General features: G+C 61.8%; 59 protein-coding genes (1 of these 59 only partly in view). 33 read left to right on the forward strand and 26 right to left on the reverse strand.

Going from position 1 to position 55506, the window contains the following annotated elements; genetic code table 11:
* Positions 1-82 precede the first annotated feature (82 nt).
* The gene (locus FJ988_RS18960; RefSeq protein ID WP_140819878.1) at positions 83-1273 is read left to right on the forward strand and encodes a DUF932 domain-containing protein; all 1191 of its coding nucleotides are present in this window, start codon (positions 83-85) and stop codon (positions 1271-1273) included.
* A 399-nt stretch (positions 1274-1672) separates the two neighbouring features.
* Here the strand turns inward: FJ988_RS18960 and FJ988_RS18970 are convergent, their stop codons facing one another.
* Together FJ988_RS18970 and FJ988_RS18975 are read right to left on the reverse strand one after the other, a co-directional pair.
* Complete coding sequence (locus FJ988_RS18970; RefSeq protein WP_140819879.1) at positions 1673-1882, reverse strand: hypothetical protein; 210 nt, start codon at positions 1880-1882, stop codon at positions 1673-1675.
* 96 nt (positions 1883-1978) lie between these two features.
* Complete coding sequence (locus FJ988_RS18975; RefSeq protein ID WP_181183586.1) at positions 1979-3169, reverse strand: DUF1173 domain-containing protein; 1191 nt, start codon at positions 3167-3169, stop codon at positions 1979-1981.
* 199 nt (positions 3170-3368) lie between these two features.
* On the opposite strand from FJ988_RS18975, the gene FJ988_RS18980 reads away from it, so the two are divergent.
* The 6 genes from FJ988_RS18980 to FJ988_RS19010 all read left to right on the forward strand — a co-directional run bounded on the left by FJ988_RS18980 (position 3369) and on the right by FJ988_RS19010 (position 11297).
* A complete protein-coding gene (locus tag FJ988_RS18980; RefSeq protein ID WP_140819880.1) occupies positions 3369-7829 on the forward strand; it encodes a strawberry notch family protein in 4461 nt (1486 codons plus the stop codon).
* Between the two features lie 5 nt (positions 7830-7834).
* A complete protein-coding gene (locus FJ988_RS18985; protein WP_140820040.1) occupies positions 7835-8860 on the forward strand; it encodes a toprim domain-containing protein in 1026 nt (341 codons plus the stop codon).
* A gap of 325 nt (positions 8861-9185) precedes the next feature.
* The gene (locus FJ988_RS18995) at positions 9186-10127 is read left to right on the forward strand and encodes a DUF2493 domain-containing protein (protein ID WP_140819881.1); all 942 of its coding nucleotides are present in this window, start codon (positions 9186-9188) and stop codon (positions 10125-10127) included.
* Between the two features lie 43 nt (positions 10128-10170).
* A complete protein-coding gene (locus FJ988_RS19000; protein WP_140819882.1) occupies positions 10171-10431 on the forward strand; it encodes a type II toxin-antitoxin system prevent-host-death family antitoxin in 261 nt (86 codons plus the stop codon).
* Between the two features lie 71 nt (positions 10432-10502).
* The gene (locus FJ988_RS19005) at positions 10503-10787 is read left to right on the forward strand and encodes a DUF1778 domain-containing protein (RefSeq protein WP_140819883.1); all 285 of its coding nucleotides are present in this window, start codon (positions 10503-10505) and stop codon (positions 10785-10787) included.
* Entirely contained in the window at positions 10788-11297 is a 510-nt protein-coding gene (locus FJ988_RS19010) for a GNAT family N-acetyltransferase (protein ID WP_140819884.1), read from the forward strand.
* 295 nt (positions 11298-11592) lie between these two features.
* Here the strand turns inward: FJ988_RS19010 and FJ988_RS30860 are convergent, their stop codons facing one another.
* Positions 11593-11916, reverse strand: coding sequence for a hypothetical protein (locus tag FJ988_RS30860; protein ID WP_181183587.1), 324 nt, complete (start codon positions 11914-11916; stop codon positions 11593-11595).
* Between the two features lie 36 nt (positions 11917-11952).
* Here FJ988_RS30860 and FJ988_RS19020 point away from each other — a divergent pair, with 36 nt between their 5' ends.
* Positions 11953-12276, forward strand: coding sequence for a DUF736 family protein (locus FJ988_RS19020; protein ID WP_140819885.1), 324 nt, complete (start codon positions 11953-11955; stop codon positions 12274-12276).
* A 313-nt stretch (positions 12277-12589) separates the two neighbouring features.
* A complete protein-coding gene (locus tag FJ988_RS30865) occupies positions 12590-12769 on the forward strand; it encodes a hypothetical protein (protein WP_181183588.1) in 180 nt (59 codons plus the stop codon).
* 98 nt (positions 12770-12867) lie between these two features.
* On the opposite strand, the gene FJ988_RS19025 is transcribed toward FJ988_RS30865, so the two are convergent.
* Positions 12868-13137 (reverse strand): WGR domain-containing protein, encoded by a 270-nt coding sequence (locus FJ988_RS19025; RefSeq protein ID WP_140820041.1) that lies wholly within the window; start codon positions 13135-13137, stop codon positions 12868-12870.
* A 414-nt stretch (positions 13138-13551) separates the two neighbouring features.
* Here FJ988_RS19025 and FJ988_RS31205 point away from each other — a divergent pair, with 414 nt between their 5' ends.
* Positions 13552-13950 carry a hypothetical protein gene (locus FJ988_RS31205; protein WP_246688590.1) on the forward strand — a complete coding sequence of 133 codons (399 nt, stop codon included), beginning with the start codon at positions 13552-13554 and terminating at the stop codon, positions 13948-13950.
* A 24-nt stretch (positions 13951-13974) separates the two neighbouring features.
* Here FJ988_RS31205 and traG read toward each other — a convergent pair whose 3' ends face one another.
* Genes traG through FJ988_RS19045 form a run of 3 tightly spaced genes read right to left on the reverse strand, consistent with a single transcriptional unit; the run spans position 13975 to position 16395 of the window.
* Positions 13975-15888 carry a Ti-type conjugative transfer system protein TraG gene (gene traG / locus FJ988_RS19035; protein WP_140819886.1) on the reverse strand — a complete coding sequence of 638 codons (1914 nt, stop codon included), beginning with the start codon at positions 15886-15888 and terminating at the stop codon, positions 13975-13977.
* Complete coding sequence (locus tag FJ988_RS19040) at positions 15885-16118, reverse strand: conjugal transfer protein TraD (protein ID WP_140819887.1); 234 nt, start codon at positions 16116-16118, stop codon at positions 15885-15887. Before FJ988_RS19040 ends, traG begins: the two co-directional genes overlap by 4 nt.
* A complete protein-coding gene (locus FJ988_RS19045; protein WP_140819888.1) occupies positions 16108-16395 on the reverse strand; it encodes a TraC family protein in 288 nt (95 codons plus the stop codon). Before FJ988_RS19045 ends, FJ988_RS19040 begins: the two co-directional genes overlap by 11 nt.
* Before the next feature lie 221 nt (positions 16396-16616).
* Between FJ988_RS19045 and traA the strand changes: the two genes are divergently transcribed.
* Positions 16617-21236, forward strand: coding sequence for a Ti-type conjugative transfer relaxase TraA (gene traA, locus FJ988_RS19050; protein ID WP_140819889.1), 4620 nt, complete (start codon positions 16617-16619; stop codon positions 21234-21236).
* A 52-nt stretch (positions 21237-21288) separates the two neighbouring features.
* Positions 21289-21726 (forward strand): hypothetical protein, encoded by a 438-nt coding sequence (locus tag FJ988_RS19055; protein ID WP_140819890.1) that lies wholly within the window; start codon positions 21289-21291, stop codon positions 21724-21726.
* Between the two features lie 15 nt (positions 21727-21741).
* On the opposite strand, the gene FJ988_RS19060 is transcribed toward FJ988_RS19055, so the two are convergent.
* Positions 21742-22080, reverse strand: coding sequence for a hypothetical protein (locus tag FJ988_RS19060; RefSeq protein WP_246688591.1), 339 nt, complete (start codon positions 22078-22080; stop codon positions 21742-21744).
* A gap of 204 nt (positions 22081-22284) precedes the next feature.
* Here FJ988_RS19060 and FJ988_RS19065 point away from each other — a divergent pair, with 204 nt between their 5' ends.
* From FJ988_RS19065 to FJ988_RS19095, 6 genes are all read left to right on the forward strand, one after another.
* Positions 22285-23898 carry an RcgA family putative transporter gene (locus tag FJ988_RS19065; protein ID WP_140819891.1) on the forward strand — a complete coding sequence of 538 codons (1614 nt, stop codon included), beginning with the start codon at positions 22285-22287 and terminating at the stop codon, positions 23896-23898.
* Positions 23888-24904: an RcgR family putative quorum lactone hydrolase gene (locus tag FJ988_RS19070; protein ID WP_140819892.1), complete on the forward strand. Its 1017-nt coding sequence runs from the start codon at positions 23888-23890 to the stop codon at positions 24902-24904. Before FJ988_RS19065 ends, FJ988_RS19070 begins: the two co-directional genes overlap by 11 nt.
* 232 nt (positions 24905-25136) lie before the next feature.
* Positions 25137-26390 carry an ATP-binding protein gene (locus FJ988_RS19075; protein ID WP_140819893.1) on the forward strand — a complete coding sequence of 418 codons (1254 nt, stop codon included), beginning with the start codon at positions 25137-25139 and terminating at the stop codon, positions 26388-26390.
* A gap of 349 nt (positions 26391-26739) precedes the next feature.
* A complete protein-coding gene (locus tag FJ988_RS19080; protein ID WP_140819894.1) occupies positions 26740-26949 on the forward strand; it encodes a cold-shock protein in 210 nt (69 codons plus the stop codon).
* Between the two features lie 308 nt (positions 26950-27257).
* Complete coding sequence (locus FJ988_RS19085; protein WP_140819895.1) at positions 27258-27707, forward strand: MucR family transcriptional regulator; 450 nt, start codon at positions 27258-27260, stop codon at positions 27705-27707.
* A gap of 257 nt (positions 27708-27964) precedes the next feature.
* Positions 27965-28255 (forward strand): hypothetical protein, encoded by a 291-nt coding sequence (locus FJ988_RS19095; protein ID WP_140819897.1) that lies wholly within the window; start codon positions 27965-27967, stop codon positions 28253-28255.
* Between the two features lie 14 nt (positions 28256-28269).
* Here FJ988_RS19095 and FJ988_RS19100 read toward each other — a convergent pair whose 3' ends face one another.
* Positions 28270-28587, reverse strand: a complete 318-nt coding sequence (locus tag FJ988_RS19100) for a hypothetical protein (protein ID WP_140819898.1) — start codon at positions 28585-28587, stop codon at positions 28270-28272.
* A 43-nt stretch (positions 28588-28630) separates the two neighbouring features.
* Between FJ988_RS19100 and FJ988_RS19105 the strand changes: the two genes are divergently transcribed.
* The 3 genes from FJ988_RS19105 to FJ988_RS19115 are packed head-to-tail and all read left to right on the forward strand — an operon-like array spanning position 28631 to position 29391.
* Complete coding sequence (locus tag FJ988_RS19105; RefSeq protein WP_140819899.1) at positions 28631-28843, forward strand: hypothetical protein; 213 nt, start codon at positions 28631-28633, stop codon at positions 28841-28843.
* 12 nt (positions 28844-28855) lie between these two features.
* The gene (locus FJ988_RS19110; RefSeq protein ID WP_140819900.1) at positions 28856-29149 is read left to right on the forward strand and encodes a hypothetical protein; all 294 of its coding nucleotides are present in this window, start codon (positions 28856-28858) and stop codon (positions 29147-29149) included.
* The gene (locus FJ988_RS19115) at positions 29146-29391 is read left to right on the forward strand and encodes a hypothetical protein (RefSeq protein WP_140819901.1); all 246 of its coding nucleotides are present in this window, start codon (positions 29146-29148) and stop codon (positions 29389-29391) included. The genes FJ988_RS19110 and FJ988_RS19115 overlap by 4 nt, the downstream gene beginning before the upstream one ends.
* Before the next feature lie 157 nt (positions 29392-29548).
* Here FJ988_RS19115 and FJ988_RS19120 read toward each other — a convergent pair whose 3' ends face one another.
* Complete coding sequence (locus FJ988_RS19120; protein WP_140819902.1) at positions 29549-30427, reverse strand: RNA ligase family protein; 879 nt, start codon at positions 30425-30427, stop codon at positions 29549-29551.
* Between the two features lie 131 nt (positions 30428-30558).
* On the opposite strand from FJ988_RS19120, the gene FJ988_RS19125 reads away from it, so the two are divergent.
* The 3 genes from FJ988_RS19125 (at position 30559) to FJ988_RS19135 (ending at position 32249) form a co-directional block, all read left to right on the forward strand.
* Positions 30559-30744 (forward strand): DUF3606 domain-containing protein, encoded by a 186-nt coding sequence (locus FJ988_RS19125; RefSeq protein ID WP_140819903.1) that lies wholly within the window; start codon positions 30559-30561, stop codon positions 30742-30744.
* A gap of 256 nt (positions 30745-31000) precedes the next feature.
* On the forward strand, positions 31001-31282 hold the full coding sequence (locus tag FJ988_RS19130; RefSeq protein ID WP_140819904.1) for a hypothetical protein: 282 nt from the start codon (positions 31001-31003) through the stop codon (positions 31280-31282).
* Between the two features lie 130 nt (positions 31283-31412).
* Entirely contained in the window at positions 31413-32249 is an 837-nt protein-coding gene (locus tag FJ988_RS19135) for a thermonuclease family protein (RefSeq protein WP_181183749.1), read from the forward strand.
* A gap of 17 nt (positions 32250-32266) precedes the next feature.
* Here FJ988_RS19135 and virB11 read toward each other — a convergent pair whose 3' ends face one another.
* The 13 genes from virB11 to FJ988_RS19200 are packed head-to-tail and all read right to left on the reverse strand — an operon-like array spanning position 32267 to position 42380.
* Positions 32267-33253 carry a P-type DNA transfer ATPase VirB11 gene (virB11, locus tag FJ988_RS19140; RefSeq protein ID WP_140819905.1) on the reverse strand — a complete coding sequence of 329 codons (987 nt, stop codon included), beginning with the start codon at positions 33251-33253 and terminating at the stop codon, positions 32267-32269.
* Between the two features lie 9 nt (positions 33254-33262).
* Positions 33263-34435 carry a type IV secretion system protein VirB10 gene (virB10, locus tag FJ988_RS19145; RefSeq protein ID WP_140819906.1) on the reverse strand — a complete coding sequence of 391 codons (1173 nt, stop codon included), beginning with the start codon at positions 34433-34435 and terminating at the stop codon, positions 33263-33265.
* A gap of 9 nt (positions 34436-34444) precedes the next feature.
* A complete protein-coding gene (gene virB9 / locus FJ988_RS19150) occupies positions 34445-35299 on the reverse strand; it encodes a P-type conjugative transfer protein VirB9 (RefSeq protein ID WP_140819907.1) in 855 nt (284 codons plus the stop codon).
* Complete coding sequence (locus tag FJ988_RS19155; protein WP_140819908.1) at positions 35299-35970, reverse strand: virB8 family protein; 672 nt, start codon at positions 35968-35970, stop codon at positions 35299-35301. The genes virB9 and FJ988_RS19155 overlap by 1 nt, the downstream gene beginning before the upstream one ends.
* A 3-nt stretch (positions 35971-35973) precedes the next feature.
* Positions 35974-36249, reverse strand: coding sequence for a hypothetical protein (locus FJ988_RS19160; RefSeq protein ID WP_140819909.1), 276 nt, complete (start codon positions 36247-36249; stop codon positions 35974-35976).
* A gap of 35 nt (positions 36250-36284) precedes the next feature.
* Positions 36285-37220: a type IV secretion system protein gene (locus FJ988_RS19165; protein ID WP_181183591.1), complete on the reverse strand. Its 936-nt coding sequence runs from the start codon at positions 37218-37220 to the stop codon at positions 36285-36287.
* 2 nt (positions 37221-37222) lie between these two features.
* Complete coding sequence (locus tag FJ988_RS19170; protein ID WP_140819911.1) at positions 37223-37456, reverse strand: EexN family lipoprotein; 234 nt, start codon at positions 37454-37456, stop codon at positions 37223-37225.
* Positions 37453-38151, reverse strand: coding sequence for a P-type DNA transfer protein VirB5 (virB5, locus tag FJ988_RS19175; RefSeq protein WP_140819912.1), 699 nt, complete (start codon positions 38149-38151; stop codon positions 37453-37455). Before virB5 ends, FJ988_RS19170 begins: the two co-directional genes overlap by 4 nt.
* Positions 38151-40532 (reverse strand): VirB4 family type IV secretion/conjugal transfer ATPase, encoded by a 2382-nt coding sequence (locus FJ988_RS19180; RefSeq protein WP_140819913.1) that lies wholly within the window; start codon positions 40530-40532, stop codon positions 38151-38153. The genes virB5 and FJ988_RS19180 overlap by 1 nt, the downstream gene beginning before the upstream one ends.
* Positions 40525-40866, reverse strand: a complete 342-nt coding sequence (locus FJ988_RS19185; RefSeq protein WP_140819914.1) for a type IV secretion system protein VirB3 — start codon at positions 40864-40866, stop codon at positions 40525-40527. The genes FJ988_RS19180 and FJ988_RS19185 overlap by 8 nt, the downstream gene beginning before the upstream one ends.
* A gap of 4 nt (positions 40867-40870) precedes the next feature.
* Positions 40871-41170, reverse strand: a complete 300-nt coding sequence (locus tag FJ988_RS19190; RefSeq protein ID WP_140819915.1) for a TrbC/VirB2 family protein — start codon at positions 41168-41170, stop codon at positions 40871-40873.
* On the reverse strand, positions 41167-41838 hold the full coding sequence (locus FJ988_RS19195; protein WP_140819916.1) for a lytic transglycosylase domain-containing protein: 672 nt from the start codon (positions 41836-41838) through the stop codon (positions 41167-41169). Before FJ988_RS19195 ends, FJ988_RS19190 begins: the two co-directional genes overlap by 4 nt.
* Positions 41839-41840: 2 nt before the next feature.
* On the reverse strand, positions 41841-42380 hold the full coding sequence (locus FJ988_RS19200; protein WP_140819917.1) for a hypothetical protein: 540 nt from the start codon (positions 42378-42380) through the stop codon (positions 41841-41843).
* A gap of 94 nt (positions 42381-42474) precedes the next feature.
* Between FJ988_RS19200 and FJ988_RS19205 the strand changes: the two genes are divergently transcribed.
* From FJ988_RS19205 to repC, 4 genes are all read left to right on the forward strand, one after another.
* Positions 42475-42819, forward strand: a complete 345-nt coding sequence (locus tag FJ988_RS19205) for a MarR family transcriptional regulator (protein ID WP_140819918.1) — start codon at positions 42475-42477, stop codon at positions 42817-42819.
* A 942-nt stretch (positions 42820-43761) separates the two neighbouring features.
* A complete protein-coding gene (repA, locus tag FJ988_RS19210; protein WP_140820045.1) occupies positions 43762-44970 on the forward strand; it encodes a plasmid partitioning protein RepA in 1209 nt (402 codons plus the stop codon).
* A 72-nt stretch (positions 44971-45042) separates the two neighbouring features.
* Complete coding sequence (gene repB / locus FJ988_RS19215; protein ID WP_140819919.1) at positions 45043-46026, forward strand: plasmid partitioning protein RepB; 984 nt, start codon at positions 45043-45045, stop codon at positions 46024-46026.
* 154 nt (positions 46027-46180) lie between these two features.
* Positions 46181-47503, forward strand: a complete 1323-nt coding sequence (gene repC, locus FJ988_RS19220; protein WP_140819920.1) for a plasmid replication protein RepC — start codon at positions 46181-46183, stop codon at positions 47501-47503.
* A gap of 104 nt (positions 47504-47607) precedes the next feature.
* On the opposite strand, the gene FJ988_RS19225 is transcribed toward repC, so the two are convergent.
* Positions 47608-48774 carry an ATP-binding protein gene (locus FJ988_RS19225; RefSeq protein WP_140819921.1) on the reverse strand — a complete coding sequence of 389 codons (1167 nt, stop codon included), beginning with the start codon at positions 48772-48774 and terminating at the stop codon, positions 47608-47610.
* Positions 48775-48831: 57 nt separating this feature from the next.
* Complete coding sequence (locus FJ988_RS19230) at positions 48832-50058, reverse strand: site-specific integrase (protein WP_140819922.1); 1227 nt, start codon at positions 50056-50058, stop codon at positions 48832-48834.
* Positions 50059-50183: 125 nt separating this feature from the next.
* Here FJ988_RS19230 and FJ988_RS19235 point away from each other — a divergent pair, with 125 nt between their 5' ends.
* The 5 genes from FJ988_RS19235 to FJ988_RS19255 all read left to right on the forward strand — a co-directional run bounded on the left by FJ988_RS19235 (position 50184) and on the right by FJ988_RS19255 (position 54812).
* The gene (locus FJ988_RS19235; protein ID WP_140819923.1) at positions 50184-51137 is read left to right on the forward strand and encodes a DUF1403 family protein; all 954 of its coding nucleotides are present in this window, start codon (positions 50184-50186) and stop codon (positions 51135-51137) included.
* A gap of 2 nt (positions 51138-51139) precedes the next feature.
* Entirely contained in the window at positions 51140-51835 is a 696-nt protein-coding gene (locus FJ988_RS19240) for an SMC-Scp complex subunit ScpB (protein WP_140819924.1), read from the forward strand.
* A gap of 244 nt (positions 51836-52079) precedes the next feature.
* Positions 52080-53159, forward strand: a complete 1080-nt coding sequence (locus tag FJ988_RS19245; RefSeq protein ID WP_140819925.1) for a competence protein ComEC — start codon at positions 52080-52082, stop codon at positions 53157-53159.
* A 15-nt stretch (positions 53160-53174) separates the two neighbouring features.
* A complete protein-coding gene (locus tag FJ988_RS19250) occupies positions 53175-53999 on the forward strand; it encodes a hypothetical protein (RefSeq protein WP_140819926.1) in 825 nt (274 codons plus the stop codon).
* Positions 54000-54812, forward strand: a complete 813-nt coding sequence (locus FJ988_RS19255; protein WP_140819927.1) for a ComEC/Rec2 family competence protein — start codon at positions 54000-54002, stop codon at positions 54810-54812. It abuts the gene before it with no gap.
* A 245-nt stretch (positions 54813-55057) separates the two neighbouring features.
* Here FJ988_RS19255 and FJ988_RS19260 read toward each other — a convergent pair whose 3' ends face one another.
* A protein-coding gene (locus FJ988_RS19260) for a DUF2130 domain-containing protein (protein WP_140819928.1) crosses the window boundary here: on the reverse strand, positions 55058-55506 show its end. It continues 844 nt past the right edge of the window; 449 of the gene's 1293 nt are visible here — the last part of the coding sequence; its start codon lies off the right edge, out of view; its stop codon occupies positions 55058-55060.

The raw sequence follows: 55506 nt of genomic DNA on the forward strand, positions 1-55506 counted from the left end.
CCCCCCCCCCCCCCCCCCCCCCCCCCCCCCCCCCCCCCCCCCCCCCCCCCCCCGGGGCTCTTTCGTTTCAGGAGCCTCCAACATGAACACCATGATTTCTAGTGCGCGCCCCGTATCGTCCGGCTTCAAAGTCGATATCTCGCGTGGTCAACGCATTGGCCGCGTCTCGTCCGAATGGTTTTCGCGCCCGGATGATGAGCGCTATCTGTCGCTTTCCGACCTCCATCGCGCCGTCAGCGGCAGAACAGAGCGTGCTCGGGTTCGAACCGTCGAAAGTGCAGAAATTCGCGTCGAGGCGACCCGCGACAATGCCCAGCGCCTTTCCCTGATTGTTCCCGGTGGCCGCGAGCCCCTGGCGCCCACACACTGGAGCTACGGTCAGCTCTGCAGCCTGGTCGGCGCTCCGGCGAACTACATGCGCCAGTTGCCCGCGCCGTTGGCGGCTATCAACCTTCAGCACGGCCTCCTTAACCACGATGCCGAAATGGTCAAGACACTAGAGATGGACGATGGCCGCGTTGAGCTGCGGGCGGTCACAGGCCCTGACTATGGCCGCATCTGGGACAAAGATCTTGTCGAGGCGGTGATGAGGATTGCCGGCAACGGGACCGGTGACACGATCTGGAAGGTGCCGGGTGTGCTCGACTGGTCGACCATGACCCACAACCCCTTCGTGAACATCACCAAGGATACCACGACACTCTACGCCAGCGACCGCGACGTCTTTCTCTTCCTCGTCGACGACACCCACCCCATCGAGGCCGGCCGCCTGCCGAATGGAGAACCAGATCTCCACTTCCGCGGATTCTATGCCTGGAACAGCGAAGTCGGGTCCAAGACGCTTGGCATCGCATCGTTCTATCTACGAGCGGTTTGTGCCAACAGGAACCTCTGGGGCACCGACAATTTCGAGGAGATCACCATCCGGCACTCGAAATTCGCGGCGCAACGTTTCGCCCATGAAGCAGCTCCGGCGCTGACAAATTTCGCCAATTCCTCACCCGCGCCCTTCATCGCCGGCATCCGCGCGGCCCGTGAGAGAGTCGTTGCGCGAAACGAGGAAGATCGCTCGGATTTCCTGCGCAAGCGCGGCTTCTCCAAGGCCGAAACCGGAAAGATCATCGAGACAGTGCTTTGCGAAGAGGGCAGGCCGCCTGAGTCAATTTTCGACTTTGTCCAGGGCATCACCGCGCTTGCGCGTGGCAAGACGCATCAGGACACGCGGCTCGAACTCGAAGGCAAGGCGCGGAAGCTGCTGGAAAGCGCAGTCTGATCTTCGTCCATCAAGCACCATCTCCCATCGATCCTTTTCATCGCCCGGCCACCGCGCCGGGCGTCTGTCATTTTGGAGAACCCCGTGACATCCGATTTTCGTTTCATGATCAGGTCGCGGCGGAAGCCATCGAGAAGGTCGGCCACCTGTCCAACTCCTCGATCGACGACATTCCGAGCGAACTGGCGCAAATTGCGCAAAGCGCAGGGGCCACAAAGGTCGCGGCCGCGGCAGGCCCTCTGGAGTTGACTGAGGGACACGGAATGATCGACTATTCCCGGACGCGCTTCGATCGGCTCGGCTCCAACAAGGAATACGACGCCTATATCGCCCGTCTCGAGGCGAGGCGGCATTTCTATGTGAACGGATGGGTGGTTCCGGAGCTGGTATACGACGCGATCAGGCGTTTATGTCGCGGGTATTCTCCGCCGTAACTGCATCAGACGGCCGGAGCGCCATTGCCGCACCATTCTCGTCGCCTGTCTGCTCGGCGGCGACTTGATCGCCAGCCGCCTTCAGGTTGATCTCTCCCGAGATCGAGTGCTCTCGGCGGGCCAGGCGCCGCCGATTCTTAATCTCGACGACAAAGGGCTTTTTCTCAGGTTTCATGTCAATCCGATGAGACAGATGGGGCTTCTGCGAGAGGCTGGAGGTGCTGTTATTCGTCTCGCTCTGTCAATGCCCGGCACGGCCTCGGGTCCCGGATCAAGGAAATCGCGGAATTTCGCCTTCCGCGACCCGCCAGACCCAGGGTGTGATCTCTGGCCTCGCATTGATCATGTCGGTTAGAGCTTGTTCGTATTCCTCTCCGGCGCTCGCCGGGACGATGAACATCGCAATCGGGGCGGGCTTTTGTTCCGGCAATGTCACCGACACGATCGGTGCATCGCGCGGCAGGTTGAAACGCAACCCTTTGACGGTCTTGCGCTTCAGGTGGCTCAGCCTTTCCAGAAGCCGCAGCTCGTGAATGTCCTCGAAGGGCAGCCAGTGTTCATTGACCACCATCAGCGCGACCTCTTCGACGGACGCGATGCCGGCGGTTGAGACGCCGAAGGTCGCGATGACGATGAGGTGGAAGGCTTCGCTCGAGCGCCAGAGTTCGAGTTCGGTCTCATAGCGCGCTGCCAGCCGTCGCCATGCGCCATCCCCGATCATCAGCGGAAACGGCATGTGCCGCACGACGATCTTCTGGCCCACTCTAGCCGCGGTAAACTCCTTCACCTCGGCCACGATCATCATCAGCTTACGCATGCCCGAGCTGGACGGCTGGATGCCCTTGAGCGCGGCGGCGCGCCGCGCGGCGATCCCATCCTTATCATCAGGATGAAACACTTCCGGCACGAAGAGCATATCGGTAAGCGGCCCACGCCGGGCCGTCATTTGGGAGGCGGCATTGATGAGGCTGGTTCGCACCCGGCCCCAGCCGCGCCGGCCTGCCCAGGTCGAGCGCCATTCGGTCAATTCGCCTGCCTCCCACAGATAATGCAGCATTGCCCTGAGCGACAGTTTTCTGGGCTCGCTGCGAATGCCCTGCTCCGACGTCTCAGCCGACGCGCTGGTTGCCGATCTCGCCCCACGTTTCGTCAGCGAGAAATCCAGCCTCAGGTCGGCTTTGCCGTTGGCGTCGATCTGGATCGCGCTGCCGATCAGTGGACCCAGCCCGGAAAGCTCATAGGGCGGCTCATAGGAGGGGCAACCAGGATCGTGATCGCGCCCCGACAGCGGCATGCGCTTGATGAGATACTGGTCTTCCAGATGCGCAATATACATGGGGACCGGCGGCTCTTTGCACATGCACATCGGGCGAAGCCGCTGCTCGTAAGCCTGCGAAAGAAGCGCCCGAAACTCCGGCGAGGATTCCTCCAGCACCCGTTCGCCGATCGTGAATGTTCGCACGTCCGTTGCCTCCTTGCTTCGGTCGAAGCCACACGGGACAGCATCCATTTTACTATCAAAAATTAGACAGTAAACCTGCAGGCCGGTCGCTGGCGCCTCGTCTTTTCGGAGAGAGAGGGAGGCCGCAAAGGGGTGGCCTGCCGGGTTTGGAGAGCGCCGGGCGGGCCGCTCCTTTCCCGCTCTCGGCAGGGTTTTCCCCATGAACATGATCACATCCGGGGCCGCGGACGCGGCCGCCTCCTCGCTTACGGCAGCCGATCGCGCCGGCCGAGCAACAAAAATTCTCCATGCCAGCCATGGCCTTTTGCCGTTTCTCGTATGCGGCCGGGCCATCGGCGCGGCCGATCTCCGCACCGTCCTGATCAACGCTTTCGGCGGCTCGGACGCCGAAGGTTTCTGGGCCTGGAAGGATGCCTATGAGGCGACAGAGGTCGCGCAGGTGTTGTTCCTGCGCAAGTTCGGCGCGGCGATTTCCGCTCGGGCGAACGCGCCGCAGACTGCACTTGCGATGCTGACCAAGGTTGCGGGGCTGATCCCGACCCACACGCGGCGCTCCGAGGAAAGCCAGCAGCTCCAGCAATTCTCCACGCCGATGCCGCTCGGCTTTGTCGCGGCCCGCGCCGCCGGGGTCGTCGCCGACGACACCGTGCTTGAACCGTCGGCAGGAACGGGCCTCATGGCGATCTTCGCCGAACTCACGCACGCGCGCCTCTCTCTCAATGAATATGCGCCGGTCCGCTCCGCGCTTCTCGAGCAGCTCTTCCCGGGGTCAATGGTGTCGCAGCATGATGCCGCGCACATCGAAGACTATCTCGACCGCTCGGTCAGCCCGACCGTCGTCCTGATGAATCCGCCGTTTTCGGCAGGCCTTCATGTCGAAGGCCGCATGACCGATGCCGCATGGCGTCATCTCGCGTCCGCCTTCGTCCGGCTTGCCCCCGGCGGTCGGCTGGTGGCGATCACCGGCTCCGGCGTTTCCCCTGACAATCTCAAATGGCGCGACGCCTTCGTCCGCCTGCAGGAGCGCGGCACGGTCCTGTTCAGCGCCGCGATCGATGGCTCTGTCTATGCCCGACATGGCACGACGATGGAAACGCGGCTGACGGTGATCGACAAGGTCGCCGCGCCCAATCCTGCCAAGCTGGTGGCCTCTCACGGCGTCGCTGCCGATCTGAGGACACTACTTACATGGATCTCGGACCTTCCGCCCCGCTCGCCCGCGACCGCGCCGAACTCCATCGGTGCGCTGTCGAACGGCATCCTGCGCGCCTGCGTGACCAAGATGGCCGCCCGCAAGGCCGCCGGCACCATGCGTCCCGCGGCAGCAACCGCTTCCGCAACGCGCCCTTCGCCCGTTGCTCGCGCGCCGCGTCCCGTGCCTCCGCTGCCCGTTCATTTCAACGACGAAGTCATCGAACTCTCGTACGAACTGCGCGACGCGGCGCCGAAAGCGCGTGTCGATGTCGCCGACGGCATCTACGAACCGTACCGGCTGCAGGCGATCCACATTCCCGGCGCCAAGCCACACCCGGACAAGCTGGTCGAATCTGTCGCCATGGCATCGGTCGCGCCGCCCAAGCCGACCTATCGTCCGCATCTTCCGAAGCGTGTCGTGAGCAGCGGCGATCTTTCCGATGCCCAGCTTGAAAGCGTGATCTATGCCGGCGAAGCGCACGGCGGCTATCTCGCTGGCCACTGGTCCGTCGATGCGACCTTCGACAATCTGAAAGCCGTCACGCCCGAGACCGAGGGCGCTGTCCGTTTTCGTCGTGGCTGGTTTCTCGGTGATGGCACGGGCGCCGGCAAAGGCCGCCAGGCTGCCGGGATAATTCTGGACAACTGGCTCAAGGGCCGCCGCCGCCATGTATGGATTTCGAAGTCCGAGACCCTGATCGAGGATGCGCAGCGCGACTGGGCCGCGCTCGGTCAGGAGAAGCTGCTGGTCACGCCCCTGTCACGCTTCCGGCAGGGCAAGCCGATCAACCTCGAAGAAGGGATCCTCTTCGTCACCTTCGCCACGCTGCGCACCGACGAGCGCGAAGGCAAACGCTCGCGCGTCCAGCAGATCGTCGATTGGCTCAGCCAAGAGGAGGGGTACGCAACGACTTTCGATGGCGTCGTCATCTTCGATGAAGGCCACGCCATGGCCAATGCCGCCGGCGGCAAGTCCGAGCGCGGCGAGAAGGCCGCCTCGCAACAGGGCCGCGCCGGCCTGCGCCTGCAACGTGCGCTCCCCGATGCCCGCGTCGTCTATGTCTCCGCGACCGGCGCGTCCGAAGTCGAGCAGCTTACCTATGCTGAACGCCTCGGCCTGTGGGGCGGCACGGACTTCCCATTCTCGACGCGGTCCGAGTTTGTCGCGGCGATCGAGGACGGCGGTGTCGCGACGATGGAAGTGCTGGCGCGCGACCTCAAGGCCATGGGTCTCTACGCCTCGCGGTCCCTGTCATTCGAGGGTGTCGAGTACGACGTCCTCGAACACGAACTGACCGAGGAGCAGGTCCGCATCTACGATTCCTATGCCGAGGCCTACCAGGTCATCCACAACAACCTCAACGCGGCACTCGAAGCCACCGGCATTACCAGTGCGGCCGGCAAAGGCACGCTCAACAAAAACGCCAAGGCTGCCGCCCGCTCCGCCTTCGAAAGTTCGAAGCAGCGCTTCTTCAATCACCTGCTGACCTCAATGAAGACGCCGGCGCTGATCGATGCGATGGACAAGGACGTAAAGCAGGGCCATGCGGCAATCGTCCAGATCATCTCCACCGGACAATCTCTCACCGAACGCCGGCTCGCGGAGATCCCCACCGAAGAGTGGAGCGATATCCAGGTCGACATCACACCGCGCGAGATCGTTGCGGAATTCTTGCACCATTCCTTTCCGACCCAACTCTTTGAGGAATATTCCGACGCCGAAGGCAACCTCATGTCGCGGCCGGTTTATGACACCGATGGCAACGCGGTCCTGTGTCGTGAAGCGGTCGCGCGCCGTGACGCATTGCTCGAGCGGCTCGGCAGCCTGCCCGCGATCCCGACAGCGCTCGATCAGATCGTCCAGAGGTTCGGCACGGATCGCGTTGCCGAGATCACCGGGCGAACGCGCCGCGTCGTGCGCCGCGACAATGGCGGCACGATCGACCGTTTCGCCGTCGAAAGCCGGCCGGCCAGCGCCAATCTCGACGAGACCCGCGCTTTCATGGATGACGAGAAGCCGATCCTGGTCTTCTCCGAGGCTGGCGGCACGGGACGGTCCTATCATGCGGATCTCGTCGCCAAGAACCAACGCCTGCGTCTGCACAATCTCCTCGAAGCCGGCTGGCGGGCCGACATAGCGATCCAGGGGCTAGGGCGCAGCCATCGCACAAACCAGGCGCAGCCTCCGCGTTTTCGGATGGTCGCCACCAACGTCAAGGCGGAGCGCCGTTTCCTGTCGACCATCGCCCGGCGTCTCGACACGCTGGGCGCAATCACGCGCGGGCAACGTCAGACCGGCGGGCACGGGATGTTCCGCTCTGAGGACAATCTCGAATCCCAATATGCACGCGATGCGCTCAGGCAATTCTACAAGCTCATCCATCGCGGCGGGATCGCAGGCTGCTCGCTGGAAAAATTCGAGATGATCACCGGCCTGTCGCTGACCGCCGGGGAGGGCGGGCTCAAGGACGAGCTGCCGCCGATCCACACCTTCCTCAACCGCATGCTGGCGCTGACGATCCATATGCAGAACCTGCTGTTCGACGCCTTCGAGCAGCTGCTGGCTGCCCGCATCGAGGGTGCGATTGCGGCGGGTGTCTATGACAAGGGTCTGGAGACGCTTGTAGCGGACCGTATGTCGGTGAAGCAGCGTAAGCTGGTCTACACCCATCCGGTCACCGGCGCGCAATCGCATCTGCTCACGATCGAACGCATGGATCGCAACAGGCCGATGCTGCTCTCAGAGGCCTTGCAACTTGTCGCTTGTGATCGCCAGGCGAAACTGATGATCAACGGCAAATCCGGCCGCCCAGCCGTACAGGTCCCGGCGCGCTCGGTCATGCTCGACGACGGCTCTGTTCAGCCGCGCGTCGCGCTCATCCGCCCGATGGATGAAATCCGTTTCGAGGGGCGTCAGCTAGCGGAAACGAACTGGGAGGAAGCCGACGAGCAGGTCTTTGCCGCCGCCTGGAATAACGAGGTCGCCAATCTTCCGGAGTTTTCCATCTCGACCATGCATATGGTCTCCGGTCTGCTGTTGCCGATCTGGAAACTGCTGCCGCAGGATTTCTGCCGCGTCTATCGGCTGGAGACCGATAAGGGCGAACGCATCGTCGGCCGTCTTGTCTCTCCGGAAGGTCTCGCACGGTTGTGCCAGAATTTCGGTCTTGATCGGGCCGGGGTCATAAGCCCCGGCGAGGTATGGCAGTCGCTGCTCGGTGGTTCTGCGGTCGTTGGGCTGGCCGGCAACATGACGCTGCGGCGCGTGCGGGTTATGAATGACTATCGCGTCGAGCTCACAGGCTTCAGCGACGGGATGCGCGACAGGCTAAGAGCAATAGGCCTGTTCTCCGAAATGATCGCCTGGAAGGTCAGGTTCTTTGTTCCGACCACGGATGACGGACCGGTGATCCTGTCGCGTCTCATGGAACGACATCGCATCGTCGATGTTGCCGGTCGTGCGTGACCGCCATGTTGTCCGCCTCGCAACTGGCGGATCGTCTGGCGCACGACGCCGAGGCGGTCTGCCGCCATTACCTCTCTGCCGGCCGTCGGGCCGGCAATTACTGGATCGTCGGCGACGTCGCCAACAACAAGGGCCGGTCGCTCTATGTGCACCTCGCTGGTCCCCGCAAAGGCCGGTGGACGGATGCCGCGGCCGGTCAGTTCGGCGACTTGCTTGATCTCGTTCGGGAAACATGCGGGCTGGTCGATTTCCAAGACGTTGCCGATGAGGCTCGGCGTTTCCTGAATGAGCCTAGGCCCAGTTCGTCGTCTCGCGCGGACGACGCCCCTCCGGTCGAAAGACCGGCTGCCGAACGTGCTCGACGGCTATTCCGCATGACGCAGGCGCTTGCCGGTACCTTGGCCGACAACTATCTGCGCCAGCGCGGCATCCTGCGGGCCTCTGTGCATCCGTCGCTGCGCTTCCACCCATCCTGCTACTACCGGGATCTCGTGACCGGCAGGACGAGCCGCTATCCGGCGCTGATTGCAGCCGTGACTGACCGCTCCGGTGCGATCACCGGCGTGCATCGTACATGGCTGGACCCGCAGGGCGAGGGCAAAGCGAAGGTCGACGATCCCCGCCGCGCGCTCGGCGGGCTGCTCGGCAACGCCGTGCGCTTCCGCTTTCCTCTCCATGGCCCCGTGCCGGTCTTGGCTGCCGGCGAGGGACTCGAAAGCATCTTGTCGCTCTCGCACGTGATGCCGGGCATGGCCATGGTCTCGGCGCTGACCGCCAATCACCTTGCCGCCTTCCGGCTCCCGTCACGATGCATACGCCTTTACATTGCCGCGGACGCCGATGCCGCCGGCCGGCATGGCATCGAGGGATTGAGCCGCCGCGCACAGGCGCTCGGGATCCTGCCGCTCGTGCTCACCCCGGAACTCGGCGACTTCAACGAGGACCTGCGCCGGCTCGGTCCGGATCGGCTCACCGCGCACCTTCGAAGCCAGCTTGCCACGGAAGACGCTCAGGCCTTTCTGCCCGCGTGAGACGGCCATGAGGCTGGGCGAGGTAGGACGCGGCGTGGCGGGGAGGTCGGTCACTGCCGGTCGCGTTCGGTGGGCGCGCGCCCGCGGGCCTGCCGAGAGGCGACCCTTACCATCCGGCGTTCGGGCCTTCAGCGGGTCAGTCAGGTTTCTTCCCCTGCCGGGCCGCAGGCGGCCCGGCATTCCTCGCGGGCCAAGAAACCTTCTTGTCCCCGCCCGGCGCTGCGCTGGGCCGCGGCGCGGGCGCCGCGGTTCCGGCCCGCCCACCGCATGGAAGGGGATCGCCGTCAGGTCGCGAGAGGCGCGGCCCAAACCGACGGAGACCAGCATGAACCTCATCCTTCCCCTCGACGACGCCTTCGAGCCCCACCACGCCTCGTCGCCAACCGACCGCTTCATCTACGAGATGCAGATCCACGGCCATCGCCCCTTCCAGGACGAGCCGGATCCACGCCCGTTGCCTGAGGAGCCAATGGTCCAGTCGGCGCTGACCGCAGTCTTTGACGCCATGTTCGAAATGCTCGGCGAGACACGGCTGGAGCCGGATCTCGAGGACCTGCTCTGGTCGGCGGTCAACCTTTTTCACCGTGCCGGCGAGCGCATCCAGCGCGAGCTTCAGCGCAACGAGGATGCGCAGCGCACCGGCCAGCGCGAGCAGGACGGCTCGGAGGTCAAGAGCGTCGAGCTCGAGCGCCATATCGCCGAAGGCATCACGCTTCTCGAGCGCCGCAACGCCTTCGAGTTCATGCGCGACTATGCGGCCGAGCTCTTCGAGGCGCAAACCGGATCGGCATGGCGGCCGCGCACCGGCTCGAAGGTGAGCCACGCCAACATGACGGCGGCGATGATCGACTCCAGAGATTTCCTCTCTGCCCGCCGTCGCGCCGAGACCGAGGTGCTGATCCCCGCCGGCACCAAGATCGCCTTCGGCGGCGGCATGGACTACAACGATCATGAGCGCATCTGGGCCGCGCTCGACAAGGCCCGCGCGAAGCACCCGGACATGATCCTGCTGCATGGCGGATCGCCCAAGGGCGCCGAACGCATCGCCGCCTGCTGGGCGGAAGCACGCAAGGTGACGCAGATCGCCTTCAAGCCGAACTGGACGAAGCATGCCAAGGCCGCACCCTTCCGCCGCAACGACGAGATGCTTTCCGTGATGCCGGCGGGCGTCGTCATCTTTCCGGGCTCCGGCATCACCGAAAACCTCCGCGACAAGGCTCGCCGCTTCGGCATCAATGTCTGGGAACTCAGAGGAGACGGCGCGTGAGCGCCGTTTTCCTCCTCCGCAGAATCCATCTAGCATGCCGCTTATGCGGACATTCACGACAGACGATTTAGGCAGGCGCACTGGCGATGTCCTCGATGCCGCCAGTGCCGAGCCGGTTGTTCTCATCTCGGACGAAAGGCTCCGGCTCGTTCTGATGAGCATCGAATGCTACGAACGGATGCGCGCCGTGGGAGATCCGCGCCACGTCAGCCGAACCGCCGAGATGCCGGAGAAGCACAAGGAACTCTTCGCCGCGAAGATCGATCGGTTGGCACGCGGCGAAGGTTACGACGGTGAGTCGTAAACCCTACTCTTGGAGAGTATTGCAATCTGCGTTACATAGACGTATATACAGTTGCAGCACAGGAGCGCGATATGGCCACTACAGCCCCGAGAAAGGAAACACCTGTCTCGATGCGATTCCGCGACGATGATCTAACGATTATCGATCGTGGCGCGGAACTGCTCGGCTTGTCGCGCACCGAATTCATGCGCCGCGCCGCATTGCACGAGGCGCAGGCGGCGATCCTGAACGAGACCGTCATCCGCCTCTCGCCCGACGCCTATGACGCCTTCATGCAGGTGATTTCCGCCCCGGCGACCGCTGCGCCGCCGAAGGCGGCCGAACGGCTGCGACGGGCAGCGCCCTGGGAACGCTAGGTGGCGCTTTCGGGCATTGAACTCCTCGGCAACACGCATCGGCTTGACGCTTTCGACTGCGGCAAGCCGGCCCTCACCGCGTGGCTGTCCGGCTTTGCCCGTACCAACCAGACGCGAGGTTTCACCCGCGTCCTGGTCGTTCACAACGAAGGAGACGTTGTTGGGTACTATGGTCTTGCACCAAGCGTGATCCAGCCGAACAGCGCGCCGCGGGCGATCCGCACCGGACGGCCACCTGACCCTATCCCCTGCCTCCTGATCGGACAGCTCGCCGTCGATCATCGCTATGCCGGACAGGGTATCGGCAGCGGGCTGGTGAAGGATGCCCTGCAGCGCTGCATCGCCGGCGCCGATATCGTCGGCGGCCGCGCGGTCGTTGTCCGGGCGATTGACACCGAAGCCGAGCGCTACTGGCAGAGCTGGGGCTTCATCGCTTCGCGCGACAACCCGTCCGTGCTTATGCGATCGATCCAGGACGTGCGCCTCTGGCTGGCAGACAAGGGTCACTAGATCCGCGTCAATCGGTTCTTTGAGGCTCGAGTGAATCGACCTCACCGTCGTCAGTGTTCCCCGCGGAATGCATGGACGAAGCCGGCTCCGATCGCTCGGCGCCGCCAGCTTGCCGAAGGCGATGTGCCTGACAGACACCTGCGGTTCGGCCGGGCGCCGACAGGACGAGTCGACCAAAGATCGCGCATCCGACACCGACGCAAACAGCGCCATCGAGGTTGTCGCGCGGTTTCCAGGTGGCAGTGCACCCGCCGGTGTCGACCTCGCGGACCGTGAAGGGGATGATGTGGAGGAGTCATGCGCTTGAAGCGGCCGGTAACGGGCGGTGCAGAGTGTCGATCGGCATGGTGGTGGAGCGTTCAGAAGCGCGGCCGATATCCGCAGCGCCGGCCCGGGCGGCCATGATGTTTTCGCGCCCTTCGGTTGCCCCGAACCATTCCCGTTTATGTCGCTCGTATAGACGACCGCCTGCTTTTGCGGCCAACCCCTGACGGGGTAAGACTCGGCCGAAATTTTTGCAAAATTCGATTTCGGTTTCTTTGTCCTGGTGGAAAATAGAATTTTGCAAAATTTTCGGCCGAGCTGACCGCAGCAGATCGGCCGTCTCTTCGTGCGCCATCGGGAATGGTCCCGAGCAACCGAAGGAGACAGAACCATGGCCACCACGATCGCAACCCTGACGCAGAAGACCGACGGCTCTCTCGAAGGCATCTTCGCCACCATCCGGGTCAACGCCCCGATCGCCATCGTCCCGAACGGCCAGAAGGCAAGCGACGAAGCCCCCGACTTCCGCGTCATCCACCGCCGGACCGGCTTCGAGATCGGCGCGGGCTGGAACCGCATCGCCCGCCAGACCGGAGAGGAATACCTCTCGGTGAAGCTGGAAGCCCCCGAGATCGGCGTGATCTTCGGCAACCTCGCGCCCGCCCCCGGCGGCGATCCAGCTAAGAAGGTGATCCTCTGGAACAACCCGAACTGAACGGCAAGCAGCCGGCCCCGAGCAATCGGGGCCGGCTTCCCCGTTCGCTGTCAGGGTCGTTCCGCTGTAGTTGGAGCTAAAGCGGGCATCGAGCCCGCTTTCGCTCCTCTCGGTGCCAAACGGGCGAGGGCCTTTCTGCTCAGAACGCCAAGCCTGCCATGAGGCACTCGTGCCGCGTCAAGGACGAGCGGTACCCCCAAAATTCTACGAATTTCGGCTCCCCCACTCGCCGCCTCCGGCGGTCGCTACGCGATCCTTGACCCGGCCCGATCCTCACGACCCGCGCGCGTCATCTTTCACACTATCCAAGGAGATGACGAAGATGACGATTTCCATCGAGCAGCACATCGAGGAGTTGCGGGCCGAGCTGCGGAACGCTGTCTGCCGGGACGAGCGCTGCCAGATCGAAGCGGAACTGGAACGGGCCTGTGCTGAACTGGAGGCGGCAACCACCGCGCAGGACGCCGTGCTCGATGCCGAGCCTCCCTACTGAGGGAGGCTTCTGCTGCGGCGCCTGGCTTGCCACCCCGGATCGACCGGGGTGGCAAACCCAAAGCTCCGCTTCGCCCGGCGTCACTCTCTTCCCCGCCATCAAGCGACGGTCGGCTGTTGTGCAGCGGGTCTGGTCTTATAGCCACGCCCTCGTTTCGCCCGCAGCAGCTCGAGAAACATCGACACGGCTTGTTCTTCCCGATCGAAGTGGTGAACCATCGACTGTCCGCCGCAGCCGATCCGTCCCCAGCGGCGTGTCAGGCAAGGCGTGCCGAACAAGGTCGTTTCGATGGAAAGCACGTAGAAGCGCGCCATGTTCTGCGCGGCGTCCGTGCGTTCGACATAAAGCTTATAGGGTTGAGCGAGCATGGGACAAGAATCGCCGATCGGCAAATACCCGTCCAACGACACTTATGAATCGCTTGTCGCGTAGCGATTCATTTTGGTGATGGATTGTTTCTCCCTCCGGAGCAGTCTTGGGGCGAACCGCCTGCGGCGGCCGGGCTCTACTCGCTCGGCTTCGCGTCGCTCACGGAGCCCGCTGCGCGGTCTCCGCCTCCGGTTACGATCCCTTTCGCGGGGGCGAGGCGGCTGCGTCGCCGCAGGGGAATACCATAGCACGCCCCCTGTGCCGGACAGTGTCACCCCGACGAAGGTCGGATCGCGCCTCAACGATCTGTTCTTGCCTCGATCTCTCCTGCAACTTAGACTCTCGCATATTTGATAGTTTGGCTGAGATGACTAACTGAGAAACCCTGCGCAACCGATCAGCGAGACGAGGTGATGAGGGAAATGCAGCCTGCTGCCGCCAAGGACGTTCGGGTTGGATGGACCAATCCGCTCCTTCGCTCGCTGCGGTTTTTCGCCCGCCTGCTCGGAACCATCGTCGTCGGAAGCGTGCTGACCGTGTTTTACTGTGCGTGGCATCTGACCTTCCTTGCGCTCTGCATGTTCCGCCCTGTTGTCAATCTGCTTGTCCTTGCCGGGCTTGTCATGGTTCCGCTCTCGGTCGTGGCTTTCGTGAAACCGGAGGCGGCGAACGGGATGCCATTCTGGGCCCTTCCCCTGATGGCGATCGGCTTCTTTGGCTTTGCCATGGGCTTTTCGAGGTTTGTGGATTGGTTCACGCCGCCGGGCGAGTCGGATCCTTTCGAACGCCACCGCCGTCGCAACTGGCGCTGACGTTTTCCGCGACCTTGATGGTGCTCACGGCTTGACGAAACGATTGGCTTTGGCCGCCTCGTTCATTTCCTTGCGCCGGAAATAGATCGCGCGCCCGCAACGGATCGGACTGTGGCCCTGCACGATGATGATCTGCTCGTCCTTGCGCATGGATTGGGTGATCTCGTGCGGCATGATCAGCGGCCGGCGCTGGAAGTTCACATTCTCGGATTTGCGCGAGCTGGCGTTTTTTATGTCCCAGCCGATGTTGCGCGAGCTCCCCTTCACTTCGACCGTCATTTCCCCACATTGCGCCGAGACGTTGCGCGCCGTGTCGAGCGCCTTGATCGCGGCGTAGCTCGCGAAGGCGCATCCGTCGATCCACGACGTCGCGCCGTCTTTGCCAAAATGCCGCTCCATCTGCCCGACGGACTGGTACATCAGCATCATGCTGATGCCGTATTTGCGGCCGCGGTCGCGCGCCTCTTCAAGAACACGCATATAGCCAAGCAGGTCGACCTCGTCGAGCATGAACAGCGCCCGGCGCTTGAAGCCACCGTCGGCCTGGATCATGGCGTTGACCAGCGAGCCGATGATCACACGGCCGATGCCTGGATAGGAGCGCAGGATCGACGCCGGGATATTGAGGAAGACGTCTTTTTTGCCCGATACGATGTCGCTCGACCGGAACGCATTGCCGCAGACAAGTGCCGCGTAGCTGTCGAGAGACAACCATTGCGTATCCTTCGATGCGGTCGAGTAGACGCCCGAAAACGTCTGCTCGGTCATGTTGGTGAAGACGCCGAGGGTCTCGCGGATGAAGACGGATGCGGAATGCTCCTGAATGTCGCGCAGCATCGCCAGTACCGAGGGCTCCGGCTCGGAGACGATCTGCCTCAGGCTGCGCAAATTGCGCCGGCCGGCATATTCCGGCGACAGCATCACATGGGCGAGAAACCCCGTCAGGAGATTGTGGGCCTGGTTCTGGAAGTAAGAGCCGGTTGAATTTTCGAAGCGCACGCTTTCCGACAGCAGCATGTGCGCGACGCCGACAATGTCCTCTTCCTTCTGCCGCGAGGTCTCTATCGCGTCGAGCACGTTGAAGCCCATAACCGGGTTCGTCGGATCGAGCACCATCACCTCGCGGCCGAGCGCGCGGGTTCTGTGCTCGGCCACCATCGGCGCGACCTCGGTGGACGGGTCGAGGCAGATCAGCGGGCCGGTGTAGCGCAGCGCCGTCGGCACGACATTGCTTGTGGTCTTGTATCCGCCCGACCCGGCGAAGAAGAGCATATGGGTGGAATCGAAATTCTGTTTGTAGGTGAGCAACGGCGCCTTGCCGCCTTGTCCCCATGTCGCCGGATCGTTCGGATCGAACGGCAGCTCATGGACGATTTCCTTGTCGACCCGGTAGCGCTCGCCGACGACGATCTCGCCATCAGGCGGAAACAGTTTTCGCGCCGCAGGCATCGACAGCCAGTCCGCGTCCCCGAAGGTTCCGCGCCTCGCGCGTTTCACCAGTTCGGGAACGACGGTGGAAATACGCGCGGCGACTGCCACCGCCATGAAGCCGGCAACCGCGCCGATGACCGCAACCATGTCGAGATAGGACAGCGCCTGGTCCCACGACACCGCGCCGCTCTCTACCGACGGCGCCAGCCGGCCGAACTCGCGCAGCGCGTAGAAGCCGGCGACCGCCAGAAAACAGACGAGACTCGCCATCGCGACCGGCCTGCGCCGGTGCAATGGCAACGCCCAGACGGCCAGCAGGCCGGCAAGCGGCCCCGACAAAAGGGCCGGCACGGGCGATGCCCGCAAGAACCAATACTCGGTCTTCCCCGACATGCCCGCGGCCATGTCCGGCCAGCGCCAGCCAACCACATAAACGGCGAAAGCGGTAATGGCGATCGGCAGGAGAACGAGCAGCAGGCTCGGATGCGGTTTTGCCTGCGCGGTCATTCCGGAGTCCCCATGCTCAGCCGGAAACCAGCATCGGGCGCGGGAACCTTGAATGCATTTTCGCCGAGATCGCGCAGCCGTCGATGCTCGGCCGAGCCCGGTGTGATCCCTGCCAGCTCCAGAAGGCCTCCGAGCAGAAACGCCCGGTCCACTTTCGACAGCCCTGCCCTGACGACGATGCCGCCGAGCAGGAATTTTTCTCGCGCCTCGCGCTTGCGGTCAGCCGTCATGAGAAACCTCCGCCGTCGTTCCAGACCCGCTAGCTGCTGATCGACGCGGCGAAGCAGTTGCGCCGCTAGCCCCTTTCTTTTCCGCTTTGCGAAATCGCGCGGCGATCTCCTCGAAGATTGCGTCGAGTTCCTCATCGGCAATCTCCATTTCCGCCAGACCGGATTTTGTCGCGGCGCGCGCAAAGCGTTCGGCGGACTTTGCGATCACTGTTCGCCTGCGCTCGCGCAGTTTCTCGATCTGGGCGTCGATGTCGGAGATCGATGATTTTGCAGCCATGCCGGTGTCCTTGTCGGTTCGAGCCATCTGAACGATGGTGATTATACTATCTAGAAACTGATAGTAAAATAGGCTAATTTGCCTCATCCCGAAAACGTCGCCGCCGGAAATCCGGCGAAGGGCCGCCTTCCGGAAAAGCGGCATCAGACCTGCGGTCCGATCGGTTTGAGGGCGCAATATACGTCGCTGGCGCGACGTGCTCGAAAGGTTTGGAGACAGTCGTGGCGATCATGTTCGTCAGAGCGCAGGTGATCGGCAGAGGGGCGGGACGCAGCATCGTCTCGGCCGCGGCCTATCGCCATCGCGCCCGCATGATGGACGAACAGGCCGGCACGTCGTTCAGCTATCGCGGCGGCGTCTCCGAACTGGTGCATGAAGAGCTGGCGCTGCCGGACGATGTTCCCGCCTGGCTGAAGACCGCTTTCGAAGGAAAGACCATTGCGGCCGCCAGTGAAGCATTCTGGAACGCGGTCGATGCCTTCGAGACCCGCGCGGACGCGCAGCTCGCGCGCGAGCTGATCATCGCGCTGCCGGAGGAACTGACACGGACAGAAAACATCGCGCTGTTGCGCGAATTCGTCCGGGACAATTTTACCTCGAGGGGCATGGTCGCCGACTGGGTGTTTCACGACAAGAACGGCAATCCGCACATCCACCTGATGACCGCCCTGCGGCCGCTCACCGAAGAAGGCTTCGGGCCGAAAAAGGTGCCGGTGCTCGGCGAAGACGGCGAGCCGCTGCGCGTGGTCACGCCCGACAGGCCGAACGGCAAGATCGTCTACACGCTTTGGGCAGGCGACAAGGAAACCATGAAGGCATGGAAGATCGCCTGGGCGGAAACCGCGAACCGGCATCTGGCGCTTGCCGGATACGAGATCCGGCTCGACGGACGCTCCTATGCCGAGCAGGGTCTCGACGGCATCGCGCAGAAACACCTCGGCCCGGAGAAGGCGGCGCTCGCCCGCAAGGGTGTCGAGATGTACTTCGCGCCGGCCGATCTGGCGCGCCGGCAGGAGATGGCGGACCGCCTGTTGGTCGATCCCGAGTTTCTGCTGAAGCAACTCGCCAATGAACGCTCGACCTTTGATGAAAAGGACATCGCCAGGGCGCTGCATCGCTATGTCGACGATCCGGCAGATTTCGCCAATATCCGTGCCCGGCTGACGGCCTCGGACGACCTGGTGCTGTTGAAGCCACAGCAGGTCGATGGCGAGAGCGGCAAGGTATCGGAGCCGGCGATCTTCACCACGCGGGAAATTCTGCGCATCGAATATGACATGGCGCAGTCTGCGCGCCTTCTGTCGGAGCGGCGGGGTTTCGCTGTCTCAGATATTGCCGTCGCAGCGGCGATCGAAAAGGTCGAGACACAGGATCCGCAAAAGCCGTTTCGCCTCGATCCCGAGCAGGTTGATGCAGTTCGTCATGTCACCCGCGACAATGCAATAGCGGCTGTCGTCGGACTTGCCGGCGCGGGCAAGTCGACGCTGCTCGCGGCGGCTCGTGTCGCCTGGGAACGCGAAGGAAACCGGGTGATCGGCGCGGCCCTCGCCGGCAAGGCGGCGGAGGGACTGGAGGACAGTTCCGGCATTCGGTCGCGCACGCTGGCATCCTGGGAACTGGCGTGGGCCGGAGGACGTGAACAGCTCAGCCGCGGCGATGTGCTGGTGATCGACGAGGCCGGCATGATCTCCTCGCAGCAGATGGGCCGCGTCCTCAAGATCGCCGAAGAGACCCAAGCGAAGGTCGTTCTGGTCGGCGATGCCATGCAGCTTCAGCCGATCCAGGCGGGCGCGGCGTTCCGGGCGATCAGCGAGCGGATCGGCTTTGCCGAACTTGCCGGCGTGCGTCGCCAGCGTGAACAATGGGCCCGCGAGGCCTCGCGTCTCTTCGCTTGCGGTAAGGTCGAAGAGGGTCTTGATGCCTATGCGCGGCAAGGCCGCATCGTCGAAGCCGAGACCCGCCCCGAGATCGTTGAACGCATCGTTGCCGATTGGACCGATACCCGCCGAAGGTTGCTCCAGAAATCTGCCGATAGCGCACATCCGGGCAGCCTGCGTGGCGACGAACTTCTTGTCCTCGCCCACACCAACGATGATGTCCGCAAGCTCAATGAGTCGCTGCGCAAGGTCATTGTGCAGGAGGGCGCCTTGACCGGCACGCGCGAATTCCAGACGGCGCGCGGGCTTCGCGAGTTCGCCGCCGGGGACCGGATCATCTTCCTGGAAAATGCTCGTTTCTTCGAACCACGGGCAAAGCGGCTTGGGCCGCAATATGTGAAGAACGGCATGCTCGGGACGGTGATTTCGACTGGCGACAAGCGGGGCGGTACACTGCTGACCGTCCGCCTCGACAACGGCCGCAACGTCGTCATCAGCGAAGACAGCTACCGCAATATCGATCACGGCTATGCCGCGACCATCCACAAATCTCAAGGCGCGACCGTCGACCGGACCTTCGTGCTTGCAACTGGCGCGATGGACCAGCATCTCACCTATGTGGCAATGACTCGGCATCGCGATCGTGCCGACCTCTATGCGGCGCGGGAAGACTTTGCACCAAGGCCGGAATGGGGACGAAAGCCGCATGTCGATCATGCCGCCGGCGTCACCGGCGAACTCGTCGAGACCGGTGAGGCGAAGTTCCGTCGCGAGGACAAGGATGCCAAGGAAAGCCCCTATGCCGATGTGCTGGCTGATGACGGAACCGTTCATCGTGTCTGGGGCGTGAGCCTGCCAAAAGCGCTGGCCAATGCCGGCGTCTCGACCGGCGATACCGTGACGCTGCGCAAGGACGGCGTCGAAACCGTCAAGCTGAAGGTGCCCGTCATCGATGAAAAGACGGGCGAGAAGCGCTTCGAGGCGCGCGAGGTCGAGCGCAATATCTGGACCGCGAAACAGATCGAAACCGCCGACGCGCGTCATGAGCGGATCGAGCGGGAAAGCCATCGGCCGGAATTGTTCAAGCAACTGGTCGAGCGCCTTAGCCGATCCGGCGCCAAGACGACGACGCTCGATTTCGAAAGCGAGGAAGGGTACCGGGCGCATGCACGGGATTTTGCGCGGCGACGCGGCATCGACACGCTCGCCGGGATCGCGGCCGGTATGGAAGAGAGTGCGGCGCGGCGGCTGGCGTGGATTGCGGAGAAGCGCGGACGGGTGGCGAAGCTTTGGGAGCGTGCGGGCGTCGCGCTGGGTTTCGCGATCGAGCGGGAAAGGAGTGTTTCCTACAACGAGGCACAGAGCGAATCCCCCGCTGGAGAAGTTCCGTCGGCTGGAAAATATCTGATTGCGCCGACCGTCGCGTTCGCCCGCAGCGTCGACGAAGATGCGCGCCGCGCGCAGCTTGCCTCGGAACGGTGGAAGGAGCGGGAAGCGATCCTGCGGCCGCTGCTGAAGAAAATCTATCGCGATCCGGCAGAGGCTCTTTCATCGCTGAATGCGCTGGCGTCGGACGTGACGATCTCGCCGCGCCGGCTTGCTGATGATCTGGCAAGCGCGCCGGAGACGCTCGGTCGCCTGCTGGGGTCCGACCGGATCGTCGATGGCCGTGCTGCTCGCGATGAGCGGAACGCAGCCAGGGCCGCGCTGTCGGAATTGTTGCCGCTCGCTCGCGCCCATGCCACCGAGTTCCGCCGGCAGGCGGAGCGCTTCGGCATCCGCGAGGAGCAGCGCCGCGCGCATATGTCCTTGTCGATCCCGGCGCTCTCGAAGCCGGCGATGGCGCGGGTGGTCGAAATCGAGGCCATCCGCGAGCGTGGCGGGGATGACGCTTATAAGACCGCCTTTGCCTACGCCGTCGAGGACCGCCTGCTGGTCCAGGAGGTCAAAGCCGTCAACGAGACACTCACCGCGCGCTTCGGTTGGAGTGCCTTCACCACGAGGGCGGATGCGGTTGCCGGGCGCAACATGGTCGAGCGCATGCCGGAAGACCTTGCCCCCGATCGCCGCGAGAAGCTCGCCCGACTCTTCGCCGTCGTTCGCCGCTTTGCCGAGGAGCAGAATATGATCGAAAGGCAGGACCCCGCCAAAATCGTCGCCGGCGCCAGCGTCGCGCCGGGCAGGGAGGCGATTGCCCCGTTGCCGATGCTAGCCGCCGTGACGGAGTTCAAGACGCCGGTGGACGAGGAGGCACGGGAGAGGGCGCTCGCTGCTCGAGACTATCGTCATCATCGCGCCGAGCTCGCCGAGACGGCGAGGCGCATGTGGCGCGATCCAGCCGGAGCCGTCACCAAGATCGAGGACCTCGTCGTGAAAGGCTTTGCCGGCGAGCGGATCGCGGCGGCCGTCAGCAACGATCCCGGCGCCTATGGGGCGTTGCGCGGAACCGATCGGATGATGGATCGCCTGCTCGCCGTCGGCCGGGAACGGAAGGAAGCGCTCCAGGCTGTGCCGGAAGCGGCGAGCCGTGTGCGTTCGCTCGGCGCCTCATATGCCTCCGCTCTCGAGAGCCAAATCCAGGCCATCACCGAAGAGCGCCGGCGAATGGCGGTCGCCATTCCCGGCCTGTCGCAAGCGGCGGAGGACGTGCTCAGGCAACTTATGGCAGCCAGGAAGAAGAATGTCGCCAAGCAAGATGTCGCCGCAGGTTCGATCGATCTGCGCGTTGCTCAGGAATTCGCGGTGGTCAGCCGGGCGCTCGACGAGCGTTTTGGTCACAATGCGATCCTGCGTGGCGAAAAGGACGTCATCAATCGTGTGGCGCCGGCGCAGCGCAGCGCCTTTCAGGCGATGCGGGATCGGCTGCAGATCCTGCAGCGGACGGTTCGGACGCAAAGCAGCCAGGAGATCATTTCCGAGCGGCAGCGGCGCGTCGTCGACCGCGCCCGCGGCGTCACTCGATGAGCATCTTGGAGAAAGCCCTCGGCCGAATAGAAAAGCTCCAACGATGCGATCGTTGACACTGCATTCCCTTCAGGCGCTTCACAACGTGCTCGATCACGGCCCAGAGGACGTGGCAAGTCGCGCGCAGGCTGAAGCGGATCTTGCTGCCCATCAAGCGCGCTGGGATGCCGCGGCCCAGGAAATTGGCTATTCGGCGACGTTGCGCGCCGAGCGCGAGGCCGCCGACCGGGCAGAGGACCTACTCGAAGCGTTGTCCGAAACCCCCGCCATTTCCCTTGCCGGTGTGGCGGCCAAGCTTGATGCCGTGCTCACGGAAGGGCGATCGTCGGAAGACGATGCTGAGTTTCCTTGGCCGCAGATCCGGTCTGCGCTCAATGATGTGATCCAGATCGGACAAGTACCGGGGTACATGCGTCCGAACTGGCCGGCTACGTCAAAGGTCGGCTGCGCCATTTGCGTCTCAGACAGAGCGGAGGGGAGCACATCATGAAGAAAAAGCCGCCGGTCATCTCTGGCCTGCGCGCCGGCAGATTTGCCTGAAAGGCATGCGGCCAGCCGGGTACCATTCGACGCCGGCGCCGGGAACGGTCGTGGACGCCGACAGGGTGCCTTGCAATAAGGTCCGAACGCCATAGAAGGTGGCCAGGTCCTGCGCATCGACACGGACGTGCAGCCCCTCAGCCGTGGGCCTCAAGATCGCACGGGCGTCGCCGAAGTCGAGCAGCTTGTCGGCGGCTGTTGCCCTGATCGACTGGCAGAATTCGCGAGATTTGGCGCAGACTTGTTCCACCACCCATTCGGCACGCGGGAGCGGCACGAATGTCTCGGCGACGTGTTTGAACATGGACATCTCTCCAGGATCCAAGCCCCCCAGAGAAAGACGAGAATTGGTCGCTACGTCGTCCGCCTAGTGCCGACAGCTCCCTGGCGGCGAAATGACACTCTAAGCATTAGCTCCCTTCGGCCACAGGTAAACGTTGATTGAGGACGAGGGCGCGATAGGATACGAAGTCTAGCGAAACGGAACGAAACCAGAGTCTGTAAGTCATTGCTAAAGAACGGAAAGTTATTTCTCCCTCCGCCGAGAGACGGGAGTGATTTCAAAGAAGTATTCAAACGATTAGCCGCGGCCGGTGCGGGTCGGCCATTGGGCAAAGATGGGTTTCCTGCAGGCCCATGGACGCCCGAGCTTCTTGCAGAGGCGATTTCCCAGATTGATTCCAACCGGGCTGGGGTCGATCTGCGAACGGTGCAGCTCTGGTTTCAAGAGAACGAGAAGGGAATTAGCACTGCCAACATTCGTTGGCTGGCGAGGGTTTTTGGGTGCGATGATCCGGTGGCGACTAGGGAATGGCAGATGGAGCTTAGTGCGGCGCAATCGCGATTAACGGCCAAGAGACGAGAATGGAAGCGAGCGGGAAGAGGCGATGCGCTGGCGGTTCCAGATATGGCACGCACTGCCACGTTCAATGATGAGTCAGAGTCCCCGGCAGAGCCGCCCCGGGATACTGACGGCAAGGGGCCGAGGCGCCGTTTTAGTTTGGCGAGGAGATCGGAGGCGATTTTTAGTCACGGATCTCCCCTGAATTTACCGGCGTCGGTGTTTGCAGGTGTCACCGCTCTTGGGTTTTTGTCTTATATCACGGGGATTCACAACGTGACGTATGGCCGGGCGGATGGCGTCGTCAAGCAGGTTGGGTTTCTGTGGGCAGCGAATTGGACATTCGTCTTCATGGCTTTTTTGCCGCTGTTTTTTGTCTTCGTGGCCGAGCTCGTGACCTTTTGGAAAGATGAGGGACGCGCAAAGCTTATAGCGCAGGGCGACCGGATGGAAAGCAGCGATGCCTGGGCGCGCAACGTAGAAGCTTCTTCGTATGCATATTGGGCGGTTTTTTTGATTTGTGTGCTGTTCGCCGGTCTTTTTCAGTGGATCGGCGTGTCATTGATCCCGTTGATGAAAGGTGGTGGCAACTATGCGACGGATTGGGGCTCGTTAGCGAATGTGCGCCCTGAGGTCATATCGGTGCCGATGGCGGTCGTGTTCACTGGGCTCGCTTACCTATACATGTGCCTGTGCTTTTGGCTGTTCTTCGTAGGTCTCATTCTGCTTTATACTATGATCCACGATCTTTGGAGAATTGGAGAAGCAGCGAGTAATGGGCCGAGGGTGGATTATCAACACGAGCTCAACGACGCCAGTCTCAGGGTGATGCGTGGGGTTTTTCGGTGTACTGTTTTAGGACTTCTGATCGCCATAGTCATGAAGCTCCAGAGCGCTTACCTGACATCGCGTGGAGAGAATATTGTTGCCTGGTTGGTCGGCGATATGTCTTCGGCCTTCTATGGGCGCAATGATGTGAGCGCCGGGATCAGCTTTCGTAGGCCAACGCATTACAGCAGCCTTCTTATCGCTATTTCGACCTGTGTTGTATTTCTGTATGGATCCATCCGCTTAGGTGTCGAACGTCGGTTTGGTATGCCTTTGTGGAGGATGTCGGCGGTCGTAGCGCTACTCGTCGCTGGCTACTTGCTGATCGACGCATTTGCTGGCTTTTCGATCCTTCTGGGCGTTGGAGTGCTGCTTGCGATTTACGGCCTAATTGATCCTGGGTTTGGGCAATGGCGAGCGAGTGAGTTAGGAAAAAATCAGAGTGTATCATAGTTGGCTTGATCGTTGGGATGAGCTGCGGGCGCGACGCGGTGAGGAGGGGAAGAAAACAACGGATTTCGTCCTTGACGCGGACCGCGCCTTTCCAGGTGCGAAGAAGATAGCAAGTATTGAGGAGTTTTGTTTCCTTGCGGACCAGGCCTTTGCTGATCCAGCCTTTTTCGATGAGCCGAGTGGGAGTGATCAGGGTTTTGAAAGGGAAGATGGGTGGCTAAAATTCCCTTCGGGCATTTCTACTGACATCGAAGAGAACAATGTCGTCTGGGCGAAAATCACAGAAAGCCGGTCGTTCGATCAGGCGATGGTGATTTTTCACCATTGGAATGCAAGCGCGCGGAATCCTCGGATTGCCAACTTTTTCTCGCAGCGTGGCATCACGGTTGTCGAGATTGCTATGCCTTATCATTTCGAGCGCAGCCGTCCCGGCTCCGTGCACGCCGATTATATGCTTAGCCCTAATCTCGGTAGAACGATCCAATCTATCAGGCAGGCAGTATGGGATGGGCGAAAACTCATACGTTGGTTGAAGAGCGAAGGCTATTGTAAGATTTCGGTTCTCGGTATGAGCTTAGGCTCCTGGGTCGCAGGGTTGATCGCTGCGCACGACCCAGCTGTGTCAAAAGCCTCGTTGTTTCTGACGGCGGGGAGTCTGGCGGATATGGTTTGGACGGGTCGCGCGACACGATTGATACGCGATAGCCTTGACCCTGAGATTGAGCTGACTGATCTCAGAAGGGCCTGGGGTCCACTTAACTTGGAGAATTATGCGCATAGTTTGTCACGGCCTGATCTCGATCTTCACGTTGTGTTGGCTAAGAGAGACAAAGTGGTGTTGCCAGAGCTATCGGAGAGGTTCATGCAGCGGCTGAAGGCCGCCGGAGCCAGGCCAAATATTCTCAAATTGAACTGTGGCCACTATTCGCTCGCTATGCCGCCTTACATTTTGTTGGCCGGATTGAGCTTAAAGCGGTTTCTGTCGTGTGCAGTACCTCGAGCCTGATCTTGCCCAGTTTTTTAGGGCTTGGCGTTTATCCTTTCTTTTGAGCCGGCCTTATCGCGACAGCCCGATGCGCCGAGACTACTGCCAGTTCGCGCGAAGGTGCCGATAAGGACGAGGCTGTCGCTTTAGATCGTGTGCGCGAGTGCGGCCAGGGTCTGCGACCGATGGTAGCCACTAAAATCAGACGGCATGACGCTTTAAATTGGACGGGGCTTGCGTTAAGTATAGACGCATGGCCAGTTCGATATCGTCACATCATCTCATCGATCGGAAAGCCGGTCCGCTGGTCGAGACTGCGCTTTCTGATACGCGGGTCGTCCTGGTCGTTGGCCCGCGTCAGGCTGGCAAGACGACGCTTGCAAGGCAATTCTCAGGGCCTGATCGTCCCTTTGTCACTCTCGATGATGCCGGCGCATTGAGCGCGGCCCGTGCCGACCCGGTGGGGTTCGTGCGAGGTCTCGACCACGCCGTGATCGACGAGGTCCAAAGGGTGCCGGAACTAATGCTGGCGATCAAGGAGAGCGTCGATCGGAATGTCGAGCCAGGCAGGTTCTTGCTGACGGGTTCCGCCAATCTGTCCACCATGCCGATGGTTGCCGATTCCCTTGCTGGACGAATGGCGACGATCTCGCTTTTGCCGTTCGCCCAATCGGAAATCCGTTCCACGCCGGGTCGACTGCTGGATCGTATGTTCGCAGGCGAGGAGCCCGTCGCAGCGGAGAATTCGCCCCTCGGCGACGAACTGGTCGCACTCGTCCTGCGGGGCGGCTATCCGGAAGCATTGCGTAGGCCAGCAGCGGCCCGCCGGATCGCGTGGCTCGAAGACTATGTGGCCCAGGTCCTGGACCGGGACGTGCGTGACGTTGCCAATCTTGAACAGCTCGATCGGCTGCCGCGCCTGCTGCAGGTTCTGGCCGAGCATGCCGGTCAACTGGTCAATCATACAAGCTTTGGCGCGGCTCTCGGACTTTCGAGCGTTACTGCGCAGAAATACGTTGCGATCCTCGAGCGGCTTTTTCTGATCAGAACTTTGGCGCCCTGGTCGAGCAACCGGCTGAGCCGCCTGATCAAGACACCGAAACTGCATTTCCTCGACAGCGGGCTTCTTGCAGCCTTGCGAGAGGATGAGGAACAGGCATTGCGGGAGGACCGGTCCAGGTTCGGCGCGGTGCTGGAGAGCTTCGTCGTCTCGGAGTTGCTGAAACTCGCCTCATGGTCGGAACGGCGCGTGTCGCTCTCGCACTATCGTACCAAGGATCAGGACGAGGTCGACGTCGTGATCGAGGATCGGCGCGGCCGGATCGTCGGCATCGAGGTGAAAGCTTCGGCAACTGTACGCCCGCAGGATTTCCGGGGGTTGCGCCAGTTGCAGGAAGCGGTCGGGGACCGGTTCGTGCGCGGCCTTGTCCTGCATGACCATGATCGCGTGACGCCGTTCGGCGAGAAATTGCAGGCTGCGCCTTTGTCCGTCCTGTGGACGATGTAAAGTCGCAGAATCTATCTTATGGAACTAAAAATATCGTAAGAAATCAATTAGTTAGCATTATAGCACCAAGCCCACTTGTCGCTCCACTGGTGAAGGTCCGCTTTTCAGGACTCGGGCGAGACCGCTGAAAACGTACTGAGATGCCGAAAAGTTTGGGATCCTGTCGGGCGTACGAGATTTCTCGTGCAGGCACCCCTCCGGCCGTAGACGATATGGGGACTTATGGGAGGCGGTTCAGACATTCTGTCGACTCCGGCGCGCTTTTCCGTATTGGCAATGGATGATCGCCATGAAATATGCTTCGGCCGGCGATCAGTGCGCGATCATCCTGTAAAAGAAGGGACTCTTTATGGCTACCGGAACGGTAAAATGGTTCAATTCGCAGAAGGGTTTTGGTTTCATTCAGCCTGATCAGGGCGGCCCCGATGTGTTCGTGCATATATCGGCCGTTGAGCGCTCCGGCTTGCGGGGCCTCAATGATGGTCAGAAGATCAGCTACGAGCTGGTTCAGGACAAACGTTCCGGAAAGACGTCAGCCGGTGAGTTGCGAACCATTTGATGGTCGGTGGGTGACCGACTGGTAAGCAGCAGACAAGTCTGCGCTCTGCCGCCATCATCACCCGCCGCTCCGGCAAGACGTCTCGATATCTTCGGCGTAACCCGCAGTTCAGCCTGTCCGCCCCTTCCGATGTTTTGGCCGATGGTCCAACAAGTTTCGCTTAGATAACCTGCCCTTCGGACACTTCATCGGCAGATATCCGGCGATGAACTTTAGGCAGCTGGAAGTATTTATCTCGACAATCGCTGAAACTTCGGTACACGATGGCTGTGTCGGGCGGGTGCAGGTCTCAATTTAGGAGCGAATACTTGAACGAAGAAAACGAAGCCGCGAGCGCCGATCTTGTTGGGCTGACGGCGGATATTGTCTCAGCTTACGTCAGCAAGAACGCGGTCCCCGTCGCCGGCCTGCCAGAACTCATCGCTTTGGTTCATTCATCCCTTTCGGGCGTCGGTCACCCGGTTGGGGTGGAGCAGCCGAAGCAGGAGCCGGCGGTCAATCCCAGGCGGTCGGTGACGCCGGACTACATCATCTGCCTGGAGGACGGAAAGAAGTTCAAATCGTTGAAGCGCCACCTCGGCGTGCACTACGGTTTGACGCCCGACGAGTACCGGGCCAAGTGGGGATTGAAATCGGACTATCCGATGGTGGCGCCGAACTGTGCGGCTCAGCGTTCGGCGCTCGCGAAGTCGAGCGGGCTCGGCCGAAAGTCTGCGGTGAAACCGGCGAAGGGCAACGGCAAAAAGCGTTCCCGGTGACCGCGGATCCTTGCCCGTTTTGCACAAGCTCCGATGTATGGCCATTCGTGACAGGCGAAGTCCGCGTGGTGATGAGATGCGATGATTGCGGCGCATCCGGCCCGGTCTGCATCGATGAATTGAACGCCGTGAGAAGCTGGAACCGCCGTCCCGCTACACCTGAGCAGGATTGGGACTGAGGCTCGAATATCCAGCCTCATCTTCGCCAAGGTCACAGAATACCCGACGGCCCGGGGCGCCGATAGGAGTGTTTTGTGATGTTCAGAATTCTTGTCTGGGCTGGTGCCTTCGCGCTGGCCGTTTTTGTCGCCGCCCCGGCAAACGCGCAAGAGACTTTCCACGGCTACGATTGCACGGATGACTGCTCGGGACACGAGTCCGGCTACGATTGGGCGGCAAGGAACGATATCACCGATGAGCGAGATTGCGACGGGAATGGCCAGTCATTCAACGAAGGCTGCCAAGCGTACGTCGAAGACCAATCGGATGACGCAAATCGGAACAACCAATCCGGCGATGAGAACGACGACGAAGACAGCGACGAGTAGGAACTCGGGCGCCGCTACTCATCGCGCCAGACAACCCGCTTTTCCCAACGAATTTCGACCAGGCGACGATAGCGGATTGTGTGCGCCTGCTCGCCGGTAGGATGGAATAGCTGCGCGCTCATCCACTCCCGGCTCTTACACTGCTGGCAGCGCACCTTATCCCTCACCTCGTCGATCGTGACATTGCCGATCACCTCCCGCAATTCGAGTGGTTTGTAGTAGCGCGTTACGTTGCAGCGGGCGCAGCGGATGCCCGCCACTTGCCCAGCGTCATGTGCATGCGTCAGGGTCCAGGCGGCGCCGCGCGGCCATTTCTCCGGTTGCTCGGGCATGCATTCGAGTTGAGAACATATTCCCATCCGGTCAAGGGGTCGCTTGACTCTTTCGTTCTCATTTTGTTCACTTTTGCCTGTGAGCGACGAAATCAGACTGCAGCAACCCGAATACGCCACACCGCCCGGCGTGCAGCACCACGTTTGCGAGCACGACGGCTGCGGCAAGGATGCTGGGTGGGGCTTTGCCAAGCCGAAGCAGGCGCCCCATTGGTTCTGTTTCGAGCACCGCGGCGAAGGCGAGAAATTCCTTTAGGGAGCATGGCCGATGTCCCGCCATCAATTCGTGCAGAAGCTCGAAAGCGCTGCCGACCATATCGCAGACGCTTCGCGGGCCGATTTGCAAGTGATGCTCCGAAGGGCTGCGCTGCTGCTCAGAAACGTCGGTGGACTCGGTCTCGATCCGCAAACCGATGAGGTGCTGAACGACTTGGCCGCCGAGATGGGTAAGGCTAAGTCGGATCTGGTGGAAGCGATCGTCGGCGAGTGGCTTGTGGCGAATGCCTATCTGCCGGTTCCGCACCAGTTGGACGACGACACCTTCGTGGGAGGCAACGCATGATCAACGCACCAAGGCACGCCAGCAAGTACTCTGATCGGGAGATCGACTGTCAGGAAGCCATGGAGCCGGGCTTTCAAGCGATCGTGGACTGCATGCTCGAGGCCGGCTGGAACCGCGGTGAGGTCATGCGGTCGCTTCGCCGGCTCGTCGTGGCGGACAACATGACCCAAAAGGAAAACGCCAGGGTCGAGACCGAACTGGCAATTGCGTGGGCGATGCAGCGGACTGGAAAGACGTTCTAGCGCCGAGCCTGGCGGCGTGCGATTGCGCTTCAGTGCACTTGACGCACATCGGCAACCAGATCCGCAGCAGAACAGACGATCGGGCTGGTTTCGACAGCGCGCGTGAAAAGCGGATGTCTATCCGAAAGGCCAATCGCGAGTTCGAATAGCCGCATCTCTAGCCGACGTCTCTGAAGTCCCTAAGCGAGGCGTGGCGAAGCTTTTCCTCGCCCTTCAGGAACTTCACACGACCGACCAGACCTGCCTTCAGCCACTCGGCCTTTTCCTTCGCCAACCCTTTCGGCGCAGGAGCGCCGGCCTTTTTCTGCGCAAGGTCCCATAGAGCCTGCCGTTTGTCCGCTTTGAACGTGACGATCGCGCCGCCCATATAGCGGCCCTGATCCGACATCAGCACCATCGCCGGCTTGCCGCTCTCTCGCTTCACGCCAATAATGTCCATTTCCTTCTCGACGTAGCACTTGATCTTCCGCCAGTTCATCGTCGAGCCGCTGCGGTAGACGCTATCCAACCGCTTCGACACGATGCCTTCCAAGCCGGCTTCGCATGCGAGGTGGTAGACGGCGTCGCCAGCGCCAGGCAGCGCCTCGCTGAATTGGATATGGCCGCCGGTGGGGATCAACGCCTGCAGCACCTCGCGACGGTCCTTCAAGGCCATGTCGCGCAGATCGTGACCGTTGAGGTACAGGAGATCGAATGCGACCAGATAGAGGTCCTGCGGTCGGCTGGTAATGGCCGAACGCAGCGCGTGGAAGTCCGACAACCCGGCTTCGTTGGTTACGATCGTTTCGCCTTCGATGATGAAGCTTTCCGCGTCGAGCGCCGCGGCTTCGTCCGCAAGCGTCCGATATTTGGTCGTCCAGTCGAAACCGTTCTTGGTGAAGAACCGGATGCCGTCGGCGTCCTTGATCACCTGGGTGCGATAGCCGTCGAACTTGACCTCGTGGGTCCACTCCTCGCCCTTGGGCGGCTGCTCGACCAGCTCGGGCTCCATTGGACGGATGAAGGGTAGCCGGGCGCCGCCGGCAGGCTTACGCATCGAAAACCCACGCGAAACTAGAATTTGATTCAATATCGCACAGACGCAAGTGTTCCGTTAGCGCCTACTAAAGAAGCAGGGAACGTGCCCGGCCCGCTGCGGTTGTTTCTCGACCAGGAGGAGGAACGGCAATGGCAGACGACAGGACGAAACGCGATTTCCGAGACCGCGACCGCGTCTCGGCAGATGAAGATTACGAGGTCCGCTACTTCGCCAAACAGCACCGGATCACGCCAGAGCAAGTTCGAGAACTGATCGGCCATCACGGGAACGACCGGAAGACCTTGGAGCGCGAAGCGAGAAAGTTGCGGGGGTGACGAAGCTTTCGACCTTGGCCCGCCCATCGTCGGGCGAAGACATGGCGGCGACTCTCCCCGGGAACAGGATCACTTCTACGACTGCAGGAAATGCGGTCAATCGGTCGACCGGCGCGATCTCCGGCAAGTCATTTGGCATGGACAGTCGGACCACGAGGCACTTGAACTGGATAGCTGATCACAAATCGTTTCAGGGACGCGGAACAAATCTCGCGCACGAAAGTTAGCAAGCGCTGCTACTTCGGGGACTTACGCGATGCTCCTTGCCTTGGACGATGCGATCTCGACGGCTGTGCTGGCCGGCAGAGGCGCAAACGCGGACGTCTTCGGGGTGATCGACCTTACCAGCAAGCTTGAAACACGAATTGGTGCCATCAGCTTAGGACACGCGATCCAGTTCGTCGCCAATGCGTCGGTGCTTGGATACGACGTTCGGGGCGCGATCGTTCTCTACGGGTTGCCAGGAACGCCAAGCCTGAGGAAATGGGACTGCGACCGATTGTGGGCGCAATATGGTGGCGCGCTGATCCAGCCATAGCACGAACCATCCCTTAGCGACTTGCCATGCTCTCCGAGTGAATTTGCAGTCCCGCGCAATATAGTCTCCGTATAGAGCGCAGCTGGACTTCGATCCTATTTCAGAGCATCCTTCCGGGCAGGGGGAGAGCTTGGACAAGTCTCGCCACGACAATCGATCTGATCAATGGCGCAAGCGCACCGGCGCGCGGCGCTCGCGCACCCTGAGGTGGGTGAGCGTGCCCCGACGCCTGATCTTCGTAACGGCCGCCGCGGCCGGCGCGCTGGCCGCACAAGTCGCCATGAGGCACGCCGACAGCTTGCGGGAAGTCAATCTGCAGACCTTGATCGGACTGAAGCAGCCGAACCCGATCACCGGCGTAGCGTCTGTCATCGACGGCGACACGATCGAAGTTCACGGCCAGCGGATCCGCTTCAACGGCATCGACGCCCCGGAGAGCAAGCAGTACTGCGACGATGCCAAAGGCTACGAATATCCCCGCGGCCGGCGATCGGCGGAAGCGCTCGATAGCTTCCTGGCCGCCTCGAGGCCGGTGCAGTGCAGGTTCGTGGCTTGGGACCGCTATCACCGCTTCGTCGGCGACTGCCGGCGCGCCGATGGCGCCAGCGTGGCGGCGTGGATGGTCGAGCACGGTCAGGCGCTCGATTGGCCCCGCTACAGCCACGGCGCGTATGCGGCGCTGCAAACGACGGCAGAGACGGCGAAGGTCGGCCTATGGGTTGGCAACTTCCAAGCGCCTTGGGATTGGCGCGCGTCGCATGCCGACGGCGCGGCGCCGACGAGCCAGCCGCTCGGCATCGTCAATAGCCACAAGCTGGTCGCGCAGAGCGGCTATTCATGCGAGCCGCGGCGGTACTGCTCGCAGATCGGTTCGTGCGATGACGCCCAATGGTATCTCCACAACTGCTCGTGGGGTCGGAAGCTGGATCGGGACGGCGACGGGGTCGCGTGCGAAACACTGTGTTGAACTAACAGGCAGCCGGGTCATATCGTCTGTATTTCAGTCACACGGAACCGTTCGCCGACACGCTTGCACTGGACGATAATGTCGATGGATACCCTGAGAAGGCTGCGGATGTCGTCGTGCTCAAGGTTGCGGCCGCCCTCGGATTCCTTGATTAACAGAGCCAATTGCTCGAAGGCCAGCGTCGCCGAGTGAGCATGCACGGTTGTGATCGACCCCGGGTGGCCGGAGTTCACGTTTCGGATGTAATAGAACGCGCTCCCGTCGCGGAGCTCCTGAAGCAGGATTCGATCCGGGCGCATACGAAGGCACGCTTCCAGCAGCTCTTTCGGCCCGGCTAATGACAGCCCCTGCCCTCCTTTGGAATAGAAGAGGCGGACGTGGTTATGCTGCGGGATGACGAGTTCAGGTGTGTCCTCGATGGAGATAATGCGCTCCTGCGCGGGAATGTGCCGGATCAGCGCTTTTGACAGAGTCGTCTTCGCCGATCCCGTCGCCCCCGAGATCACGATGTTTTTCCTCGCAATCACCGCCTCGCGCAGGAAATCCTTGTAGCAGCCCGCGTCATAAAGGGCTTTCAGCTTCTCGTCACTTTCGGCGTCTCCGTGTCCGGTGGCCTTGACTTCGCTGAAGAACCCACTTCCCTCCAGATCATCGAGGGTAAGGTTCAATGACGAGGGTTTGCGGATTGTGAGGCTCACCGTCTCCGTCGTTGTCGCGGGCGGGATGACGATCTGAATGCGCTCATCGCCTGGAAGTGTCGCCGAGAGGATTGGTCGCCTCTCGTCAATCGACTGGTTGGAGAAAGTCGCCACTGCGCGGGCAAGACGCATCAGCTTCTCGAAGGTCAGTTCCGGCATGTCATGGGTGCGCCAGCCATTGGTGCCTTCCGTCAGCATCTGACCAGGCCGGTTCACGATCACTTCGTATAGAGACCCATTGGCCAGGAATGGCGCCAATGGTGAGAGGAGCTCGCGAACGACTGCAGCGTCAGTTCCCTCGACCATTATCCCGCGCTACTTGGTTATGACCGTCGACGGCGGGCTGAAATCGCCCAGCACGGCGCGATCGAAGATGCGGTTCCTGGGCTCCGTCACGCGGAGCCGATAGACATTGGAAAAGTCGAGATCGCGCGCCACGAAAATCGAGACGAGTTCGCCCTGGTGCTTGTTGAGTGTCGGTGGAATGTTGATCGACTGCTCGACGGCAATGGCCGCGGCCTGCTGGCCTGCGCTCGTCGTATCTTGTGCATCGACACCGCTGTCTTGCAGCCGGCTGCTGGCGTAGCTGGTCGCATCACCGACGACGGAAAGAAGCAGTGCGCTGCCGAATCGCTCCCACCAATGGGTGTCGACGTAGCCGTCGACGCCGGCGCGGCCGAGGGCGTCCGTCGCAGGCGATGCGAGCGTGACGATCACGCCCTTCGGCGTCTTTGCGCGGTTCCAGAGCACGAAGAGACGCTTCTGCCCGCGCTGAAGGCCGCCACGGTATTCGCCGACGACCTGGGTTCCCTTCTCCATCAGCACGACCCTGCCATTGTCGGAGAGGACGTCGCGGTTGATCACACAGCTTGCGAAGCCAGGCTGATCCGACGCCATGGCGGTCTCCAGGACGCAAGGCATCGAGGTTCCCATGGCGACGATGTAATTGCGGTTGCCGAGTGTGCCGGCGCGCGAGCCCTCAAGCCGGGTCGGCCGCAGCAGGCCATCAAACCGCTGTTGATCGGCATTGGCCGCGTTCTGTCCTATCATGTTTCCGTCGAGCGGCAGGTAGTCGCCCTCTGTCGATGTCGCAGAGCCGCCGGTATCCCGGCTCGATCCCGCATCCTTCTGTCCACCGCCGTAGGCCATGACGGGCGCGCGGCGCGCCGAGTCGAGCAGCGGATCTTCTTCCTTGGCCTGCTCGGTCACAACAGGGGTCGGTAGTTTCACTTCCGGGCGGGCTACGACCGGTTCCACTTGCTCCTTAGCCGGCTCGAAACTCGTCGTCTGGCGAATGACCACCCGCTCAGGCTTTGTCTTGTCCGACGGCGACTTTTCGCCGCTCATGGACCACAAGGCGAAGGCAACAAAGGCGACCACCGCCAGCGCCACGGCGCCTCGCTTCAGGGTGGGATTGTTGTCGATCCGCCTGGCCGCGATGGTTTCGGCCCGCTCGCCCGGAATCCGGCCTTCGTTTTCCTGTGTCATGACCGTCTCCTATCGCGTTGCGGCGGCGTCGGTCCGCATGACGCGCTCGACCGATGGCGAGGTCGTGTTGGTATCGGGATTGATGCCGACGCGGTCATAGGCCTCGTTGAAGACGCAAAGCACGTCCCCTCCCCTGCGCAGGATGAACTTGCGGCTGATCGCGTGGACCAGGACCAGGTTGCCGTCGACGGATTTGGGCACCAGGCTCTCGCTGCCGTCTGAGTTCTCGATGTAGATGGCGGGCATCTCCTGGTTGCCGACGAAGGCGAACGTCGTCACCTTGCCATTGTCGTAGACCGTTTCCGGTTCCAGTGCCTGGGAGCCTTGGGCTGAGTAGCGCCAGTTTCGCGGCCCGTAGGCTTCGTGAAGGGCGAGCACGTTGTCGGCCTCCTTCGCCTGCGCCGCGACGGTTCGCGCCGCCGCAGCCTGTCGTCGGCGTTCGGCTTCGTCAGCCGGATAGCGATACTTGACGTAGAAATAGGTATTCTGGCCCACCTCAACCGTTCCATCCCTTACGGTCAGCTCCATCTGGTAGCTGCGGGTTGAGCCGTCACGACGGGTGGTCACGACGGAGATATTGGTGATCGGCTGATTTTCCCGGGGTTTGAGAAACAGGATGTTGCCAGCCGGCGCGACCTCCCAGGCGACGCTGTTGCCGAGCGCGACATGGGCGATCTCCTCATCGGCCGAGAATTCCACCTGCACAGAGGAGCGCAATGAACCGACGATGCGGGTGATGTTGTAGGGCTGGTAGTCGACAAAGCGCACACGGCTGTCCTGCGATGCGCCGCGAGGAATTTCGAGGGCAAGTGCGGTGGAGGCGGAGGCCGCCAGCAGGAGAGTGGCAATTGCGATTGTGCGCATCAGTTGATGGCCTCCGGATCGGCCCGGTATTCGCTGACCACGAAGCCGAGAGGGTTCACCAGCCGATCCGTCGACGACATCGGCGCATTCACGTAAGCGAAGGTGAGCGTCGCAACCCAATGGGTTGTCCGAACCTCCTCGCCGCGGGTAATCGTGCGCATGTAGCGGACGGACACGACATTCGGATTGATCAGCGAGATCGACGCGATATTGATGCGTACTGTGGCGCCGCGCCCATAGGTGTTCTGCGGCGACTCCGGGTTGCTGCCACGATAGAGCGCCGAAAATCGCGTCTGCTCCGGCTGTGTCGACAGCAGGGCGACGGTGCGATAATTCTCCTCCGCCTCGCTCCAGACATAACCTTCCCTGGCGCGCACATATTTGGCGGCGAAGTATTTGGTGACGGCTTCGTCATAGGTGCCCGCCGTCGCCGTCAGCGCGGAGACGACATCGACGATGCCTGTCGAATTGTCCACCCGCACGACAAACGGCTCCGCCGTCTTCAGCGGGGTCAAGGCCGCGACGGCGAAGATCGAAATGCCGGCGAGGACGCCGGCCACGATTGCCACGGACCAGGCGATACGCGCCGAGCGTTCGATCTGAACCATACGGTCCTGATCGAAGCGCCGCGCCTTCTCGAAGTATGTTTTGAGTTCGTCCCCTAAGACCATGCGTCACGCTCCGCAAGGACGATTGGATGCTGCGATGTCAAAACGGGCGAAGGCGGGCAGTCCCCTGCCCTCTTCGAGATAGGCTGCGGCCACCGGCTCGGAGATCGCCGGTTCTGCATCCGAATGCTTCTCGGTGAGGGTCTTGTTGTCTTGCCATTCCCACATCGAGCGATTGAGGGGCCGGCGCGAATAGCCGTCGCATTTGGGAAGCGGGTAGGACAGCGATGCGCAGCCGCTGAAGAGTGCCGCCATGCAAACCAGCGGGAGAATTCGGATCATTCCGGAAGGCCTTTTTCTTGTTGGTGCGAAAGGCGTCATGAGCTGACGCGTTTCGAGGTGAGGGTCCGGCCGGCCGCGCGGAAACCGCGGCCGCCGGCACGGACGATATGGGATGCCGTCCAGGCGAGCGTGCTTTCGTGGGCGTCACGCGCCGCCCCGTAGCCGTAGGTCAACGAGGCCCCGCCGGCGGCGAGCGCCGAAGCGATGTTGGGGAGCTGATAGAAGACATAGAGAGCAGCGAGGCAGATGGCGCAAAGCGCGATCGGCCGCATCAGCACATCGCTGTAGCCCTCTATCGATGTGAAGGTGGTGTCGATGCAGGTGATCAACAGGGAGCCCACGGCGACCACCAGGACCTGCAGGATCACGAAGTTTACAAGCTGTCCGATCCACGCCTCGGTGAAACGGCGGGTTGCCTGGAACATGGCGAGCGCCACGAAGATCGGGCCGATCGCCAGCACGATGGCCAACGCCAGGCGGGCGTAGAGAGAGACGATGTAGCCGATCGCCGCGACGATGAAGCTCGCGCCGATCACCATCATGCCGGCGACGCCCGTGACGATATCGACGGGCCAGGAGGCGCGCGACCAGATATCGGTCGCGGAGGCCTGCCCCTTGTCGAGCAGGCTGTCGAAGGTGGAAGCGCTCGGCGCCGTGCCGGTGTTCAGCGCCTGGGAGATTTCGCGCGGGAGTACGTCGAAGAAGATGTTTGCGACATAGGTCTGATACTCGCCGGCGTTCTTCACCAGCATGACGATGATGGCGAGCTTGATCGCCCGGTAGGCGAAATCCAGGATCGGTTCCTGCACCGAGCCGCGCAGGACGAGATAACCATAGAGCACGATGTAGAGGGTGACTGCCGCCGTGAGAGGCCCCGAAACCCATTCGGAGATGTTCGAGGTGCCATCGGAGATGAAGGTCTCCAATGGGGTCTTGAACTGCTCGTCGACGAAGGCGAACACCTCATACATGCTCAACCTCCCAACGACTGCCGCATGCGCTGGAGCCGCATCTTGCCGTTGGCCGCTTCGGCGTTCCTGCAGTTCGTCGTTTTCGCGAGCTCGCCCGGATTGTTGCGGCACTTCGCGACGATGCCGGAAAGCAGCGCTTCGTCCGCCACCAATTCGTCGACGGTGTAGCTTCGTTCGGTCTGCTCCGAGCAGGCCGCCAGAGCGGATATCGCCAGAAGGATCAGAAGGCTCCTCATTGCAGCGCCGCCTTGATCGAGTCCATGCGCTGGCGCCAGTCCTCGGCCTTGCGCTGCTCGTCGACTTGGGCCTGCGCCTGCTGCACCATGCGCAGGCCTTCCATGCGCAGCACATCGGTCTGGAGGAAAGCCGTTTCGGCCTGCAGCCGCGCCTGAAGGTCGGCGATGCTCTTGGCGTCGCCCGCCGTCGATATCTTCTCGCGGAGCGCGTCGATGCCGTCGATGCGCTTGGTCGCGGCGTCGTAGATCTGCTGGCCGAGGCTCATCTGGCCGGCATTCTTATTCTGGATGCGGGAAAGCTCCTTTGCGTAAAAGTCGTCGGCGCTGGTTCGATAGGTCGAGTTGCCGTCATGGAACTTCGAGGCTGAGTCACCGAACACGCCGGCGCCCTCGCCCTTGAACAGCCCCTCGATGGCGTTGAAGTCGGTCGGCAGGGCTTTTCGGATTGAAGGATCATTGAGGACACCAGCGACATCCGCCATGTCGGTGAGCTTGTTGAGCGAGCCATAGAGCTGCTGCGCCTGTTCGATCTGCTGATGGAGCGCATCGAGCTGCGACTTGAGCTGCGTGATGCTCTCGATCTGTTTGGCGATCGCCGTCTGGTCGATCACCGGAATCCCCTGTCCCGCCGCGCCGCTGACGGAAAGGAAAAACGCCGCAGCAATCGTCGCGCCGTGAAGTCGAAAGCAAGCCATCAGCCCGCACTCCTTCTTTGGTGGAAAATGGGAAGCCAGTCCTCGCTCCGGCCGCTGACCTCCGCGCGGATCGCTTCGGCTAGCTCGACATTGGCCGTGCGGCCGGAAAGGATGGCGAGTTCGTCATCGAAGCCCCGGAGGTTCAGCTCGGCGACAACGCTATTGTGGCCCTGCTTCAGCACGAACCGCCGGCTTTCGACCGAGAGTTCGCGAGCGATCAGTTCGTATTCGCGCTCGGTCAGCTTGAAGCCGTCCACATAGTCAGCATGATTGCCCCGGGCGTTCGGCAGGAAGATCTGCGTCGGGCACTGCTCGATGATGGTGTGCGCGATCGGCGAAACGAGCGCATCACGCGGGCTTTGCGTGGCGAAAAGCATCAGGCCGTTTTGCTTGCGGATCGTTTTCAGCTTGTTCTGGGCGAGATCCCTGAAGCCCTCGTCCTGCAGCGCCTTCCAGAACTCGTCGATGACGATGATGATCCGCCTGCCGTCGATCAGCTGCTCGACGCGGTGGAAGAGATAGGCCATCAACGGCGTGCGGATTTCTTCGTTGTCGAGAAAGTCGGTCATGTCGTAGCCGACGAACCGGCCGCCGGCGCTGAAATCGCCGAAGCCAATATCCTCGATCACATTGTCAAACACCCATCCGAGAGGTCCTCCCCTCTCCCACCGGCGCAGCCTGGCCGCGATCCCCTCCGGATCGGTGTTGTTGAGGAAGGTTCTCAGTGCGCCGATCGTGCGGCGCTCGACGGGTAGGTCGGCAAGGCCGTCGATGGCGGACGCAATGTCGCGAAGCTCGGTCACGGTCAGTTCCCGTGTTGTCGAGCCGACAAGCTTGCCGACCCAGCGCGTCAGAAAAACCTTGTTCTCGGGTGTCAGCTCGAGCGCCTTGAGCGGCGCGCAACCGGTTGGAACACCATTCTTGAGGGGCAGGTAGGCGCCGCCGGCGGCGCGCACGTAAAGATCGGCGCCCCTGTCCTTATCGAAGAACACCACATGTGGGTCGTGCTTCTCGAGCTGCGACAGCATGAAGTTCAAGAGCACGGTCTTGCCCGCGCCGGACGGCCCGCAAACAAAGGTGTTGCCGAGATCGCCATAATGAAAATTGAAGTAGTACGGCGACCCTGACGCCGTCTTGAGCAGGGCAACGGCCGGACCCCACTCGTTGCCGTCCTTTTGGCCGATCGGATAGGAGTGGAAGGGAGACAAGGCTGCAAAGTTCCGTGACGTGATCGCGCCGGACCGCGCGCGATAGCGGAAGTTGCCGGGCAATTGAGCCCACCAGGCAGCCTCGAGGCCCAGATCTTCGCGCGCGACGACCGCGCCTCCGCTGGTCAGGCTGGCGCGCGCCTTGGCGAGATTGTCGGTCAGTTCCTTCACCGAGGAAGCGAAGACGGAAAGCGTCAGATGGTGCTCGCCGAGCACGAACCGATTGGACTCCAGATCGTCCATCGCCTCGTCCAGCTCATCGATCTGTGAGGCCGCCTTGTCGCCGCTCGAGACCATCTGGTTCTGCTTGCGGCCCATGATGACGCGGGCGTCCGCCTTCGATGCGAAGGAGAAGGACTGCGTGAGGATAAGTTCGAAGGGGCTGGTGAGCGCGCCGTCGAGCATGCCGGTCCTGGTGCGGGCCGGATATTCTTTGAAACTCAGCATACCGGCATAGCGGCTTGCGGCCTCGTGCCGGATCTCGATCGTCTCGCGGCCGACGATGACCCGGTCGGAGTAGATCGCCGACGCGATCCGACCTTCGGTCAGGGGGACCGATTCCCGCCGACCGCCGACGATCTGGTGCAGCACCTCGCTCGGTTCCGAAAACAGCAGGCCCTCATGTTCGTAGAGCGACAGCAGGCGTGGCTCGAAGCGCTTCAGTGCCGCCGTGACTTCGGCGACCTTGTCGTGAAGCTGCTTCAGTGCCTCCTCGTCCAGTTCCGTCGACGTCCGGCGGGCGCGACGCAGGCGCGACAACAACTTTGCCGCCTTGTCCGCCGGATCGCGCGCCGGTGACCAGAGGATCGTGAGATAAAGGTCATTGCGAAACAGGTCCTCGTCCACCATGCGCGCGCGATACTTTTCGTTGAGCGCTGTCGAGAACGGCGTGGTGAAAGTTCCTTCCGGATAAGCGCTGTCGCGGCGGCGGATGAGATGGGTCCACACGGCAAGCCGCTCGTCGGCGATGTTCCGGTAGAGCGTGTTGAGGTCGCGATGAAGGGCATTCAGGTCGAGAACATCGGCGGTCTCGAACGAGACGCCTTCGAGCGCGATCATCACCATCAGCGCCCGCGAATCGAGCGCTATGGTCGACCGGTCGACGTGGCGAACATACGGGATGAAGGTCTGCGGATCGAGTTCGCGAGACCTGAGCGTGGCGAGGCTAGGCAAAACCGAGATCCCTTTCGTCGAAGCGTCGGGCGAGACTCAGCGGCGTCAGTGACGCGCCGCCCCAATAGGCGCTGTTCCGGGATCGGCCACGTGTCTCCACCCAGGCCAGCAGGATGCGAAACATGTTGTGGTCATGTTTGACCAGCGCGCGGAACAACAGGTGAAAGGCCACGCCGACGAGTGCGTAGGCGATCGAGCCGGCAACGATGAAGAGGATGGTGGTGAGCATGATGTTCACGCCCATGGCTTCCATCGTCACGCCGGCGATCATCGCCGGGCGGGTGCAGGCGATGAACAGCGTGTCTTCCTCGAGCGTCGGCCGCGCACTCGCCATGGCGTCAACCTCCGACGATGGTGTTGACGAGTTCGGTGGCGCCGAAGATGCCGCCGATGCCGATGATCCAGAACCCTGCTCGTCTCAGATCCATGTAGCCGAACATCCAGGCGATGCAGATCACGATCACCGCGATGGTGGCCAGCAGCTTGGCGATGTTGCCGGTCAGCATGTCGACGATGTTCTGCAGCACGGTCTCGATGCCGGCGGCTTGCGCGAACGCGGGCTCGATCACGGTCGTGACGATGGCCGCCGCCAGGACGACGGAGGCGGCGGTCGATCGGATATGAGAACGGGAGGTCATTCACTCTGCTCCATTTGACTGTTCTGAAACACCAGGACGGACGATCGCCGCCGCGTATTGAAGACATCCCACGAGGGTGCCGAGGCCGCCTGATTGGCGGGTGGGTCTTGCGTCTGCTGTTCGTTCGCGACTTCGACAGCAGCGGGCCCACTATCCCCCCTCCCCTGCCCGCCATCTCCGATTTCGAGCGTCGCAAGGGATCCGCTCAGCCGCCTCGCCTCCTGGCTGACCTGCCCGTCGTACTTGACCATCTCGCCAACGGTGGGATCGCCTCGCCCGTACCAGGACTGCAGCATCACCTGCCCCGCCCGCTTCGGATCAGCGCCGGCGTTAACGGCGAGCCGGTAGTATCCATCGAGCAGCGTTGCGGTGGCCCGAAGGTTGAGGCACGGATCGAAGGCGTCGGAGATCGACAGCTTCAGTTTTCGCAGCTCTTCCATGCCGATGCCACCGAGACCGAGCTGGATGTCCTGCCGCTCAGCCGCCAGCGACGTGGCGACCTCGATCGCCTCAGCTTTCGTGGACGGCTGCTTCGAACTTGGCGGACCGCTGTTGATCCGGATGGCGAGCGGATCGAACCGGCTTTCCAGGCTGACGACGCCCGCCAGCGTCTTGGCCGCAACCATGGGTGCGCAGGTCTGCGCAAGATCGGCGAAGAGAACAGGCATGGTCAGTACCAGACCCTTTGCTTGCCGACGCCGTCGATGGTCACATCGACAAAGTGCGGCTGTTCTCGGAAGTTGGGCCGGGACGTAACCTTGGCCATGCACTGCAGCCGGCCGCCCTCGCTTTGCCATCGCGGCGACAGCACGGAACCGTGATCGCCGCCAGTGTCATCGCGCCCGAATGAGCAGAAGCGCCTGTCAACGGGCCGGAGAGAGGCCGACACGCACGTGGCGACACGCCCGCCCGATCCGAACGAGCTGGTGAGCGTATAGCCCTCGTTGCAGTAATACGGATCATATCCCGGGCGCGAACTCTGGAACCCGACGCCGCTGCATGTGGGAAACGAGTTGCCCTTGGCAAGCCAGCGCCAGAGCTTATTGATGGGGGGCCGGCAAGCGGCGTATTGCGTCGCACCGCCTGGATTGGAAAGGCACAGGATAACCTGGCACCCCCATTCATCAGCTCGCGCTTGACTGTCGAAAATGAGATAGGATGACGCTAAGCTGGATGCGGCGACGATTGCCCTTATGAGCGAGTTTCTCATGATCACCACCTCTCACGCGCGCAGTGCTGGTTGGAACCGATCGGCCCGGCCGGCTACGACTCGTTATACTGTCAAATATCTGATAGTTTAATCGATGACAAGCGCACGTGACGCGGAATGGCAGGACCAGCGATTTTCGGCCTTCGCCCTGCAGGAGGTTCTTGATAATCCGGTCGAGGGAGAAACGCCGCAGTCGCGGCTGAAGCAGCTCGGCATGATGACGGTGCTCTATATGATGCACCAGAGGGGTGAGAAGCTGACCCTCGCAAACATCAAGGAAGTAACCGGGATGACGCGCAACACGGTGAAGGAATCGGTTGATCCGCTGGTTGCGCGCGGCATCCTCCAGGAAACGATCGTGAAGAATTCGGTGGGGCGAGGAACTGCGTGGCAGTATGAGTTCGCTCCAGAAATCTTTGAGCGTCTAAAGTCCTCCTGATCGCGATTCGGCCAAAGCAGCAATGCACGCGTAGATTATCAGCCACGCGCTCACGGCCCTCCTCGGGCTCAGTGCTCGTATTCGGTTGATGGCGCTCCAGGACCCGAACGTGCAATTGTCGATTAAGTGATCGGACCAAGTCTAGCCTGAAGCGACGGCGACTTGTTGATCGACTTAGAGATCCGTTCGCGCCAGCGTTTTCGCATTTGCCGCCAAGGCCAGCGCTGGCGCAGTTGGCGTCGATGCCAAGAAACCTACGGATTACATATTGAGCATCCGCGTATATCAGTGAGATTGAGTTCGGCGGCCTTGATCAATGCGGCATCTCGGTCAAATGGGCCGTGCCAGCGACCGTTTCTGTCCCCCGCTCCTGCCTGGGTGCCTTGACCTGCGTTGCAGAAACCACATTGGGCCCGGTGGATACGTCCTCGGTCGTGCGCCCAATTTTCGTAGATATAGTAGTCCATCCCACCCTCAAACTTCCATGTCCGTGGCTTCGGCGTATTCAGCAGCGAATTTGTTAGGCCGCCGCCAATGTGCCTGCGCTGCCGAAGCCTTATTATGTCGCGGCTCCGGCGATCGTCATTTGCCCGCAACGCTGCGTGCGATCGACGGCGACAGTTTTGGTTATACGATTTAGTCTGTGGAGTGGAAACTCGGGGACTGGAAGGGCTCCAAGTACAAATCCGATGATCGATGGATCTCCCGTAGCTGATTCGCAACTTCAGAAACGTAAGGATTTGTCCGCTGACAAAATCGTGAAATTGCGTAGCGTATTCAATCGCATGATTCAGATCATGCTGATCCTGGTACGCTAGGGTCGATCCGACGCCGTTAACCTCTTGTTAACTTAAAACTTCTTGTCGGAAGAAACGAATCGGACATAATGACGCTTGCTTGGCCACTTCGCGCCAAAAATCGATTTTAGAGAGCACTGACCGAATGAACGTGAGTTCACCCGTTCCCACGAAAATCCCGTTGGTGTTTGAGAAAAGCATTCTCGAACAAGGCGACCAGATATCGAAGAAGCTGCACCTTCTCTCGGTACAGCGCTTCCCTCCCGCCGCTAAGAAGAATTTGCGTTCTTTTTCGCTGGCCGAGGTAGCCGCCTATCTGGGAGTTTCCCAAAGTCATCTTAAAAAGCTGCATCTGGAAGGCAAAGGCCCGATGCCAGAAACCTCGTCGTCTGGCAGACGGTCGTACACGGCAGAGCAAATGCTCGAGCTGCGCCAATATCTGGATCAATACGGGCGGTCCGATGCCCGCAGGTATGTTCCCCATCGTCGCACTGGCGAGAAACTTCAGATCCTCGCGGTAGTCAATTTCAAGGGCGGCAGTGGCAAGACAACGACAGCCGCCCACCTCGCCCAGTACTTGGCGTTGACCGGGCACCGGGTACTTGCGATCGATCTCGATCCACAAGCCTCGCTGTCCTCATTGCACGGGTTCCAACCCGAACTGGACCAGACAAAATCGCTATACGACGCGATTCGCTATGACGACGAGAAGGTACCTCTCTCGGAAATCATCAAGTCAACGAATTTTCCGGGCCTTGATATCGTTCCGGCGAACCTTGAGCTTCAGGAATTCGAATATGACACGCCGCTGGCAATGACGGACAAGACGTCGAACGTCGGCAGGGCGTTCTTCACGCGGATTTCAACCGCACTGCACGAGGTCGATGACCGCTACGATGTCGTCGTCGTCGACTGCCCGCCGCAACTCGGCTACCTGACCATCACTGCACTGACGGCGGCAACGTCAGTGTTGATTACGATCCATCCCCAGATGCTTGATGTCATGTCGATGGGGCAGTTCCTGCTGATGCTCGGAAATATCTTGCAGCCAATAAGGGCGGCGGGTGCCGAGGTGAATCTGGAATGGTACCGCTACCTGGTTACACGCTTTGAACCCACTGATCAGCCGCAAGCCCAAATGGTGGCGTTCTTGCATACGCTGTTCGGCGAATTCATCCTGAAAAATCAGATGCTGAAATCAACGGCGATTTCCGATGCGGGGATTACCAAGCAGACCCTCTACGAAGTCGAGAAGAATGCGATGACCCGTTCCACATACGAGCGGGCGATGGAAGCGTTAGACGTCGTAAATGGCGAAATCGCAGCTTTGATTCATGAAGCATGGGGGCGCTGATTTTTGTCCGCTGACAAAATCGGACATTTCCCAAGTGCATTCAATGGACTAGGCGGTATCTGGAGGTAAAATATGGCACGTAAGAATCTTCTTGCAGGCCTCGTAGAAGCGGAGACCGGCGACCAGGTGTCTACGTCCGCTGCGGCATATCCGATCCGTGGCGCTTCCAAATCCATGATCCGCTCGGTCAACGAATTGGCAAAGCAGGCGGATGCGTATCTTGAAGGCGAGCATGTGGTTGAACTCGACCCAAACGCAGTCGACGGCTCGTTCGTTTCCGACCGCATGGGCGACGACAAGGTGCAGTACCAAGAACTGCTGGAAGCGATTCGGGAAAGGGGGCAGGATTCTCCCATACTTGTTCGTCCGCATCCGGGCTCCGACGGCCGCTACATGATCGTTTTCGGCCATCGCAGGGTCCGGATCGCGCGTGAACTGGGACGGAAGGTGAGGGCGGTCGTCAAGGATATCGATGACAAGACGCATGTCATTGCCCAAGGTCAGGAGAATTCCGCTCGGGCAAATCTCAGCTTCATCGAGAAGGCGATGTTTGCAAAGCGCCTTGAGGACTTGGGGTACGACAGAGATGTCATCTCGTCGGCATTGGCCTCGAACGCCGCTGCGGTCTCGAAGATGGTGTCAGTTGTCACAAGGATTCCGGCATCGGTCATCGGCAAGATTGGATCAGCTGCGTCTGTCGGCCGCGAGCGTTGGGTGGAGCTGTCTCTGCTCGCCGGCAAGAAATCCGAAATGGTTAATGCGATCTTGTCCGAGCCGGAGTTCGGGGACTTGGAAAGCAACGAACGCTTCGAAAGGTTGCTTGCGGGCCTGAACGGGAAGGGGAAGCCGGTTCGCAAGGCAGGTGTGAAGCCCGCTGCGCAATCCTGGGTTCCCGAGGACAAGTCAGTTAGCGTCAGCGTTAAGAAGGCAGGCAGGGCCGTCGCGATCGCCGTGAAGGGGATGGACGGTAGCCGCTTTGGAACGTGGATTTCCGATAATCTGGGCGACCTTTATGAGGCGTTCAGGAAGTCGGAGAAGACAGTAACAGGAGACTGAAACCGCAAAAGAAAAAGGCCCCCGAACGTCACCGTCGCGGAAGCCCTTCTCGTCTGTCGCAAGTTGAGAATCGCATTTCCCCGAATCACTGTCAAGAGTCGTGGCGTCGTTTCGGCGAGCAGATTTCTTTTGCCTAGAGGACAGGTGAAGGAAAATGCAGACGCATATCGCAACGACGCCCTTTGGGCGGCGGCCGGCGTCGCTTGGCCAGATCACAAGCCAGGCGAAGGCCAGGACGATGCCGAAGGAGGCAAGCGTCCAGAAATGGGAGGTGTTCCAGTACATCCGCGAAGCGCGGGACCAGGTCGGGGCGACAGATAGGTCGCTGGCCATTCTGAACGCTCTGCTGTCATTTCATCCGGAAACAACGCTCGCCGGCGACGGAGAGCTCGTTGTGTGGCCGTCCAACGAGCAACTGATGGCACGCGCGAATGGCATGCCTGCGACAACGTTGCGCCGGCATCTGGCGGTGCTGGTCGACTGCGGGCTGATCATTCGCAGGGACAGTCCGAACGGCAAGCGCTTTGCACGCAAGAGCCGGGGAGGGGAGATCGAGCAGGCCTACGGATTCGATCTGGCGTCGATCGTAGCGCGCGCGGAAGAGTTCAGGGAGCTCGCCGAGACGGTCAAGGCTGAGAAGAAGGCCTTTCGTGTCTCCAGGGAGCGCCTCACGCTGTTACGCCGGGACATCGTCAAGATGATCGACGCCGGCATCGAGGAGAGCGTGCCCGGCAATTGGGGCCGCGTGCTGCAGGCCTACCAGGCGATTGTAGGTCGGCTGCCGCGCACTGCCTCGAGGCAGCTCATCGAGAGCATCAACAGCGAACTCGAGGACCTCTGGGTGGAAATCCGTGACACACTGGAATCATTCACAAAAACACAGAATCCGGACGCCAATGAGTCCCATTCCGGCGCGCACATACAGAATTCAAACCCAGACTCTAATTCTGATTTTGAAAACAGCTCAGGAAAATATGAAGAAGCGGCGACGTTTGCGGAAACCGAGAACGTGCGCAGCCTGCCAAAACGGGATTTGCCCTTGGGGATCGTGCTGGATGCCTGCCCGAACCTGCGCGAGCTGGCCCAGGGTGGCCAAATCCGCCACTGGCGCGATTTTCTGGCCGCGGCCGAGGCTGCCCGGCCGATGCTCGGCGTCAGCCCCAGCGCCTGGAAGGATGCGCTCAAAGTGTTGGGCGAGCAGCAGGCCGCGATTACGGTTGCCGCGATCTACCAGCGCAGCGCGCAGATCAACAACGCCGGCGGTTATCTGCGTAGCCTGACAGAGCGCGCCAGGGACGGAAAATTCTCGACCTGGCCGATGGTCATGGCGCTGCTCAGGGCCAAGCTAGATGGCGGCAAGCCGGAGGAGCCGGCCGGGAAGGGGCATGGAGCGCCGCAAACGAGCCCTCCGCCGAGCGGCGAAGGTCTTCAGGTGTCGGACGCCCTGCGCCGCAGCCTGGAAAGGCCGAAATGGTGATGTGTTGCGCGGAAGGTCGATGCAAGAAGCGCGAACCTTGGCTTTAGGGCTGCAGGCGTAGGGGGCAGGGAGAGGACTTTGGGCCGCCTTGACGGTGCTTTGGATCATGCCTCGTCAAGCAGCGCCCGGCCGAGATCCTGCAAAGGCATCGCTTCGATGCCATGCTGCAGCGGAAACCGCTCCGGTCCCGGAAAGACGACGATACGCCGCTCCGGAGCGAGGTCCTCACAAGCCTGGTGGAAGCCTTTTTCCACCTTTGGCATCAGGCTTCGCTTGATTTCGATGGCCCAGAGCCGCTGGCCCGGCAATGTGAGCAGCAGGTCGATCTCCGCGCCCGCGGCTGTCCGGTAGAAATTGCTCAGCGTGCCGGCGGGGGCTGTCGCGGTGAGGGTTTCGATCACGAAGCCTTCCCAGGAGGCGCCGGCCACCGGATGGCCAAGCACGTCTTCCTGCGTGGCGAGCCCAAGCAGCGCATGGGTGATGCCGCTGTCGCGGACATAGACGCGGGGGGATTTGACCAGGCGCTTGCCGACATTGGCGTGCCAGGGTTCCAGCCGGCGAACCAGGAGGAGATCGACGAGCAGGTCGAGATATGACGCGACGGTCTTGCCGTCGACGCCGAGCGCGCGGGCGAACTCGGCGGCATTGAGCAGGCCGGCCTGGTGGTGCGCCAGCATGGTCCAGAAACGGCGCAGCGTCTCGGCCGGGATGCGCGGGCCGAGGAGGGGGACGTCGCGCTCCAGATAGGTGCGGATGAAATCCTGCCGCCACCGCTGACTGGCCCGGTCGCTGACGGCCAGGAAGCTGTCGGGGAAGCCGCCGCGGGCCCATAGCGGACCAAGATCGGTGGCGCCGATTTCGAGACCGTCGATCGGCCGCATTTCGAGATAGGCGATCCGGCCGGCAAGGGTCTCGCCTGACTGCTTCAGGAGGTGGATCGATGCCGATCCCAGCAGCAGGAAGCGACCGGCTTTCCGACCGGCGCGCCGGCCGCGGTCGATCAGCCCGCGCAGGTTCTGGAACAGGTTCGGCAGCCGGTGGACCTCATCCAGAATGACAAGCTTGTCCTCGTGCTCGCTCAGATAAAGCTCCGGTTCGGCAAGCCGGGCGCGGTCGGCGTCGGATTCAAGGTCGAGATAGATCGAAGGTCGCCGTTCGGCTATTTCGAGCGCGAGCGTGGTCTTGCCGACCTGACGCGGCCCGAGCAGCGCCACGGCGGGGATGCTGTCCAGCAATTCCGTGAGTTCGATGGCGATGCGACGCTCGATCATCCTTGCAATTATGGAGTATAGTTCCAGATTTGCAAGGATGATGAACTATGCGGGGCGCTAGAGTCCGCTCGCCTTGGTGAGATTGACCCGGAACCGATCGCGCCGGCGCTGGTATTTGCGCGTCATCTCGGCGCTGGTGTGGCCGAGATGCTTCTGCACATAGCGCTCGTCGACCTCGGCCGAGGAGGCGAGGCCAGATCGTAACGAGTGTCCGGCAAACAGTTTTCCGCGCTGACCCTCCGGCAGATCGCCGCGCACGCCGGCGGCCAGCGCGGTCCGCTTGACGAGGCGAGCGATCTCCTGGTCGTTGAGCCGCCCGGCCCCGACCGCCTTACCCTGGCCGGTGACGCGCCGGAACAGCGGCCCGTGCGCGATGCGCGCGAGCTTGAGCCAGGTCTCCAACGCCACGATCGGGCAGGTCGCGTCGGACGAGCCGCGCCCGACCTCGATCTCCCGCCAGCCCGTCTTGCCGCGAAGGGTTACCAGCAGGCCCTTTTCCAGGATCTCGATCCAGCCGCGGCCGTCCTCGGTTTGGTCGCGGCCGACATCCAGCGCCACGATTTCGGAACGGCGCAGGCCGCCGGCAAAGCCAAGCAGCAGCATAGCGCGGTCGCGCAGGCCGCGTAAGCTTCCGCGGTCGAGGGTTTCCAGCATCGCGATCAGATCTTCGGGGAGGATCGCCTCTTTTTGCCGAGGCGGCGCGGCGTGTCTGTTGCGAATGCCGGCCATTACCGTGGCGATGTGCCGATCTTTCCTGTCGAGCGGCTGGCCGCGCTGGGCATAGTTCCAGGTCAGCGAGGACAACCGGCGCTCGATCGTCGACACCGAGCCCGGCCTCTTGTCGCCGGTCGCCGTGCCGGAGGCTTGAGCCGTGATGTAGAGGCCGACCACCTGCGGATCGGGCGGAAACATCTCGACGCCCTGCCGGCGGCACCAGCTGACAAAATGGCCCCAATCCGACGCATAGGCGCGCCGTGTGTTGGCCGAACTCGCCGCCTCAACATAGTCGCGGGCGCGGCCGGCGAGTGTCTCGAGATGCGCCGGTAGGCGAGGGGTCCCATCGACCGGAAGGAGAGAGGAGAGGTCGTCCGCAGGGGGATGTTCCGGCGCGCGGCCCATCGCCATGACAACGTCGACAATGTCGGGCAGGTCGTCGGCCCCAGACGCAGCAGGCTCGGTCGATGGCCTCGCGTCCGCAATGTCATCTCCGGCGCCCGTGCTGTGGGACGGTCCGGAGCCTCGCTCGGCGTGATTTTTGGGCTTCTGCTCGACGAAATCGGCCATTTCCTCTATAAAGAGCAAAACGAACGATAAGGCAACATTATCATTCGTTTTGTTGCTTCGACAGGCTGTGCGTTTTGGCGCGAAAACGATGGCACAAAGCGCACCGGCGTTTTACCCTCGCATGTATGATTCGCCTCGATCCCGCGACCGCCAATCCCGCCCCACCGCCGGCCGTCCCCGCCTGGGCGCTCGCCGCCGGTGGCGCGCTGCATGACGCCGACGCCGCCTTCCAGGCCGGCGCCGCCTTGAGCGCCCTCGAAACGCTTGCCCGCGGACAGCCTGCCTGGGCCGGCGCCTGGCGCCAGCGGCTGGCGCTGAAATGTGCTGCCGCCAGCATGCGGCTGGCCGGCCGCAGCGAGGACAAGGCCGCCCTGCGCGACGCGTGGCACCTGCGTTCGGCCGGCGCCGATCCCGGTCCCGCCGGCGCCATTTTTGGCGCCTGGCGGCAGATGGCATTGCAGCCGCCCGTCGCCAGCGCCGAACGCCTGGCGAAGGTGGTCGAGCTGCTCGGACTCGCCTGGGATGATAAGGCTCTCGCCGATCTGTGCGCGGCGATCGACGATCAGGTCCGCGCCGGCCGGCCGGCGCCGTTCGCCGCCGCCGCGATCACCGCTCACATCGTCGCCATGCGGCCCGATGCCGAGCTTTTTGCCTGGTGGCTCGCCGACCTGGTGCTGGCGCAAAGCCTGCGCTGGCCGCGGCCGCTGCCACTGTTGATGACGCAGGCCTTTGGCCTACCCTTCCGCGCGGCCGGCGGCGGCAAGCGCATCCGCCCCGGGGAAAAGAGTTTTGAACGCGCGGTCTGCGTGGCGCTGGGTCAGGCGGCGGCAGAGGCCTGCCGGCTGGCCGCCGAGCTGTCACGCCGCGCCGAAAAACTGCTGGCGGTGGCGCCAAAACTGCGCGCCAGGGGCGCCTGCGACGTGATTTTTTTGCTGCTGAATGAAGACGCCGTCGCCGGCTCGCTGACGACGAAAAACCTGTCGCGCTTTGCGGTGCGGCGCCTGTTCGAACGGCTGCAGCAGCTCGAGGCCGTGCGCGAGCTGTCGGGCCGCACCAGCTTCCGGCTGTTTGGGCTCTAACGATGAGCGAAGCCTCTGCCCGCCGCAAAACAAACGGTCAGCCGGCGCTGCTCGACTCCGAGCTGGACCACCTGCCGCCAGAACTGCGCTGGCGCGAGTGGATGGGCCGCGTCGAAGCGGTGATCTTTGCCGCCAGCGAGCCTGTGCCGCGCGAGGTGCTGGCGCGGGTGGTGGGAAGAAACTGCAATATCGAGCTGATCATCGACGACATCCGCGCCGAGCTCGCCGGCCGTCCTTACGAGCTGGTGTCGGTCGCCGGCGGTTGGCAGCACCGGACCAAAAAGGTTTTTGGCGACATCATCCACGCCGCGTTCGGGACAGCCGCGGGGCAGGGGACAAAAGAACTGTCGCAGTCGGAGGCGCTTGTGCTGATGTGCATTGCCTATTTCCAGCCGATCACGCGTGGCGAGCTGTCGAGCTTTTTCGGCAAAGAAGTGTCGCGCGACCTGATCGGCGTGCTGCGCGCGCAGGACCTCATCGCGTCGGGACCGCGCAGCCCGCAGCCGGGGGCGCCTTACACCTATGTGACGACCAAGAATTTTCTGTCGCAGTTCGGGCTCGCCACGCTGCGCCAGCTGCCGGATTTCGAGGCCCTTGAGGACGCCGGCCTGCTGTCGAAGGAAAAGCTGCTGGCAGGAGATATTCCGGTCGGGTTGGCTAGCGGGGAGGGCGATGTCGTTGAGGACGACGGGCCGTGAGCGGGGCGTTGTCGCGTTCCGACGCTGCGATGGGCTCGTGCGCGGCTGGTTGAAGAAATTCGAGAGAAATCACGTTCTTTCGCAACTCGACGGGAGGACCCGCCAAGCGGACCTCCTTTTTCGCAAATTATCTACGCCTTCTCTCTTGCAAGAAAGCATTGGCGTTCACATTTGACGCCAGGACTTCGGCAGAGAAGTCCAAATTTGTATTATTCAAATTATTGGCGAGAGGAATATCCAAAAAATGGCGGACTATTTTGAGATCGATTTTCTTGGCGTTGAAACCAAGAAGAGCGGAGACGCGATCGCGCTGCGGTACGAGAAGGACGGCGCGACCTATATCCATGTCATCGATGGCGGCTACGTGGACACCGGCAAGTCGTTGCGTGACCACATCCTTGCCCACTACGGAAACCCGACGTTCATCCACCACGTCGTCGCTACCCACAATGATGGCGACCACGCCCGCGGCCTCGTGGAGATCGTCGAGCACTTCGATGTCGGCGTGCTTTGGATGAACCGGCCTTGGATCTATGCTGCGGAGATCATCGACCGGTTTGAGACGTACAATGACGTCGACCGGCTCCGCTCCAATCTGCGCTCGGCGCACGCGAACCTGGCAGCGCTGGAGGAAATCGCAGAAAGGAAGGGCATCGAGATCCGCGAGGCGTTTCAGGGGGCTGCAATCGGTGCGTTCCGCGTGATGGCGCCGACGCGTGGCCGGTTCCTGGACCTTGTGGTTACCTCTGACAAGACGCCGGAAGCCAAGACCGAAACGTCGGCCTTCGACGGGTTCCTGACCACGTTGGTGGAAAAAGCCAAGAGCGCGGTGGCCTACATCCGGGCGGCTTGGGGCGCCGAGGCGTTCCCTGCCGAGGATACCAGCAACGAGAACGAGATGAGCGTCGTGCAGTACGCGAACCTGTGCGGTAAGAAGATCCTTCTGACCGCCGACACCGGGCGGGATGGGCTGGCGGAAGTCATCGCCTATGCGCCCTCTGCGAGCCTTCAGCTTCCCGGCATCGACCGCTTCCAGGTGCCGCACCATGGCGGCCGCCGCAACCTGACGACAGAACTGCTGAATTCGATGCTCGGAGAGCCGTTGGACAGCAAGCCTCAACAGGGTCACTTCACGGCGGTCATCAGCTCCGCAAAGGAAGACGAAGACCATCCGCGCAAGGTGGTGATGCGCGCAATGATCCATCGAGGCGCCAATTTGCACATGACGGAAGGGGTGAGCTTCCGGACATCATGGAATGCTCCGTCCCGGGAGGGGTGGAGCCCCGCGAGGCCGGCTACCTATCCTGAGGAATATGAGGTATAGGCCATGGCGATCCCTTTGACCACCGATATCGCCCAAATGTTCGACGGCTATGGCCGGCAGGCCCGGCTGTTTCCAGGCTTGCTAACGATCTTTCCGCCCTTGCTAGCGGTCTTTGCCTGGTTCCCCTGGCTGCTTCTGTCCAGCATCGGCGCAACGCTGCTGACGGTGGCCACCTCGTGCGGCCTCCTCTACGCGCTTGGATCCTATGCCCGCACCAAGGGGCGGCGCATCGAGCCCGGCCTGCGAAAGGCATGGGGAGGGTGGCCGACGACCATCATCCTGCGCCACCGCGACAGCCATCTCGATCGGCACACGCGCCAGCGTTACCACAGCTTCTTGAGCTCGGCGGTACCGGACTTGCCGGCAATTCCGACGGCCGAACAGGAGGCTGCGGATCCGTCAGGGTCCGATGCGGTCTATGACTCGGCGGTTGTCTGGCTCAAGGAGATGGCGCGGGGCAAAGACTTCCCGATGGTTCATCGTGAAAATGCGCAATACGGCTTCCGCCGCAACCTGCGTGGCCTGAAATCGGTGGGCATCATCATCTGCGGCCTGACACTGGCCGCATCGGCCGGTGCGATCCTCTACAACAATCCGGGGTTTCTCGATCTGCTGCAGAAGCACGACTGGCGCGCGGCGATCGGCACAATCGTGCCGCTCGGGCCGGCTGTGCTTTCGGCCATGGCCGTCAATGCGGCGGCAATTGTCATCTGGGTCTTCGTCGTGACCAGGCAATGGGTCTGGGAGGCCGGGGTGCAGTACGCCACCGCGCTGCTCGCCGCTTGTGACACGATTAGGCTGCGCCGGGCCCAGCCTAACGCTCCGACAGCGGCGGCTTGAATGGATCTCAGGATTTTCGACGTCGAGCACGGTCAGTGCTCGCATCTTGTCACCGATACGGGCCGGCACGTCCTGATCGATGCGGGTCATAATTCGACAACGAATTGGCGCCCGTCCACTTACCTGCCCGGCAGGGGCATCCGCCATATAGACAAGCTGATCATATCGAATTTTGACGAGGATCATGCGAGCGACCTGCACAATCTGGTGGGGGCTGTCGACATCCGCACTCTGACCAAAAATCCCTCGGTATCTGCGCATAACCTTCGCCGTTTGAAGGAAATTGGCGGGATTGGCCGGGGCATTGACGCCCTGGCGGATATGATGGCGACTTATACTGGATCGGCCGGCGGCGATGTCGATTACGGCGATTTCAGGCTCCGGTGCTTCTGGAACAACTACCCGTCCGAATTTGAAGACGAAAATAACCTGAGCCTGGTCTCCATCATCGAGAGCCACGGTGTCCACATCTGCTTTCCCGGTGACATGGAAGTGGCAGGATGGGAGAGGCTGTTGCGGCGGCAAAGCTTTCGGGCAGCCATGCGCGAGGTCGATATCTTAATCGCTTCGCACCATGGCAGGCTTAACGGCTGCAGCGAACGCCTGTTTCGGGAGACCGGCCTGTTCCCATATTTTGTTGTGATTTCCGATTGTGGACGGGAATACGCCACCCAGGAGACGCAGCGTTGGTACCGGGAGCGATGTCGTGGCATCGATCTGAACGGTCAACGTAGGCGAGTGCTGACCACCCGGAAGGACGGCCGTATACGCGTCCAGACAAGCCCACTGGGGGCGATCGTCGACGTGTTTTGAAGCAACTGAAAGCCAGTACCTCCTATCGACTTTGGTCAGGTCCTAAAACCTCCGTTGCGCTCTGTTTCCATTTCAGTTTGGACGAATGGCCCGTGGTGCACCTGCACGCCACCTCCATTGCACAAACTTTGGCCGCGGCAATTCCTGCCTAATCGGGGATGAGAATGCCCGACAGAGTTGCCAGCGAGATTTTGGTCTCGCAAGACTGCACGAGGCACAGTCTGCTCAGCGGAAGTGACCTAAATTCATTTGCCGACGTTTGGCCCTTCGACGGCAAGAATTTCGAGGCCTTCGATCTCCTGCATTACTTTGCCCGCAATCCCTTGTAGGTCGCCGTACATGCCGACAGTCGACTCGATCACACCCTGGATCTGTGCTTCCCGCTTGGCCCACCCGCGGATGGTGTTTTTGCGCTCCTTGGCGAGGTCGTCCTGCATGTCGGAGAATTTCTCGACGATGGCCTCGATTCGCTGGCGGAAACGGGGCCCAGTCAGATATCCATAGACCAACTCCATCTTGGAGGCCTGTCCGACCTGAACAAGGCGAGAGTTCGCCAATTCGATCAGGGATTGCCGCAACATCACTGCGATCGGCACCGCACAGCGCGGGTGGGCAACGTACACACCCTCGACCAGGTCAAACGTCTCCACGCCAGCCGGTAATGCCTCGGAGATCAGCAGGGCAATGTCCGCCT

It is taken from the genome of Mesorhizobium sp. CU3, from assembly GCF_006442965.1.
Lineage (GTDB): Bacteria > Pseudomonadota > Alphaproteobacteria > Rhizobiales > Rhizobiaceae > Mesorhizobium.

What these genes read in the sequence shown, in the direction of transcription:
- FJ988_RS18970 (WP_140819879.1), bottom strand. Translation starts at nt 1,882, where the DNA reads ATGAAACCTGAGAAAAAGCCCTTTGTCGTCGAGATTAAGAATCGGCGG.
- FJ988_RS19245 (WP_140819925.1), top strand. Translation starts at nt 52,080, where the DNA reads ATGGCGGACTATTTTGAGATCGATTTTCTTGGCGTTGAAACCAAGAAG.
- FJ988_RS19060 (WP_246688591.1), bottom strand. Translation starts at nt 22,080, where the DNA reads ATGTTCAAACACGTCGCCGAGACATTCGTGCCGCTCCCGCGTGCCGAA.
- FJ988_RS19095 (WP_140819897.1), top strand. Translation starts at nt 27,965, where the DNA reads ATGTTCAGAATTCTTGTCTGGGCTGGTGCCTTCGCGCTGGCCGTTTTT.
- traG (WP_140819886.1), bottom strand. Translation starts at nt 15,888, where the DNA reads ATGACCGCGCAGGCAAAACCGCATCCGAGCCTGCTGCTCGTTCTCCTG.
- FJ988_RS19155 (WP_140819908.1), bottom strand. Translation starts at nt 35,970, where the DNA reads ATGGTCTTAGGGGACGAACTCAAAACATACTTCGAGAAGGCGCGGCGC.
- FJ988_RS19025 (WP_140820041.1), bottom strand. Translation starts at nt 13,137, where the DNA reads ATGCTCGCTCAACCCTATAAGCTTTATGTCGAACGCACGGACGCCGCG.
- repA (WP_140820045.1), top strand. Translation starts at nt 43,762, where the DNA reads ATGAACGTGAGTTCACCCGTTCCCACGAAAATCCCGTTGGTGTTTGAG.
- FJ988_RS19240 (WP_140819924.1), top strand. Translation starts at nt 51,140, where the DNA reads ATGAGCGAAGCCTCTGCCCGCCGCAAAACAAACGGTCAGCCGGCGCTG.
- repB (WP_140819919.1), top strand. Translation starts at nt 45,043, where the DNA reads ATGGCACGTAAGAATCTTCTTGCAGGCCTCGTAGAAGCGGAGACCGGC.
- FJ988_RS19205 (WP_140819918.1), top strand. Translation starts at nt 42,475, where the DNA reads ATGACAAGCGCACGTGACGCGGAATGGCAGGACCAGCGATTTTCGGCC.
- FJ988_RS18995 (WP_140819881.1), top strand. Translation starts at nt 9,186, where the DNA reads ATGAACCTCATCCTTCCCCTCGACGACGCCTTCGAGCCCCACCACGCC.
- FJ988_RS31205 (WP_246688590.1), top strand. Translation starts at nt 13,552, where the DNA reads ATGAGGGAAATGCAGCCTGCTGCCGCCAAGGACGTTCGGGTTGGATGG.
- FJ988_RS18960 (WP_140819878.1), top strand. Translation starts at nt 83, where the DNA reads ATGAACACCATGATTTCTAGTGCGCGCCCCGTATCGTCCGGCTTCAAA.
- FJ988_RS19110 (WP_140819900.1), top strand. Translation starts at nt 28,856, where the DNA reads ATGTCCCGCCATCAATTCGTGCAGAAGCTCGAAAGCGCTGCCGACCAT.
- FJ988_RS19100 (WP_140819898.1), bottom strand. Translation starts at nt 28,587, where the DNA reads ATGCCCGAGCAACCGGAGAAATGGCCGCGCGGCGCCGCCTGGACCCTG.
- FJ988_RS19115 (WP_140819901.1), top strand. Translation starts at nt 29,146, where the DNA reads ATGATCAACGCACCAAGGCACGCCAGCAAGTACTCTGATCGGGAGATC.
- FJ988_RS19005 (WP_140819883.1), top strand. Translation starts at nt 10,503, where the DNA reads ATGGCCACTACAGCCCCGAGAAAGGAAACACCTGTCTCGATGCGATTC.
- FJ988_RS19185 (WP_140819914.1), bottom strand. Translation starts at nt 40,866, where the DNA reads ATGGCGAGTGCGCGGCCGACGCTCGAGGAAGACACGCTGTTCATCGCC.
- FJ988_RS30860 (WP_181183587.1), bottom strand. Translation starts at nt 11,916, where the DNA reads ATGGCGCACGAAGAGACGGCCGATCTGCTGCGGTCAGCTCGGCCGAAA.
- FJ988_RS19190 (WP_140819915.1), bottom strand. Translation starts at nt 41,170, where the DNA reads ATGACCTCCCGTTCTCATATCCGATCGACCGCCGCCTCCGTCGTCCTG.
- repC (WP_140819920.1), top strand. Translation starts at nt 46,181, where the DNA reads ATGCAGACGCATATCGCAACGACGCCCTTTGGGCGGCGGCCGGCGTCG.
- FJ988_RS19020 (WP_140819885.1), top strand. Translation starts at nt 11,953, where the DNA reads ATGGCCACCACGATCGCAACCCTGACGCAGAAGACCGACGGCTCTCTC.
- FJ988_RS19160 (WP_140819909.1), bottom strand. Translation starts at nt 36,249, where the DNA reads ATGATCCGAATTCTCCCGCTGGTTTGCATGGCGGCACTCTTCAGCGGC.
- FJ988_RS19170 (WP_140819911.1), bottom strand. Translation starts at nt 37,456, where the DNA reads ATGAGGAGCCTTCTGATCCTTCTGGCGATATCCGCTCTGGCGGCCTGC.
- FJ988_RS19125 (WP_140819903.1), top strand. Translation starts at nt 30,559, where the DNA reads ATGGCAGACGACAGGACGAAACGCGATTTCCGAGACCGCGACCGCGTC.
- FJ988_RS18985 (WP_140820040.1), top strand. Translation starts at nt 7,835, where the DNA reads ATGTTGTCCGCCTCGCAACTGGCGGATCGTCTGGCGCACGACGCCGAG.
- virB9 (WP_140819907.1), bottom strand. Translation starts at nt 35,299, where the DNA reads ATGCGCACAATCGCAATTGCCACTCTCCTGCTGGCGGCCTCCGCCTCC.
- FJ988_RS19230 (WP_140819922.1), bottom strand. Translation starts at nt 50,058, where the DNA reads ATGGCCGATTTCGTCGAGCAGAAGCCCAAAAATCACGCCGAGCGAGGC.
- FJ988_RS19200 (WP_140819917.1), bottom strand. Translation starts at nt 42,380, where the DNA reads ATGAGAAACTCGCTCATAAGGGCAATCGTCGCCGCATCCAGCTTAGCG.
- FJ988_RS19075 (WP_140819893.1), top strand. Translation starts at nt 25,137, where the DNA reads ATGGCCAGTTCGATATCGTCACATCATCTCATCGATCGGAAAGCCGGT.
- FJ988_RS30865 (WP_181183588.1), top strand. Translation starts at nt 12,590, where the DNA reads ATGACGAAGATGACGATTTCCATCGAGCAGCACATCGAGGAGTTGCGG.
- virB10 (WP_140819906.1), bottom strand. Translation starts at nt 34,435, where the DNA reads ATGACACAGGAAAACGAAGGCCGGATTCCGGGCGAGCGGGCCGAAACC.
- FJ988_RS18980 (WP_140819880.1), top strand. Translation starts at nt 3,369, where the DNA reads ATGAACATGATCACATCCGGGGCCGCGGACGCGGCCGCCTCCTCGCTT.
- virB11 (WP_140819905.1), bottom strand. Translation starts at nt 33,253, where the DNA reads ATGGTCGAGGGAACTGACGCTGCAGTCGTTCGCGAGCTCCTCTCACCA.
- FJ988_RS19195 (WP_140819916.1), bottom strand. Translation starts at nt 41,838, where the DNA reads ATGCCTGTTCTCTTCGCCGATCTTGCGCAGACCTGCGCACCCATGGTT.
- FJ988_RS19000 (WP_140819882.1), top strand. Translation starts at nt 10,171, where the DNA reads ATGCGGACATTCACGACAGACGATTTAGGCAGGCGCACTGGCGATGTC.
- FJ988_RS19045 (WP_140819888.1), bottom strand. Translation starts at nt 16,395, where the DNA reads ATGGCTGCAAAATCATCGATCTCCGACATCGACGCCCAGATCGAGAAA.
- FJ988_RS19040 (WP_140819887.1), bottom strand. Translation starts at nt 16,118, where the DNA reads ATGACGGCTGACCGCAAGCGCGAGGCGCGAGAAAAATTCCTGCTCGGC.
- FJ988_RS19080 (WP_140819894.1), top strand. Translation starts at nt 26,740, where the DNA reads ATGGCTACCGGAACGGTAAAATGGTTCAATTCGCAGAAGGGTTTTGGT.
- FJ988_RS19130 (WP_140819904.1), top strand. Translation starts at nt 31,001, where the DNA reads ATGCTCCTTGCCTTGGACGATGCGATCTCGACGGCTGTGCTGGCCGGC.
- FJ988_RS19120 (WP_140819902.1), bottom strand. Translation starts at nt 30,427, where the DNA reads ATGCGTAAGCCTGCCGGCGGCGCCCGGCTACCCTTCATCCGTCCAATG.
- FJ988_RS19255 (WP_140819927.1), top strand. Translation starts at nt 54,000, where the DNA reads ATGGATCTCAGGATTTTCGACGTCGAGCACGGTCAGTGCTCGCATCTT.
- FJ988_RS19225 (WP_140819921.1), bottom strand. Translation starts at nt 48,774, where the DNA reads ATGATCGAGCGTCGCATCGCCATCGAACTCACGGAATTGCTGGACAGC.
- FJ988_RS19235 (WP_140819923.1), top strand. Translation starts at nt 50,184, where the DNA reads ATGATTCGCCTCGATCCCGCGACCGCCAATCCCGCCCCACCGCCGGCC.
- virB5 (WP_140819912.1), bottom strand. Translation starts at nt 38,151, where the DNA reads ATGGCTTGCTTTCGACTTCACGGCGCGACGATTGCTGCGGCGTTTTTC.
- FJ988_RS19165 (WP_181183591.1), bottom strand. Translation starts at nt 37,220, where the DNA reads ATGTATGAGGTGTTCGCCTTCGTCGACGAGCAGTTCAAGACCCCATTG.